The following is a 51,912-nucleotide window of genomic DNA, read 5'->3' as shown; positions in this document are numbered from 1 at the left end:
CCCCCCCCCCCCCCCCCCCCCCCCCCCCCCCCCCCCCCCCCCCCCCCCCCCCCCCCCCCCCCCCCCCCCCCCCCCCCGCGCCCGGACCAAGGTGACGGGCAGCCCGGGGGCCGCCCGTCAGGTTCAGCCCGCCACGGGCAGCAGGGCCTCGACCTCGTCGGCTTCGGCCTCGGACAGCGCCGCCTCGGCCTGATCCGCATCGCCCAAGGTCGCCAGCGGCTCGGCCTCGTCCGTCAGAGGCTCGGGCGGGTCGAGCGGGGTCGCGGCAATCGCCTCGGCCTCAGCCTCGGCGCCGTCCGCTTCGGTCTCGACAAAGGTCGCGCCGCCCTCCTCGTCCCCGCTCACCATGGCCGGATCAGGCTCCGACGCTTCAGGCTCGGACGCCTCGGGCTTGACCGTGCGCAGCACGGCCGGGAGCCAGCCCGCCTCGACCAGCAGCGGCTCTGCGGTCGCGACCATGTCGGGCTTCTTGAGGCCCGTGAGGCGCGCCGCCGCTTCGTCCGACACCCCGTCGCCGACGGCGGCGACGATCTGGGCCTTGGTCACGCGGTCGAGGTAGCGCGCGGCGGTAGGCTTCCAGTAGGCGCGCATGTCGAGGTCCAGAGCCGTGGCCAGGGTCTCGACATGGGCCAGGACCGACGCGGGGCGCCGCTCCCAGGACTTCACACCGTCGAGCGTCAGGCTCACGCAGTGGGCCAGAAGGCTGGCGCGGCTGTCGCCATCCAGCCCGACGACGAAGTCCCAGAGGTCCTCGGTGCGAGTCGGCATTTGACGCGCCCAGAGCCGATGGCGCTCAGCGATGGCCAACCCGGCTGGGCTGTCCTCAATACCCTCGCCGAATTGGTTGAGGTCGCGCGAGCCCCAGCGGATGTCGAGGCAGGTCGCCGCGCTCCCCACGCCGAACACCCGGCTGACCAAGGCGTGGACCAAGGCCACCTGAGCCAGATCGGGGTTCTGGACCAGGGCGTCGCGCAAGGCGGCGCTGCGATGGGCGGTCAACTCGGCGATCACCCGATCGGGCAAGGGCGCGGCCGGATCGCCTGGGGGGTCCTCGGTCTTGCCACCGGTTTCGACGTCGCCGCCTTCGCGCCCCTGGTCGTCCTCTCCGTTCTGCTCATCTCCTTCGCCGGGGTCGAACGCGGCGCGCGCCCCTTCGCTCTCGGCCTCGGCCTCCAGCTCGGGCTCGGCCTCGGGGGCGGGCTCGTCTTCGGGGCGCACGAACCCCCGGTCGATCCTGGCCTCGCCATAGGGGGTCAGGACGACCAATACCCCGGCGCGGGCCTTTTCCTCCGGGGTGTGGCCGTAGTCGTCTCCCAAGGCCTCCAGCTCGGCCGCGATCGCTTCGAACCGGGCGGCGACCTGCGGCGGCGGCGGGTCGATCTCGGCCCATTGGTCGGTCAGGGCCGCTTCCTCGGCTTGCAGGGCGGCGATGGCCTGCGCTGCCTCGGGAGTCCGCGTCAGCGCGTGTTCCCAGATGCGGGAACAGCCGTGACCGTGCGGGAAGGCAAGATGGGCGGAGGCCCATTTCCAGCCCTCGCGCTCGCGGATGTCGTGGGCCATGGCCACAAGCTTTTCGCCGACGAGACGGTCCAGTAAGACCACATCCTCGACCCACCCCTCGCTGTCCGGGGTGAAGAGATCGCGCAAGACCGGCCCGCCCGCCGCGACATAGGCGTCCAGTCCGACGAACCGCACGCGGGGATCGTCGGCGGCGACCTTGGTGTCGGTCATTGCCCGGCGGATGGTGTGGGGCTGGCGATTGCCGGACGGAAGCTGGGCGTAGACTTGCATCTGCCGCTCAGGATCGGGATTGACCGCGAAAGCCATGACCTGATCGAGGGTCAGGGCTTCCTCGCGGTAGAGGTCGAGCAGCGCGGGGGCGACGGCGCCCAGACGCAGGCGTTGACGGACGATCTCGGGCTTGACCCCGAACCGCGCCCCGATTTCCTCGGCCCCGTAGCCCTTGCGTTCGGCGAGGTCCTTGAAGGCTTCGAACTGGTCGGCCGGGTGCATCGGTTCGCGACTTAGGTTTTCATCCATCGACACCTCGGCCGGGTCGTTGGTCGTATCGACCACGCACCGCACCGGCGCGCCCTTGACCAGGGCCTTGCGCTTGGCCAGCAGACGCAAGGCTTGGCGGCGACCTTCGCCCGCGCTGACGAGGTAATAGCCGGTCTCGCGACCGTCCTTGACCTCGGGCTCGACGACGAGCGGCTGCAGGACGCCCTTGTAGGTGATCGAGGCCGCGCGGGCCTCGATCACCTCGGCGCTGTGGCCCACGCGCCGCGCGTTCTTCGGCGAGGCCTTGAGGCGGTTGAGGGGAATGTCCCGGACCTCGCCGTACTGGACAACGAGGCTCGCGGGGGACGCGGCCCTAGCGACCGCTGGGGTTTGCTGGGTGGTCATGATCTGCCTCCTTGGGGCTGGGGTGCAGGCGCAAGGCGCGCCTGAACCCTTGCCCGTCGGCGAGACCGGGGGTGCAAACGGAGGGGCGGCTTCGCGGGGACCCGGCTGCAGGGCGTCATCTCCCGACAGCCAGGCCTGCCCGCCTCGCCCGAAGCTGGGCGGAAGCCGATCCGAAGTGCGCCGGGGGCGGAGCCCCAAGCCACGGGCCGCGGCAGCGGCCCCTCAAGGACAGCGCGCGCAGCGACCAACGAAGCGTGAAAGCCGGTGGGCGATCCCGATCCGCGACTTCGTACGCGAGTGCGGCCGTCGCAGAGATGGACCCTCACGCCATCCATCGATCTTGACCCGGCGGGCGTCAGAGGCCTTGGTGCGCCGATGAGCGACGCGTCCGACATCGACGAGCAGGCCTGGCGAGCGGCCTTGACCCTGGCCCTGGTCGAGAAGGGTTTTCGCAATTCGGGGCTGGAGGAACTTCACACCGGCGTTTCGCCGGCCACCGCCGTGGGCGACTACAGCGATGTGAAGGTCGTCACCCCTTACGGCCAGATCGCCTGGGCCGATGTCGCGCGCCTCGACGATGCGGAGATGAAGGCGCTGATGATCGAGGTGGTCGATCGGGTGTTCACGATCCTGCGCCATCCCGAGCCGTTTCTGGCCCCGATGGCGGCGCAACATTGGAACAGACCGAGCCTCGTTCCGGCCATGATGGACCAGGTCGCTCGCTACGAGGCCCGCCAGCGCGGCATGGCCGAGGCCGAGGTCTGGAAGACATGGCCGCTGGACGATGGACCGCGACGTCCGCCGATCCGCAACGAACATCGGGTCGCCGCTCACGCCGAGGGCCCCGACGCAGAGACAGACGGTAGCCCGGCGCCGACATCGGTCGACGTCACCCCCGACAGTCTGCGCGCGCTCGCCGAAACGCCGATCGCCGACCCGGCCTGGATCGCCAAGGCACGCCAGGCCCTGGCGGCGGCGGCGGAGGGGTGGGAACGCGCCGAACTGCGGGTCCTCGACTAGATCGAGTCGGGGACCTACGGCTCGGACTGAGCGGCGCGGCTTGGCGACGAGAGATATCGCGGTGGGCGCTGCCGTCGCGGAGATGGTCCCTCGCACCGGGGCGTGTGGCGGGAACCCTAAATCGCCACGCGGAGCATTTGTCGGCTTGGGGTGATACACAGCGCAGAGCCTACATCACTGCAATTGCGCCGGCGCCCGTCCGCAAAGTTCCGCAACCCTTCGCTCGACCGACGCGGCCTTGTTGAAGACGTCGACGGCATTCTGCGAGAACCAACCTTCGGTGACGATCGGACTGTCGGTGAGGCTGGCCGTCTGGAACTGGGGCGCGCGCCGTTCGGCCACAACGATCATGGTGCTCTGCAGATTGAAGACCGCCGTGGCGAGGACCGGATCGTCGAACTCAGAGAGCTTGAGCTCGCCCAGCACCTTCATGGAAAGCGTCAGGGGCCCCTGCTCTTGCAGCGCCACGAAGGCCTTGAGACTAAGGTTCTTGCCTTCGACGGCCCGTTGGACCGCCTGGAACGTCTGCAGCACCCACCGCGCCGTGGAGGCTGCGTTTTCATAGGTCCGGGTCTTGGACGCGATGGCTTGGCGCGTGATGAACCGCTCCTGCAGCCAGGCGGCGGCAAAGACAGCCGCCGCGGCGAAGACAGCTTGCGCCCAGGCCGCGACCGTCGCGCCGAACAGGCTGTTGTCCTTGGCCGTGGCGCCACCGAGGAAATAGCCGGCGATCGCGACGGCGATCATCAGCACCAGAACGGGGCGAGACAGCTTGACCATGACCGGAGCTTGGCCGAACGCCGTTCGCAAATCCAGCGTGGTCCCGCCCAAGCCCGACCACGTCGGCTAGGCGATGCGTTCAGCCGAGCTTAGCGAGCAAGGCTTCACAGCGGGGTTTGAGCTCCCCGAGACTGGGATGTGCCTGGAGCCAGGCCCCGAAAGCGAGGATTTCCGCCTCCTGAGGCGCGGACCAGCCCTCGCCATGGACCATCGCGCTATAGAGGTTCTGGATCTGGCGACGAGGATCGGGCGCGCTAGCGTAACCGCGAAGCAGGCGGCGGGCCGTCACGAGCGCCTCGGCGCGGGTGGTCTTGAACACGACGCGAAGTCCTAAATGGCGGAATCGGCGAGCGCCGACCGCAGCGGTCTAAGGGCGGCCGGCTCTCCTTACCAGCGCTGACGGAGAAGCAAAGATGGCCGCTGGACGTGCGTAGGCCATCCCGGGGTGACAAGCGCTTGAACGTTCGACCAGGGCCGCCGCAGGTATGGTCACTCGACACGAGCCCGGCCATCGCAGGGATGGTCCCGCGCCTAGACTGTCCCGTTATCGCGCCGGCGCCGTCCCGGCGTCCCCCCGTCCAAAGGAAAGCGGCCGATCCCAAAAGGATCGGCCGCGCGGACGCCATCCAACGCCCCGCCCCAACCAGCCGGACAAAGGGACGCCGCCGCACCCAGGCGCGGCGGCGTCCGGTCCTCAGTATTCCTCGGCCAACATCAAGGTCAGCACCCGCTTGGTCACGGCTGGGTCAGCCGGATCGGGCGAGGCCATGCAGAGGTCGAGGTCGTAATAGTCGATCTTCCAGAACAGCCGCGCACGGCCGACCGTGACCGCGCCAAAGTCACGCTCGGCATAGGGGTCGTTGTCCTCGGAGAAGTCCGCAAAGCGCGTGACGGCGGCGAAGGCGCTGGCCTGATCGGCCACCGACAGCCCCCGCACGCCGGGGGTCAGCATCCAGCCCGCGCCGGGCTCGGCCCGGCAGGCGTCGTTCAACGCCGCGATAGCGGCGGCATGGTCTTGCTCGGTCATTGATGTCTCTCCCTTCAGGGGTTCGGGTTCAGGCGCAAAGCGCGCCTGAACCCGGCGCCCGTCGGCGAGACCGGGTGTGCAAGCGGAGGGGCGGCTTCGCGGGGACCCGGCTGCAGGGCGTCCTTGAACAATGGCCAAGCCTTGCCCGTTTCGCCCGAAGCTGGGCGGAAGCCGATCCGAAGCGCGCCGAGGGCGGAGCCCTAAGCACGCGGGCAAAGCCCGCCCTCCAAGAATGAAGCCTGCACAGGAGCCCGCGCACCGCGCGTGGCGGGAGGCGGCGTCGAGCGGCCGGCGGCAGGCCAAAGCCTGCCCGAAAGGGTCGCGCCCGAGGGAGCGACGAAAGCCGCGGGACCGAGCGTGACCGCCGGCGGCTCTCCTGATGCCGAAGGCGCGAAGGCTCGCCGAAAGGCGAGCTGAAGCCCTCAAGCGCAGGTCGCGGCGCCGGATCCCGCCCGGCGGGGTGATCGGCCCGTTGCGGACCAGGGTTGGAACGGGCAAGTCTGCGGGATGCGCTCCATCCTCGGAAAAAGTCTCGCCTTGCTGTGCTTCGCGGCCGGCGCCGCCTCGGCCGCGGATCTTCCCAATGAGATCACCAAGCAGTTGCCGCCCGGCTATGGCGTCCTGGCTTCGACCCGCGCCTCCGTCGACGGCGGCCATCTGTTCTACATCGTGGCGCTCGACGCCACGCACGAGCCGAAGGCATCGGATCGTGCCCCCGCAAGGCCTTTGCTCATCTTCGAACGGCGCCCCGACGGCCGCTATGGGCTGGCGGGTCGCAACGACGAGGTCGTCCTGCGCGCCGATGACGCGGGCCTTGCCGGAAACGGCTGCGACCCGTTCGAGGACGGCCAGATCGTGGTGAAAGGTCCCTACTTCACCGTCGAGAACGGCGTCGCCTGCGGCGCGCATTGGACGGACTACGTCACCTTCCGGTTCGATCCCCAGATCAAAAGCTACGCCTTCGACAATTGGCGCTTCCAGTCTTGGAAACTCAACCCGAAGAACGACCCCGATGCGGACGCCCTGGTTCCCGAGGTCAGCCGCCTAGTCCGCGCGCCCAAAGGCGCAAAGACGCCGTTCGCGACGTGGCGCAGGTAGCGCTGAGCGTCAGGAACAGGCGCCAGCGACGCCGCCGCTCACGGTAACCTTGGCCTTAAGCAAGCTTCTTAGGAATCGCCGAAAGGTTGAGACCTAGCCTTGGCCCATGTCGCATTTCCGCACGGCCTTCCGCCCCGCGTCCATTCTCGCCTTGAGCCTGCTGATCGCTGCGCCAGCTCAGGCCGCCATCCTCCAGGTCGGTACAGGGATAGAGATCGAAGCGGCCGCTGACGAACCCCTTTCGACTGAAGCAAAAAGCGATGATCCCTCGCCCGCCGTCAAACCCAAGTCCAAGGCGAAGGGTAAGGGACGCGCGACCGGCCACAGGAACAAGCGACACAAGGCTTCGCCCCATCACACGAAGAAGCCGCCGGCGTTGGCCCAGACCGTGGCTAAGCCCTCCTTGGTCGCTCGCTTGGCGTCGTGGGTGGCAGCGCAGCTCCCGTTGATCCTGGCGGTGTGCGGGTGCGGGGTGGCGATTTGGGCCTGGCGCGATCGTCGGATGCTCCAGAGCGCTAACGCGACGCTGGTCCTGCAAAGGCAGGCCGCCGAGATCAAACAGCAGCAGCTTGCCAACCAAAACCAGCGCCTGACGAGCCGCGCCAACGAGGTGGAAGCCCAGTTCGCCGGGCTCCGACGGAACAGTGAGAACCTGGAAGATCGCCTCTACGACGCAGATCGAAAAATCGCCCAGCTGCAGACCGAACTGAAGCTGGCCTTGGCCCGCGATGAGTTCGATGAGATCGACCAGCGCCGCAAACCCGCGGCAATCGACGCCTCCCTCGAAATCGAAGAGGCTGAACTGCCGGACGATCCGGCGGAATGCAGGCGCTTGGAAGAGGAGGCTACTATTCTGCAGGGGCATTTGGCGGCGGTGCGACGGGCCCGTCAGCTCGGCGCCTCGGCGGTCCAGCCCATAACGGTGCTGAATCGCGAGGAAAATAGGACCTTCTGGCAAGTCCACGCCTGGACAAAAGCCAACGATTTATACCTGAGCCCGCAGGTCAGCATGGGAGAATTCCTCGACACCCCGGACAGCGCGCGTTGGACAGGGGTGCACGGCGCGTTCAACCCACGGCGTGTCGACATGCTGATCAGCGACAAGAAGTGGAATCCCTTGATCGTCATCGAGCACCAGGGATCAGGACACCAACAGGGCAACTGGCGTCTGCGCGACGCCATCAAGGGTGAGGTCTTGGAGATCGCGAAGATGCCGCGCGTAGAGACGGTCGAGAAGGAGCCGGACGAGAGCATACATGGCAAGCTTGACGAGGCCTTCGCCAAGACCGGAGCCCTACCGCGCCAGAGCCGGGGAGGAAAGCGACGCGCTGCGTCCTAGGGTGTTCTACGCCATTCAGCCGTGATCTGGTTCACGCCAAAGCCGCCGTTTTCCTGTCTTTCCACGACGGCGGAACGGCCCACCTTGCTCCTGGAAACCCCAAGGCGTGAACCTAGGCGATGCCCCGACATCCGCCCCGACGCCGTGTGATACCGACCGATCTCTACGACTACCTAAATAAATTCCCGAGCCGACTACCAACACCCCCGGCCTCGCGCGTCTCCATCTCGGTTTCAGACGACTGGCCAGACGCGCCGCCTATCACCCTGCGCGAACTCCAGCTGACCGAGGCCTATCTGGAGAAGGTGCTGGCCGAATTGCTCGGACCCCTGCCCTGATCCGCAGGAAGCAAAATGGCCAAGCGCAAGACACCTCCGCCCCCGTCCCTGCCCCATGTGGCGCTCTATCTTCGGGTCTCGACCGGCCGCCAGGCCGAAAGCGACCTGTCCATCCCCGACCAAGGCCGACAGCTTCGCGCCTATTGCGAGGGCAAGAACTGGCCCGTGGCCGAGGAGTTCATCGAGCCTGGCAATACGGCCACCGACGACCGCCGTCCGGCCTTCCAGCAGATGATCGATGCGGCGATGGCCAAGCCGCCGCCGTTCCAAGTCATCCTGGTGCACTCGTTCTCGCGGTTCTTCCGCGATCAGTTCCTGTTCGAGTTTTACGCGCGCAAGCTGGCCAAGAACGGGGTGCGGATCGTCTCGATCACCCAGGAGGTCGGCGACGACCCCATGGGCGTGATGGTGCGCCAGATGATGAACCTCTTCGATGAGTATCAGTCGAAGGAGAACGCCAAGCACACCCTGCGCGCCATGAAGGAGAACGCGCGGCAAGGCTTCTGGAACGGCTCCCACCCGCCGCTGGGCTACAGGGTTGTGGCCGCCGAGCAGCGCGGCGAACGGATCAAGAAGAAGCTGGAGATCGACCCGATCGGGGCTGAGACCGTACGAACGATCTTCCGCCTCGCGCTTCACGGCCACGACGGCAGCGGGCCGATGGGCGTGAAATCGATCACCAACCATCTCAATGACAAGCGCATCACCACACGCGGCGGCGGCCGGTGGGGCGTGGGCACGGTGCACCATACCCTGACGCGAACGACCTATATCGGCGAGCACGTCTTCAACAGCCGCCATTGGGCCAGCCAAGAGCAAAAGGACGACCACGAGCGGGTGATCATGTCCGTGCCGCCGCTGGTCGACCGCGAGACCTTCGATGCGGTCCAGCGGGCGATGTCGCTGCGCAACCCGCTCGCCATGGCCCCGCGGTTCGTCAACAGCCCCATCTTGCTGGGCGGGATCTGTTTCTGCGGCCTGTGCAGCAAGGCCATGACCCTGCGCACCGGCAAGGGCAGCACCTACCGCTACTACACCTGCTGCACCAAGGCGCGCCAAGGCGCGACCGGCTGCGAAGGCCTGTCCGTCCGCATGGATCTGCTGGACGCCTCGGTCATCGATCACCTGGAAACCCGCTTGCTCAATCCCAAGCGGCTGGCGACGATGATGGACAACATCCTCGACCGCCGCTCCGAATGGATCGAGCGTCGCCACCGCCATGTCGCTGACCTGAAAAGGCGGGCGACCGAAGCCGAGCAGCGCTTGCAGCGGCTTTACCTGTCCATCGAGCAAGGGATCGTCGACCCCACCGACCGATCGCTCAAACAGCGGGTCGCGGACCTGAAAGCCCACCGCGACGCCGCCGACGGCGACGCCCGACGGGCCGCTTCAGCGATCGACAAGATCACCCCCGCCTTGACCCCGGACCTGCTGCGAAGGTTCTCCGAGGCGACCCGGCAGATGTTCAGAGATAACGACGGCGGCTACCGCCGCGACCTGATCCGCGCCGTCGCCCAGAAGGTCGAGCTGGTGTCGCCGTTCGAAGCCAGAATCTGCGGCTCGAAGGTCGAACTGCTCAGAACCTTGGCGTCCAACAACGGCGTAGAATCGGCGGCTCTAGCGGTGCCGGGTTTTGTACGGGAATGGCGCGCCCTGCTGGATTCGAACCAGCGACCGCTCGCTTAGAAGGCGAGTGCTCTATCCAGCTGAGCTAAGGGCGCGCGCTGGCCGGCCTGGTCCGCGGCGGCCCTAGTGGGTCCAGGGCTGCTTGCGGTTGGCGGCGAAGTTGTCGGCATAGGCCTTGATGATCCGCTTGGAAGTCTTCGGCTCGAAGAGCTGGAAGGCGATCTCGTGGCGCTGGGCGTAGGCCACCGCCTCGTCGCGGCTCTCGAAGGTCAGGCGGATCTGGCCGTTCATGTCGCTGGACGTGGTCCAGCCCATCAGGGGATCGGGCTTGCGGGCCGAGGCCGGTTCGAACTCCAGCACCCAGTCCTTGGTCTTGGCCTTGCCGGACTGCATGGCGTTCTTGGCGGGGCGATAGATGCGGGCCAGCATGGACCTCTCCCAGAATACCTTACCGATGGTCGGAGCGGCAGGATTTGAACCTGCGACATCCTGGTCCCAAACCAGGCGCGCTACCAGACTGCGCTACGCTCCGAAACATCGGCAGGCGCGTGCTCTACAGGGGTTCGAAGCGCGGATCAACGATCCGGACGCCGCAATTCACCCCTTCGGGAAGATTCGATGCAGAACGCGGTCGCCGGGCAGGATGCCCAGCTGCGCCGCGCGGCCGCCAGCCAGCTCCAGAACGCCCAGAACCAGCCCCCCGGACGCCAGCGGCGTCTCGTCATGCGGACGAGCGTTGCGGGCGATCGACAGGATCTTGCCGTTCGGCGCGATGTAGATGATGTCGAGCGGAATCAGGGTGTTCTTCATCCAGTAGGCCACGCGCTGGGGCTTGGCGTAGGTGAAGAGCATCCCGTGGTCGGGCGCCAGGCTCTTGCGGAACATCAGCCCCCGCTCTTGCTGGGCGCGGGTGGCGGCGATCTCGACCTGAAAGCGTTGGCGACCGCGCAGGGTGACGATTTCCACCGTCTCCAGCTTACTCCCAGGCGCGGCCCAAGCGTTGGCGCCCGCGCCGACGCCCAGCATCAGCCCGGCGAGCAGCGCCCGCCTTCCGATCATCCGTTCCGCCACGCATCACCTCGGGAGAAGCCAATCTCGGTCGAGACTAGCCTTCCCCCCGAGATGGCGAAAGTCAGGCGTCGCCGGCGGTGATTTCCGCGACCACCAAGCCCTTGGGGCCCCGCGCGAACCGCACCAGGACGTCGTCGCCCGGTTGCAGGTCCTCGAGCCCGCCCCGACGGAGCGTCTCGATATGCACGAAGATGTCCCCGGGCTCGGCGTCGCGAATGACGAAGCCGTAGCCCTTGGTGCGGTTGAACCACTTGACCTTGGCGTGCTCGGCCGGCCCTTCGGGCTCCAGGGCGTGACGCCCATGGCCTTCCCGCAGGGGATCGCGGCGCGGCGGCCCGTCGGCGAAGGTGCGCCTCTGCCGCTCGATCGGCGCGGCCGCGCAGCTTTCGTCGAGATTGACGACCTCGCTGACCTGCCAGCCCTTGGGCCTTCGCACCACGTCGCACACGATCACCGCCCCCTCCATGGCGGTTTCGCGCCCGCAGTTGCGCAGCGACGTCACATGCAGAAGCACGTCCTTGAGCCCGGTCTGGCCCGGATCATCCGGTACGATGAACCCGTAACCCTTGCCGGCGTCGAACCACTTCACCCTCCCGCTGATGCGCACGAACTCTTCGTGCGCCGCAGCGTCCTCAAAATCGAAACCAGACATCCCACCCCTCTGGCTCGCCCAATCAGCCCATCGGAGCGAGCACTACGAGAACAGTGTTCTCGCGTGAGGAGAGCCGTCAATGACGAAATCACGTCAAAACGGCGCACAAAGGCGTTCCGCGACATTTCGTCGCAGAAACAACACAGAAACAATTCTGAAATACAGCCGAAAGTGTGGCAGTCCCTAGGGGAGTCGAACCCCTCTCTCCAGATTGAAAATCTGGCGTCCTAACCGATAGACGAAGGGACCACATCGCCGCCGAAGCGGAACATAGCCGATATATAGCCTCGCGGGTGGCAGTCCCTAGGGGAGTCGAACCCCTCTCTCCAGATTGAAAATCTGGCGTCCTAACCGATAGACGAAGGGACCACGGCCCCGCGAGGAAGCGGGTGTATAGCCGCGACCTTAGGGGTGCGCAAGCGGGCGAAAGTCATTTTTTCAGTCCGCCCACAACGCCTGTGGCAAAGGGTCTATTCTGAGTATCGCGCTCTGGGATCATGGGCGTCCTCGATCTCCAACTGGACGCCGTTGCGGCCCATGTAATCGTCCGGCTTCAGCTTGCCGACGACATCCAGCGCGCCGCCGCCCGCCAGCAGACGCTGGCCCAGCGGCGTTTCGGCGCTGCGCCAGCTGATGGCCTTGATGCGGTCGCCCGTGGGGCCGACGAGGTCCATGCGCACGTGGCCGCCTTTCAGCGCCGAGACCCGGTCGGGCCTCACCTGGGTAAGCGCGAACATCGGCTCGGGATTGCCGGGGCCGAACGGGGCCAGGCGCTGGAAGTCGTCGAGCAGCGCCCGACTCGCCGCGCGCGGCTGCACGAGGGCGTCGATCTCGACCGACTCGATTCCCACCGCCTCCATCTCGCCGGCCAAGCGTTCCTCCAGGAAGGCGCGGAACTCTGGAATCATCTCGGGACGGATCGACAGGCCGGCCGCCATGGCGTGGCCGCCGCCGGCCATCAGCAGACCCGCCTCGAAAGCGGCCTGGATGGCGCGGCCCAGATTGACGCCGGGCTGCGAGCGGCCCGAGCCCTTGCCGACATTGGCGGCGCGGTCGACGCCGATCACCACCACCGGCTTGCGATAGCGTTCGCGCAAGCGGCCCGCGACGATGCCGATGACGCCGGGATGCCAGTCCTCGCCGGCCACCACGATGACGGGCGCGTCGGTGTTGAAGTTGCCGCGCTCCAGCATGGCCGCGGCCTCTTCGACCACGGCCGCCTCGACGGCCTTGCGCTCGGTGTTGAGGCCGTCCAGTTCCTCGGCCAGGGCGGCGGCTTCCAGCGGATCGTCGGTCGACAGCAGCTTGGCGCCGAGGTCCGAGCGCCCGATACGGCCGCCGGCGTTGATACGAGGCCCCAGGATGAAGCCGGCGTGGAACACGGACGGCTCGCCCGAGCCCTTGCCGACCTCGAACAAGGCCTTCAGCCCTGGATTGGCCCAGGCGCCCATGGTCCGCAGGCCCAGCGCCGTCAGGGCGCGGTTGAAGCCGACCAGCTGGGTGACGTCGCAGACCTCGCCCAGAGCCACGAGGTCGAGCCACTGGCGCAGGTCCGGTTGCGGCCGCTCATCGGTGAACAGGCCGCGCTTGCGGGCCTCGCGGTTCAGGGCGGCCAGCAGCACGAAGGTCACCCCGGCGGCGGCCAAGACCCCCTGCCCGCTCTGGCAACCGGGACGGTTCGGGTTGACCACGGCGGCGGCGGCTGGCGGATCCTCGCGCATCAGGTGGTGGTCGATGACCACGACCTCCAGGCCGATCTCGGCGGCGCTGGCGATGGCGTCATAGGCCGCCGCCCCGCAGTCCAGGGTCACGACCAGCTCGGCCCCGCCGTCACGGATCGTCTTGAACGCCGCCGGGCTGGGGCCGTAGCCCTCGGTCAGGCGGTCGGGAATATAGATGGGCAGTTCGACGCCCATATACCGGAACCAGCGCACCAGTTGGGCGGCGCTGGTGGCCCCGTCGACATCGTAGTCGGCGAAGACCATGGTCGGACGGCCTCGCTCCAGGGCGTCGATCAGGATCTCGGCGGCCCGGTCCATGTCGGTGAAACTGGACGGATCGGGGAACAGCGCCTTCAGGGTCGGGCGGAGATAGTGCTCGGCCTGCTCCAGCGAGACGCCGCGCGAGGCCAAGGCCCGAGCCAAGGGCTCGGTCAAGCCGTGTCGCTGCTGGATGTCGCGCACCACAGCCATGTCGGCCGGCCGCTCGCGCCAGGCGCGGCCGCTCAGCGAGCGTTCGACGCCCAGAAAGGCGCTGGGCAAGGCGCTGGCGGAAATATCGGTGACACCATCGGCGGGCATCGCTGGAGAGTAGCTGGTCACGCGGATTCGGACCATGCGGCGCCGAGACGACAGTCCCGGACGCAGGGAGTCTTTGCTTGGCGCGCGATGGCCGCCGAAACCGGCGACCACTTTCGGCTATCGCTTAGCCCGCCCGAACCTCGCCGCGAACCTCCTCGACCTCGTTGGCCGAACCCAGCACCACAGGCACGCGCTGGTGAAGCTTGGTAGGCTGGATGTCGAGAATATCCGTAACGCCCTCGATCGACTTGCCGCCCGCCCGCTCGATCAGCAGGCTCATCGGGTTGGCTTCGTACATCAGACGCAGCTTGCCCGGCTTGGCCGGCTCGCGGGCGTCCCACGGATACAGAAAGATCCCGCCACGCATCAGGATACGGTGGACGTCGGCGACCATCGAAGCCACCCAGCGCATGTTGAAGTTCTTGCCCCGCGGGCCGTCCTTGCCCGCCAGGCAGCCGTCGATGTAGCGGCGCACGGGCGGCGCCCAGTGGCGCTGGTTGGACATGTTGATCGCGAACTCGGCCGTGTCGGCCTTGATCGCCAGGTTCGGGTGGGTCAGCAGCCACTGGCCGTCGGCGCTGAGCGTGAAGCCGTCGACGCCGCCCGACAGCGTCAGGACCAGCATGGTCTGCGGGCCGTAGACGGCGTAACCGGCGGCGACCTGGTTTCTGCCCGATAGAAGGAAGTCGGCTTCCGTCGGCGCGTGGCCGGTCGGCGCGGGCAGCACCGAGAAGATCGTCCCGACCGAGACGTTGACGTCGATATTGCTGGAGCCGTCCAGCGGATCGAAGGTCACCAGATAGCCGCCCACACGGCCGGTCGGCTCGACTTCTTCCAGCTCTTCGGAGGCCAAGCCGGCGACGGCGGCGCAGGCCTTCAGGGCGTCGCTGAGCATGTCGTTGGTGATGACGTCGAGCTTCTTCTGCTCCTCGTCCTGGACGTTGGTGCTGCCCGCGGCGCCCAGGCTGCCCGAGAGCGCGCCGGAAGCGACGACGCGGCTGATCCGCGCGCAGGTCGCGGCGATCGTCTGGACCACGTCCTCGAGAGCGGCGTCGGCCGGCTCGGCCGCGAGCCGGGCGGCCAGGTCGACAAAGGCGGTCATCTGGAATCCTCGAAATCGAAAGCAGAACGGCCGCCCTACAGGACGGCCATGACAGAAAGGTCTCAGACCTTCCGCTTCATGCGGACCTCGCGGACGGTGCCCGTCGAGGAGTTCATCACCAGGGTATGGGTGTGGACGCAGCCGTCACGGAAGACGACGCCGTCCAGCAGCCCGCCGCGCGTCACGCCGGTGGCGGCGAAGATCGCCTCGTCCCGGACGATCTCGTGCAGGTCGTACTTCTTGTCGAGATCCGTCACGCCCCAGCGCGCGGCGCGGGCGCGCTCGTCGGCGTTGCGGAACAGCAGGCGACCCTGAAACTGTCCGCCGACGCACTTCAGCGCCGCGCAAGCCAGGACGCCTTCCGGCGCGCCGCCCGAGCCCAGATAGAGGTCGATGCCGGTCGAAGGATCGGTGGTGTTGATCACCCCGGCCACGTCACCGTCCGTGATCAGATGGATGCGAGCGCCGGCGGCGCGGACCTTGGCGATGATATCGGCGTGACGCGGACGATCCAGGACGCAGACGGTGATCTCGGTCTCCGCCACGCCCTTGGCGTCGGCGATCGCCTTGATGTTCTCGGCCGGCGAGCGGTCCAGGTCGATCACCCCGGCGGGCAGGCCCGGACCGCAGGCGATCTTGTCCATGTAGGTGTCGGGCGCATTCAACAACGTGCCCTTGGGCGCCCAGGCCATGACCGTAAGAGCATTGGGCTGGGCCTTGGCCGCCAGGGTCGTGCCTTCTAGCGGATCCAGGGCGATATCGACCTTGGGCCCCTTCCCCGTGCCGACCTTCTCACCGATGTACAGCATCGGCGCCTCGTCGCGCTCACCTTCGCCGATGACGATCTCGCCGTCGATATCCAGCGTGTTCAAGGCGTTGCGCATCGCGTCGACGGCGGCCTGATCGGCGGCCATCTCGTCGCCACGACCCAGCATCGTCCACGACGCGATGGCGGCGGCTTCGGTTACGCGAACGGCGTCCAGGACCAGCGAGCGGTCCAGGGTGTTCGAACTCATCCGTCTCTCCCGACCGCCCCGGAAGAAGGCGGCCTTGTTCCCAATGTCGCCTTCAACGCTCACCGAGCATTTCGCTTGCGAAATGCTCTAGTTTTTATTTCTAGAGCCCTTTTGTCCGATCCGATCGATTTATCGATTGGATCGGAAGGGCTCTAGGCTGGGTCGTCTAGATGCGCGCGACGCGCAGAAGGCGGGGACGCTCTAGCACGGTCTGCAATTTTTCGATGCGGCTAATCGCGTCCAGAAGTTTCGATTCCGGCGTCGCATGGGTAACGAGCACGATCGGCACGCCGCCCGCTCCTTCGACAGGCTTTTGCAGGAAGCTGTCGATCGAAACGCCACATTCGGCCAGGGTTTCGGAGATGGCGGCGATCACGCCCGGCTGATCCTTGACCATGATCCGCAGATACGCCTTGCCCACCGCGCGGGCCGGATCGATGGCGATGAACGGGGCCAGGGCGCCGGCTGGGGCCTGGAACACGGGGCGGACGGCCTTGGTCATCACGTCGGCGATGTCGGCGGCCACGGCGGCAGCGGTGGGGCCCGCGCCCGCGCCCGGCCCCTGGATGAAGATCCGGCCGATGCGCTTGCCCTCGATGAACAGCGCGTTGAGCGCGCCGCCCGCCTGGGCCAGCGGATGATCCAGCGGGGTCAGCGACGGATGCACCTTCACGGCCACGCCGTCGTCGGTCTTGGCGGCGCTGGCGACCAGCTTGATCCGGTAGCCCAGATCCTTGGCCAGCTTGATGTCGAGCAGCTCGACATCGCTGATGCCCTCGATCTCGGCGGCCTCGAAGTTCGGGGCGCAGCCGAAGGCCAGGGCGGCCAGGATGCTGATCTTGTGGCCGGCGTCGAAACCGCCGACGTCCGTGGTCGGATCGGCCTCGGCATAGCCCAGGCCTTGCGCCTCGCGCAGCACGTCGGCGAACGAGCGGCCGGTCTTCTCCATCTCGGTGAGGATGAAGTTGCAGGTGCCGTTGAGGATGCCCGCGACCGAGACGACGTCGTCGCCGACCATGGCCTCGCGCAGCATCTTCACAGCCGGGGTGCCGCCCATCACGGCCGCCTCGAACAGCAGCGGCACGCCCTGAGCTTCGGCCAGGGCGGCCAGTTCGGCGCCGTGCACCGCGACCAGGGCCTTGTTGGCCGTGACCACGGGCTTGCCGGCCTTCAGGGCGGTCTCGACGGCGGCCTTGGCCGGGCCGTCGCTGCCGCCGATCAGTTCGACGAACAGGTCGACGTCCGGCGAGGCGGCCAGGGCCACCGGGTCGTCGAACCAGGCCAGGTTCGAGATGTCGACCGGACGCGCGCGGGTCTTGTTGCGGGCCGAGACGGCGGTGACCACCGCCCGGTCGCCGGCCGGCGCGAAGTCCGGGCGCTCGGCCAGGAATTGCAGAAGTCCGCCGCCGACGGTGCCGAGGCCCGCGACGCCGACGCGCCAGGTCTTCTTCGTCATCTTCGAGTCCTTGGAGTCGAAACCAGCCCTCAGGCCTGTTCCATCTTGTTGTGAGCCTTGGCCAGGATGGAGTCGGCGTTGGCGATGAATTTCTTCACATTGCGCGCGGCCTGGCGGATGCGGTGCTCGTTCTCGACCAGGCCGATCCGGACATAGCCCTCGCCATACTCGCCGAAGCCGATCCCCGGGGCGACGGCGACGCCGGCCTCCTCGATCAGCAGGCGCGAGAACAGCATCGAGCCAGCCTCGCGATAGGCCTCTGGAATCTTGGCCCAGGCGAACATCGAGGCCGGCGGATTGGGAATGTCCCAGCCGGCGCCCTTCATCGACTTGATCAGGGTGTCGCGGCGGCTCTTGTAGATGCCGCGAATCTCGTCGACGCAATCCTGCGGGCCGTTCAGCGCCGTGGCCGCGGCCACCTGCACCGGAGTATAGGCGCCGTAGTCCAGGTAGGACTTCACACGGGCCAGAGCCGCGCAAATGCGGGCGTTGCCGACCACCATGCCCACGCGCCAGCCGGCCATGGCGTAGGTCTTCGACAGCGAGTTGACCTCGACCGCGATGTCCTTGGCCCCATCCACCTGCAGGATCGACGGCGGCGGATTGTTCTCGAAATAGATCTCGCCATAGGCCACGTCGCTGATCACCAGCAGGTCGTGCTTCTTGGCCAGCGCCACGGCGTCCTTATAGAAGTCCAGATCCACCCACTGGGCGGTCGGGTTCGACGGATAGGACAGGATCAGCACGCTGGGCGGCGGCACGGAGTGCTTCACCGCGCGGCTGATGTTGGAGAGGTACTCCTCCGGCGACAGGGCCGGCACATGGCGGATGATGCCGCCGGCCATGATGAAGCCGAAGGCGTGGATCGGATAGGCGGGGTTCGGACAGATGATCACGTCGCCCGGACCGGTCAAGGCCTGGGCGAGGTTGGCGAAGCCTTCCTTGGACCCGAGCGTGGCGATCACCTCGGTGTCGGGGTTCAGCTTCACGCCGAAACGCCGGCCGTAATAGTTGGCCATGGCCTTGCGCAGGCCAGGGATGCCCTTGGAGGCGGAATAGCGGCCCGCCTTGGGGTCGCGCGCCGTCTCGATCAGCTTGTCGACGATGTGCTGGGGCGTGGGCATGTCCGGATTGCCCATGCCGAAGTCGATGATGTCGGTCCCCTCGGCGCGGAGGCGCGCCTTGATCTTGTTGACCTCTTCGAAGACGTAAGGCGGCAGGCGGCGGATACGGTGAAAATCGGTGCTCATGGGGGCTCTATGCGCCGCGTCGGCGCTCTGGGAGCGAAAAGTCGGGCATGGATAGACCCCGAGCGGGGCCACGCCAAGCCAGTTCAAGGACGATTATGCCTCCGTCGGCCTATTTGGGCTGGGACGGAGGCGCGCTAGCTCGGCCGCGTGCGTCACGGGCGAAGGCTTCGGTGGCGGCGCGGTCGGCGTCGGTCGGCGCCTCGAAGGCGGGCGGCTTGGCGTCGCGACGGGCCTTGGCCGCGTAGGTCTCGCTGTCCTTGAGTTCCCAGGTGCTGGGCGCGGTGGCCGTGGTCAGGGCGTCGCCGGCGCGTTGCTGCTGCACCACGGCCGCGCGCACCTGGTCGGCGGTCGGCACGTCCGTGGGGATCGCCGGGATGTCCGAGAACTTGCGGCGCTCGCCCTTGGCCTTGGCCGCGGCGGTGGCGCGGGCGGCGATCGGCGAGCTGGGATCGACCTTGGCGGTCGAGAACGGCGTCGCGCACGCGGCCACGCCGGCCGTCAGGCCGACGATCAGAGCGACACGTACGATTTTGCGGGTTTCGCCGTTCATTGGTTCTGGTCTTATGCGATGATCGCGGCGAGCGAAAGGCGTTCGGCGCCGCTTTTCGCGAACAAGACAATAGCACGCGGAGGAAACCTCATGGCCACGGCGAAGGCGGCTCCCAAGGCCCGGAAGAAAGCTTCCCCCAAGGACGAGATCGCCCCCCCCAAGGCCAAGGCCGCGCCGAAGGCAAGCAAGGCCAAGCCCAGGCCAGAAGCTCCCGAGGCGCCGCCCAAAACCGAATCGGCTGGCAAGATTTCCGAAGGCTTCCAGGGCGGCCAGACTCCCCCACCCTTCCCGCCGTTCGAAAGGGTGCTCTCCGCCGACCAGCTGAAGATGGTCGAGACCCTCTCGGCCAACCTGGCCCGCGCCGCCGTCACCGCCCAGGGCGCGATCGCCGAAGCCGCGCTGCGCCAGGCCGATCGCCCCGCCGCCCTAACCCCCGACCCGTTTCATGTCGCGCCCGCCCTGAACGAGGTGATGACCCGCCTGGCCGCCCAGCCCGACCGGCTGATGCGGGCCCAGGCCGACCTCTTCAGCCAGTACATGGACCTGTGGCAGTCGACGGCCCGCCGCGCCGCCGGCGAGGCGGTCACCCCCATTGTCGCCCCCGCCGCCGGCGACAAGCGCTTTAACGACCCGGACTGGGCGTCGAACCCGATGTTCGATCTGATGAAGCAGTCGTACCTTCTGTCGTCGAACTGGCTGAACGGTCTGATCGCCGAGGTCGAGGGCGTCGATCCTAGCGCCAAGCGCCGGGTCGAGTTCTTCACCAAGATGCTGACCGACGCCTTCTCGCCGTCGAACTTCCTGATCTCCAACCCCGCCGCCCTGCGCGAAGTGGTGCAAACCCAGGGCCAGAGCCTGGTGCGCGGCATGGAGAATTTCGCCGCCGACCTGGAGCGCGGCGGCGGCCAGCTGGCGATCAGCCAGACGGATCTGGCCAAGTTCAAGGTTGGCGAGAACGTCGCCACCGCCCCGGGCAAGGTCGTCTACCAGAACGACATCCTGCAGTTGCTGCAGTTCGATCCGACCACGGAAACGGTCTGCGAGATCCCGCTGCTGATCTTCCCGCCGTGGATCAACAAGTTCTACATCATGGACCTGCGGCCCGAGAACTCGATGATCCGTTGGCTGACCGGCCAGGGCTTCACGGTGTTCGTCGCCTCATGGGTCAATCCAGACCAGAAGCTCGCGGCCAAGACCTTCGAAGACTACATGCTCGAAGGCATCTATGACGCCACCGCGCAGGTCATGACCCAGTGCGGCGTCGATCGGGTCAACACGGTCGGCTACTGCATCGGCGGCACCCTGCTGTCGGTCGCCCTGGCCCACATGGCCGCGCGCGGCGACAAGCGGATCAATTCGGCCACCTTCTTCGCCGCCCAGCAGGACTTCGCCGAAGCCGGCGACCTTCTGCTGTTCACCAACGAGGAATGGCTGCAGTCGATCGAGCAGCAGATGGACCAGGCCGGCGGCTTCCTGCCCAGCCAGTCGATGGCCGACACCTTCAACGCCCTGCGCGGCAACGACCTGATCTGGTCGTTCTTCGTCAGCAACTACCTGATGGGCAAGGAGCCGCGGCCGTTCGACCTGCTGTTCTGGAACGCCGACCAGACGCGGATGCCCAAGGCGCTGCATCTGTTCTATCTGCGCAACTTCTACAAGGACAACGCCCTGACGACCGGCAAGCTGTCGCTCGGCGGCGAGCGCCTGGACCTGTCGAAGGTGAAGATCCCCATCTACGTCCAGTCGTCCAAGGACGACCACATCGCGCCCTATCGCAGCGTCTATCGCGGGGCCAAGGCGTTCGGCGGGCCCGTGACCTTCACCATGGCCGGTTCGGGCCATATCGCGGGCGTGATCAACCACCCGGACGCCAAGAAGTACCAGCACTGGACCAACGAGAGCCTACCCGGCGACGTCAACGCCTGGATCGCCGGCGCCCAGGAGCATCCGGGCTCTTGGTGGGCGCACTGGGCGGCCTGGCTGAAGGCGCGCTCGGGCGATCAGGTCCCGGCTCGTGACCCGACCAAGGGCCCTCTGAAGCCGCTGGAGGAAGCGCCGGGCTCGTTCGTCCTGGTCAGGTCCGACGACTAGAGCGCGCGTGTTGGCGCCCAGCGCGTTTTGATCGACGACTGAGGCCTTCAAGACCCACGTTCGCCCAAATGCCGCCGCGATCGTGGCGAAGCTTCCGCGCCATGCTCACGCTGGATCGCCGCACCGTTCTGGGGATGGCCGTCGTCGCGCCCTTCGCGACCGCCGGCGGCGCGAGCCATGCGCTGATCCCCGACGCCGGACGCAAGCTGGCCATGGCCGCCCGCCAGCAGGTCGGCGTCACCGTCGACTACGATCCCAGCTACCGCAATATCGGCTATCCCAACGGCGACGTGCTGCGCACCAGCGGCGTCTGCTCCGATGTCCTGGTCCGCGCTGCGCGCGACGCCTGGGACATCGACCTGCAGCGGCAGGTGCACGAGGACATGCTCAAGGCCTTCTCGGCCTATCCGTCACGCCGCGAATGGGGCCTGACCAAGCCTGACGCCAATATCGACCACCGGCGGGTGCTGAACCTGGAGACCTTCCTGACGCGGCAAGGCGCCAGCCTGCCCCTGCCCGCCCGGCGCCCCTTCGGCGGCGACGGGTTCGAGTCGCCGCTGCCCGGCGACGTCCTGACCTGGCGGCTGGCTGGCGGCCGTCCGCACCTCGGCGTCGTGGTCGACGGCCCGCAGCATGTCCGCATGACGCACAACATCGGCGAGGGCGTCCGCGAGGAGCCCCTCTGGATGTTCAAGCTGCACAAGCCCGCCGGCCACTATCGCTGGCGGGTGTGACGCCGATCAGAGACCGGCGTCTTCCTTGAGGCCTAGCGCGATGTTCATGTTCTGAACGGCCGCGCCCGACGCGCCCTTGCCCAGGTTGTCCAGCAGCGCCACCAGACGCGCCTGGCCGCTGCTGTCGGAGCCGAACACGAACAGCTTCAGGCGGTTGGTGCCGTTCAAGCCTTCCGGATCCAGGGTCGTCAGGCTCTTGGCTTCCTCGAGCGAGGCGACCTCGACGAATTTCTCGCCCTTGTAGTGCTTGTGAAGGGCGGCGTGGATATCGCCCAGCGACGGCGCGCCGTTCAGGGTCGAGAAGTGCAGCGGCATCTCGACGATCATGCCCTGGCGATAGCGGCCCACGGCCGGCATGAAGATCGGCCGGCTCAGTAGACCGCCGTGCATCTGCATTTCCGGCACGTGCTTGTGGGCCATCGACAGGCCGTAGATCCGGTACGGGACCTTGGTGAAGCTTCCGATGCTTTCGTCCTCGAACTCGGCGATCATGGCCTTGCCGCCGCCGCTGTAGCCTGAGACGGCGTTGTACGAGACCGGCAGTTCCGGCGGCAGGATGCCGGCGCTGACCAGCGGCCGCGTCAGGGCGATGGCGCCGGTCGGGTAGCAGCCCGGGTTGGAGATGCGCTTGGCCTTGGCGATCTTGCCGCGCTGCTGCTTGTCCAGCTCGGGGAAACCGTAGGCCCAGCCCTCGGCGGTGCGATAGGCGGTCGAGGCGTCGATGATCACCGTGTTCGGATTGGTGACCAGCGCCACGGCCTCCTTGGCCGCATCGTCGGGCAGGCACAGGATCACGGCGTCGGCGCCGTTCAGCATCTCGGCGCGGGCGTCGGCGTCCTTGCGCTTGTCAGGGTCGATCGAGACCAGCTGCAGGTCGGTGCGGCCGGTCAGGCGCTCGCGGATCTGCAGGCCGGTGGTGCCGGCTTCGCCGTCGATGAAGACCTTGGGGGCGCTGGTCATGCGGACTCCGATCCTGGCTCTAGCCAGAGGAAGCAGAAAACAGAGACAGAAATGAAAAGGGGCGCTTCGGCCTGACCGAAGCGCCCCTTCCCGTAAGACGTAATCGTCGCGATTAGCGCTTCGAGAACTGGAAGCTGCGGCGGGCCTTGGCCTTGCCGTACTTCTTACGCTCGACGACGCGGCTGTCGCGGGTCAGGAAGCCGTGCGGCTTCAGGACCGGGCGCAGGCCGGGTTCGTAGTAGGTCAGAGCCTTGGACAGGCCATGACGGATGGCGCCGGCTTGACCCGACAGACCCGAGCCTTCGACGGTCACGATGACGTCGAATTGACCCAGACGGTCGGTCACTTCCAGCGGCTGGGCGATCATCATGCGCAGCACCGGACGGGCGAAGTAGACTTCCTGGTCACGACCATTGATCGTGATCGAGCCCTTGCCCGGCTTGATCCAGACGCGAGCGATCGCGTTCTTGCGCTTGCCGGTCGCGTACGAGCGGCCTTGGGCGTCGATCTTGGGTTCGACCGGAGCGGCAGCTTCCGGGTTGCTGGACAGGCTGGCCAGCGCTTCAAAGCCTTGTGCGTCGGTCATGGCTTAGAGGCTCCGGGTGTTCTTGGCGTTGCGGGCCGCGAAGTCGACGACTTCAGGGCTTTGCGCTTGGTGCGGGTGCTCGCCGTTGTTGTAGATGAGCAGGTGCGTGAGCTGCTTGCGAGCCAGCGGGCTCTCCTTCGGCAGCATGCGCTCGACGGCCTTCTCCAGGACGCGTTCCGGGAACTTGCCGCCCAGCACCTTGCGCGGGGTGGTTTCCTTGACGCCGCCCGGGTGACCGGTGTGACGGTAGTACACCTTGTCGTCCATCTTCTTGCCGGTGAACTTCACCTTGTCGGCATTGATGACGACGACGAAGTCACCGCAATCGACGTGCGGGGTGTAGTCAGGACGGTGCTTGCCGCGAAGACGCATGGCGATGAACGTCGCCAGACGGCCGACAACGGCGTCCTGGGCGTCGACCACGATCCACTTCTTCTCGACCTCGGCCGGCTTCAACGAAGCCGTGATCTTTTGCATGGGATTGATCCGTAATTTCTAGGCGTCCGACCCCGAGAAATCCGGTTTCGTCCGTGTGAGGCGCGGCATGTACGGGAGGGTTCGCGCGCTGTCAACAATGCGGAAGCAAGAAAGTACACAAACCCTTATTTTACAAAGACTTGTGTGATACGGTACCCAGATACCGCATCACGCAATCTTCCCTAGCCGCGCTTGAACCACGATTTCTTGGTCTTGGGCGCCTCGGCCGACGGGGCGGCGGCAGGCGCGATCGCCGGGGCGTCGAAGCCGAAGGCGTGGCGCATGACCTGGAAGATGTAGCTTTCCTCGACCACGCCGCGCAGCAGGAAGGCCTGCGGGCCGTCGGCGAACACCCCCACGTCCTCGCCGGCGTGGGCGGCGCTGGCGAGGTTCACCGTGGCCTGCTGGTGATAGTCGACGTCGTCCAGGTCTTCCTTGGCCGGGTCGTTGCGCGTGTTGTTGCCCGTCGGCCCGCCCGGGCCGGTGGCGAACATCAGGGTCGTATAGGCCTTGCCATCGCCGGCGATGGCGGGGGCGCCCTCGTTGCCGGCCATGCCCAGGATCGGCGAATTGCGGGCGGCATAGCCTGAGATCACCAGACCGTGGCTGTGGTCGGCGGTGACGACGACCAGGGTGTCCTTAAGGTCGACCTTGGCCAGCACGGCGGCGATGGCCTTGGAGAACTCGACCGTCTCGCTGAGCGTGCGCTTGGCGTTGCCCAGGTGGCTGCCCATGTCGATCTTGCCGCCCTCGACCATCAGGAAATAGCCGTTCGGGTTCTTGGACAGCACGTCGACCGCCGAGGTCGCCATCTCGGCCAGGGTCGGGACGCCCCGCCCCAGCACCGGACGCTCGACCTCATACGGCAGGTGCTCGGGCGCGAAGAGGCCCAGCACATGCTTGGTGTCGGCCGGGATGGCCTTCAACTGGTCGGCGGTGACGACGTAGGACGAGCCCGCGCCTTCGGCCTTCAGCCACTCGGCGGTCAGATCGCGGCCATCACCGCGCTTGCCGTCCTTGTCCTTGGGAAGGAAGCGCGAGCGCCCGCCGCCCATGACGACGTCCAGCCGCAGGGCGTCCGGAGCCTCGATCAGCTGGCGGGCGATGTCCTTGCAACCGGCCTGGATGGCCTCGACCGGCATGTCGCCGTCGCCTTCCCAATCGCGATAGGCGGTGTGGGCGTAGGCGCCGGCCGGTGTGGCGTGGGTGACGCGGGTGGTGGTGACGACGCCGGCGGCCTTGCCGCGCGCCTTGGCCAGCTCGGCCAGGGTGTCGACGCCATTGCCCTTCTCGGTCTCGCACTTCTCGCCGAGCGCCGCGCCGGTCAGGCCGATGATCTTGTTGCGGGTCTTCACGCCGGTCATGATCGCGGTGATACCGGCGGCGCTGTCGGTGACCTGGGTGTCGTGGCTGTAGGTCTTGGACAGCGCCGAATAGGCCAGCTTCTCGAAGGCCAGCGAATTGGACTCGCCGTCGACGCCCTTCATCTGGCCGTCATAGATGCGGCCGGCCGTGACCGTCGAGATGCCCATGCCGTCGCCCAGGAACAGGATGACGTTCTTGGCCTTGCCCGTGTTCGGGACCACGGCGATCTGCTTGGCCAGGGCGGCCTCGCCGGCCTTGTAGTACGCGTCAGCGGCGCTGACGGCGGCGTTCGTGGTCTCGATAGGATTCTGGGCGAAGGCGAGAGCGGGAATGGCGACGGACGCGACCAGCGCGAGAACAAGGGGGCGGATCAAGGCCAAGCTCCATGAGGAATCGGCCCGATTTGCGCCTGGCGTGTGACAGTTGTTCGGGGACTTTGTTTCAGCCGCCGAGATTCAAGGCCTGCGCACCCGCCACGCGAAGACGGTCGCCGTCGCCAGTAGCACGGCGGCGCCGGCCTGGTGCAGCACGCCCAACGCGATCGGCACACTGGTCATCAGGGTCCAGATCCCCAGGCCCGCCTGCAGGGTGACCACGATCGCCACCGTCAAGGCCGCTGCCTTGCTGCCCGCCGCCAGCGGACGGTCGCGCCGCGCCAGGAAGGCGATCGCCAGGCCTGCCGCGAACAGGGCGTAGGCCATCAGCCGGTGGTGCAACTGCACGGCGCCCTGGCTGTGCGCCAACGTGCCCCAGAGGCCCTTGCCCAGATATTCGGCCGGGAAGAAGCCGCCATTCATCAGCGGCCAGTCGTTATAGACGAGGCCCGCGTCGTTGCCGGCGACCAGCGCGCCCAGCAGGCTCTGGAAGAACACCGCGCCCAGGAAGGCCAAGGCCCAGCCACGCCAGGCCGAGCGCTCTTCGACCCGCGGCGAGCCATTCCAGGCGTCCAGCGCGGTCCAGATCAAGACGACGAACAAGGCCAGCGCCAGGCCCAGGTGGGTCATCAGCCGCTCGGGCGCGACCGAGACCCGCTCGGAGAGACCGCTGGAGACCATCCACCAGCCGACCAGCCCTTGCAGGCCGCCCAGGCCCAGCATGACGGCGCAGCGCCAGATCAGGCGACGCGGAATGTCGCGGCGGATCAGGAAGATGGCGAACGGGATGGCGAACGCCACGCCCACGGTCCGGCCCAGCAGGCGGTGCGCCCATTCCCACCAGAAGATGCCCTTGTACCCTTCCAGGGTCATGTCCGGGTTCACCAGCTGGAACTGGGGGATTTTCTTGTAGAGTTCGAAACTCTCGCGCCAGGCCTGCTCGGACAGGGGCGGCAACGCGCCCATGATCGGCTTCCACTGGGTGATCGAAAGGCCCGAGTCGGTCAGGCGGGTCGCGCCGCCCACGACCACCATGGCGAACACCATGGCGGCGACGAGGAAAAGCCAGATCGCGACGGGGCGCGAACGGTCGGAACGCAGGAAGGACGTCATGGGGCCTGAAAAGCGTCACTACTGGGCCGAAATGCGGCGAGACCTCCCTACGCCCGACGCTGGCCCGCATCAATGTTTCTGTGGCTCGGCATGACGGCGCCGCGGGTTCGTGCGAGAAACAAGCGTCTTGGGCGAGGCGGAGAGAACAATGAGCGGCATGGGCGTATTCGCGGCGGCGGTGATCGGCATCCTCGCCGGCTGGATCGCCGACATCGTGCTGGGTCGCCACCACTCGCTGTTCATCAAGCTCTTGATCGGCGTGATCGGCTCGTTCATCGGAGCCTTCATCGCCTCGCGCATCGATCTGCACCTGGCCGGCTTCGTCGGCGAGCTGATCGTCTCCAGCGTGGGCGCGATCCTGTTCCTGGCCGTGCTCGGCCTCTTCCGGAGAACCGCGTGAGCGCTCCCATGATCCCGGCCCGCCAGATCCCCGCAAGAGTGCGCAAGCTGATCGGCTCGTTCGCCGTGATGGCGGTCCTGTTCGCCTGGATCTGGGCCTTCACCAGCCTCTACGACCACCTGCCGCGGAACCGCTTCGTGCACCTCGTCTACTTCGTGGTCCTGGGCATGGGCTGGGTGCTGCCGGTGATCCCGCTGATCTCGTGGATGGGCAAGGCCGACAAGCCGCTGGATGTGGGCCAAAGATAGTTGGGGGCCAGCGTTGATCCCGGAATGAAAAAGGCCGCCCCGAAGGGCGGCCTTTCGTCTTCCGCCCAATTCCCGAAGGAAAAGGGTTCCCGAAGGAAATGGTCGGAGCGACAGGATTTGAACCTGCGACCCCTTGACCCCCAGTCAAGTGCGCTACCAGGCTGCGCCACGCTCCGACGGAAGAGGCGCTCTTATAGGCGCCGCTCCCCCATTGGGCAACAGCGATTTCGGACGAAATTCACCCCCTGACGAGAAGACCGTCCAGGCGTGATTTGATGGCCGTCAGGTCGTCCAGCGCGAAGGCCAGACGATCGCGCGCATGCGCGTCCAGACGCTTGGCGGGCGCATCCGAAATCTCATAGTCGAAATTGGGATCCAGGCTGGCGGAGCCGTTCGAGCCTAGGCCGGCGGCGATCACCTGGGCCAGACCCTGATCGCGGTGCAGCTTCTGCACGCCTTTGATAGTCAGGCCTTCGCTGTGCAGCAGGGTGCGGACGCCGTTCAGAACGGCCACGTCCTGCGGGCGATAGAAGCGCCGCCCGCCGGCCCGTTTCATCGGGCGAATAAAGGAGAACTTGGTTTCCCAGAAGCGCAGCACGTGCTGCGGCACGCCCAGCTCATCGGCGGCCTCTGAAATCGTGCGGAAGGCGTTCGGCCCCTTCGCCACCGCATCGATTCCCTAGTCGCCCAAGGCGCGGTCGATTCGCGCCTTCATGACCTGGGAAGCGCGGAAGCCGATCACCCGACGGGGTTCGATCTCGGCCGGCTCGCCAGTCTTGGGATTGCGCCCCATGCGGGCGCGCTTGGCGCGGACCTGAAAGACGCCGAAACCGGAAAGCTTGACCGTCTCGCCTTCTTCGAGCGCCTCGGCCACGAGATCCAGGGTGCGCTCGACCAGGCCGGCGCAGTCCTGACGGGTCAATCCGACCTCTTCATGGACCGCCTCACACAGGTCGGCCCGGGTCAAAGTAGCGCCCTTCATGCAACCCCCTTCACGCGTATCTTGGCGGTCCGATAGACCACCTCCGATGGAGCACTCGCGGCGAACCTGAGTATGCCGCGACCGCCCTCAACGGACCGCGCCCAAAAATCACCGACGACCTCATGCCGTGATTATCGCATGAAGTCAAAGGCTCAACGTCAGGAGTTCATGCCCGACGAGAAGATCGCGCAAGCTGCACCTTAAAGGCGCAGAACGCAGGCGCCCCAGGTCAGGCCGCCGCCCATGGCTTCCAGCAGCAGTAGATCGCCTTTCTTGATTCGACCGTCCTTCACGCCGTGCGCGAAAGCCAGAGGGATCGAGGCGGCCGAGGTGTTGGCGTGGATCGCGACCGTCGAGATCACCTTCTCCTCGTCGATGCCGCATCGGTGGGCCACGCCGGCGAGGATGCGCTGGTTGGCCTGGTGCGGGATGAACCAGTCGACGTCCGCCACCTCGACACCGGCGTTGGTGGCGGCCGAGTGGATGGCTTCGGAGATGTTGATCACGGCGTGCTTGAAGACCTGGTTACCCAGCATCCGCAGCTTGCCGACCGTGCCGGTCGTCGAGACGCCGCCGTCGACATAGAGCAGGTCCTGTTTGGTCCCGTCGGCGCGCAAGGCGAAGCCCAGCAAGCCCTGGTCGCCGGTGGTCCCCTCGCCCTCCTTCGGCTCCAACACGACGGCGCCAGCGCCGTCGCCGAACAGCACGCAGGTGCCGCGATCGCTCCAGTCCATCAGGCGGGTCATGGTCTCGGCGCCGATCACCAGGGCGCACTTGGCGTGACCGCGCGCCACGAAGCCGTCGGCGACGCTCAGGGCGTAGACGAAGCCCGAGCAGACGGCCTGGACGTCGAAGGCGATGCCGACGGGCGCGCCCAGCTTGCGCTGAACGATGGTGGCGACGGCGGGAAAGGTCAGGTCGGCCGTGGTGGTGGCCACGATGATCAGATCGACGTCGGCGGCGGACTTGCCAGCGGTCTGCAGGGCCTCCTTGGCGGCCTCGACAGCCAGATCCGAGACCGGCTGGTCGTCGGCGGCCTGGTGGCGCTGGTGGATACCGGTGCGCTCGACGATCCAGGCGTCGCTGGTGTCAACGAACTTGGCCAGGTCATCATTGGTCACGATCTTCGGCGGCAGATACGCGCCGACGCCAGTCACTGCACTGCGAGTTACGCTCACTCGGCCGCTCCCTGCCCCTGCTCCGGGGCTTCGCTCTTGGCCGCCACGGCGGTCAGACGCTTCAGATTTCTATCGACCTCGGCGCGGAAATCGCTGCGTGCGAGGTTGGTGGCGACCCGGACGGCCGCGGCGAAGCCGTTGGCGTCCGCGCCACCGTGGCTCTTGACCACGATTCCATTGAGACCCAGCAACGGGGCTCCGTTCACCCGGCTCGGATCCAGCCGCTGGCGCATTTTCTTCAGCGCGCCGGAGGCGATCAGGGCGCCAAGCATGGCCATCGGTCCGGAGGTCAGGGTGGCCCTGATCTCGTTCGAGAAGAACCGCGCCATGCCCTCGGCGGTCTTCAGGGCCACATTACCGGTGAAGCCGTCCGTGACGACGACGTCAACCGTGCCGTACGCGATGTCATTGCCCTCGACGAAGCCATGATAGTCGAAATCGAGCTTGGTATCGCGCAGGACGGCGTGAGCCTCGCGGACCTCCTCGTGACCCTTCTCGTCCTCGGAACCGACGTTCAGCAGCCCCACGGTCGGGCGCTTGGAGCCATGCACGGCGTGGTGGAAGGCCGCCCCCATGATCGCGAACTCGACCAGTTGGGCCGCGTCACTCTCGACATTGGCGCCGACGTCCAGGACCGTTGTCACGCCCTTCATGTTGGGCCAGTTAGCGACGATGGCCGGGCGCTCCAGATCCGCGCCCATGCGCAGGATCAGCTTGGAGATCGCCATCAGGGCGCCGGTGTTGCCGGCCGAGACGCAGGCCTGGGCCTGATTCTCGCGCAACGCCTCGATGGCGTTCCACATCGACGAGCCCTTGCCCCGGCGCATGGCCTGGGCGGGCTTTTCGTCCATGCCGATGGCCTTGTCGGTGTGGCGCACCTCGCTCACGCTCTTGGCGGAGGAATGCTTGGCCAGTTCAGCCTCGATCTTCGCGCCGTCGCCATGCAGCAGGAACCGCACACCCGGGAGCGCCTGGGCCGCCTGCGCGACGCCGGGCACGACGATGGAGGGACCGTGGTCGCCGCCCATGGCGTCGACCGAGATGACTACGGATTGGGACACGTGGCGCTGTGAGCTCCGAGAGGCGGTCTCGCCGGGCGGCGGACGATACATCCGCGTGAATATCACGCAAGCGGTCGAGTCGGGCGCTTGCGCCCTACTCGCTGTCGCCTCTGAGGCTCTTTAGCGCCGCGAACGGGGAAAGTTCGACCGGCTCGGGCGGTTGGACGAACACCGCGCCCGGCTTGCGGGGGAACGGATCCAGCTCCAGGGCCAAGTGCTCGATCACGTAACCCGAGACGTCGATCTTGTCGCCGTCCAGCACGTCCGGCGGATCGTCGGCGTCCGGGTCGACGCCCAGGTCGCCGCTGTCCTCGTCCTGCGGTGCGTTCTTGCTGTTGGCGGGCAGAACGCGCAGGTCGAAGCGCGCGTCGATCGGCGTTTCGAAGTCGTCGGCCGTCGCGCTGCAGGTCTGGACCACGCGGGCGCGCAAGATGCCCGAGACCTCGGCCCCGTCCAGCCACGAGGTCAGGAACACTTCAGCGCTCAGTTCTTCCAGGCTCACCAGGTCCAGTTGCTTGGCGATCGCCTTGCGCTGGTCGGCCGAGGGTTCCAGGCGCAGCTTGACGGCGCCACGGTCGACCTGGGCCAGCGGAATCTCACACGGCCAGGGCGCGGTCACGGGTTCGGCCATGTCACGTCTCCTTGCAGCAGGCCCTGCAGCGGCTGTTCCGCCAGGGCTTCGCGCGTCTTGATCACATAGGCGGCCAGGGCGGCGATGTCGCCCTCGCCGCGCTCCTCGAACGCGGTCCGGGCCAGGAAGCCGGTCATGCCAGCGAGGTCCGGCAGGGTGGCGACGGCTTCGTCATAGGCCTTCAGACGGCCGTAGAAGGCGCCGGCCAGCTTCTTCATCTTCTTGCCGACCGCCGTGTCCGACACGCCGATCTCGCGGAAGGCGTCGTCCAGGCCCTTCACATACGAGTCGAAAACCGCCTGCGAGGTCTCCGCCGCCGCGTCGCCCTGCCCCTTCAGTCGCTCGATCAGGAAGATCACATGCAGGCTGAAGAGTTCAAAGCGGCCTTCCATCGAGTCGCGGACGCCGAAGTCACGATAAAAGATCGCGGACCGCGCCTGAGCCACCGCGCCCACATAGAGCTTGGCTCCCGCCGCCTTGGCGGGCCTGGGCTTGAGCCACCGATCCAGAAACATGAAACGCCTCGATTTCGCCGCGACATCCCGCTAGACGCGGGGTCCGCTTTCACGCGGGCATTGAACTAAGCTCCCGCGGGCGATAGGTCAAAGTCTGCATTTTTCCGGTTCGGAGCCTTGATGTCTCGCCCCGCCGTTTTCGCCGCCGCCATTCTGGGCCTGGCGATCGCCACGTCCGCCTGTACGCCGCTGACCAGCTACTCCGGCTTTCAGGCCATCGAGGCCAAGCCCGCCGACATGAAGGTCGGCGAGGACAGCAAGTCGACCCTGATGGAAAAGCTGGGTTCGCCGTCGGCGGTTTCGACCTTCGACAACAACACCTGGTACTACATCTCGCAGACGACCGACCGTGTGGCCTTCTACATGCCGCGCGTGATCAAGCGCGACGTCGTAGCCATCAAATTCAACCAGGCCGACGAAAAGGTCGCCTCGGTGAACACCTATACGCTGAAGGACGGCAAGGTCATCGCCTACAACGGCCGTGAGACTCCGACCCGCGGCCGCGAGATGACCATCCTCGAACAGCTGCTCGGCAACGTCGGTCGCGGCGGCATGCTCCCGCAGGACGACGAGGCCCCGGGCCAGCGCCCCGGCGGTCGCTAGAGTATTTTCCGACGAAGTGGCCGCCGGCTCGTCGTCAAAAAGCGTAAGAGCAGGAAACTGGGCCATTTTACCGATCCGGTCGGATCGGAAAGCGCTCCAGAGTAAGTCGACAGCTCGACAGATCACGAAAGCCGTCCACTGCAAGGTGGGCGGCTTTTTCGCGCGCCAGGCGCCAACCCCCGCGCCGCCGCCCGGCACGGTAAAGTAAATTTCTCCGATTTACTGTGAATTCGATATTCACCGTCCCAATTCGGATAGAAGACTTACTCCTAAACACTTCATAAACCCAAAACGGGTCACACTCGACTCAAGCCACCTAAGTCGTGGCGTGGCGAATTCTCGACGACGGTGGGAGACGCACTGTGGAAGGCATGGACCTTCGTGACGTATCGGTGCTTCTGGTCGACGACAACGCGAACATGCGCAAGCTCGTGGCCGAAATCCTGAAGGCCGCCGGCGTTCGCAGGATCCGCGAGGCCGGCGATGGCCTCGACGCGCTCAAGATCTTTCAGACGCAAGAGATCGACATCGTCTTCACCGACCTGATGATGCATCCGGTCGACGGCCTGGCCTTCATCCGCTGGATCCGCACCTCGAGCGCCAGCCCCAATCCGTACGTGCCGATCATCATGATGACCGGCCACGCCACCCAGCGCACGCTGACCGCCGCGCGCATGGCCGGCGTCACCGAGTTCCTGGCCAAGCCACTAACCGCGCGCGGGGTCATGCACCGGATCAACGAGATCGTGAACAACCCCCGACCGTTCGTGCGGGCCAGCGAGTATTTCGGCCCCTGTCGGCGTCGCCGGATCGACCACGAATTCTCCGGTGTCGAACGCCGGGGAGGCCAGCCGGACGAGATCACGGACGCCCTGTCCCAGATGGATCCCGAGGACGTGTACTAAGGTCCTCGACGGCAGGCCCCGAAGACAAAAACGCCCCGGAGGAAACTCCGGGGCGTTCCAGTTTCAGGCTGCTCTCGAAAGATCAGCCGTGGGCCAGCACCGCCAGCAGCAGCAGGGCCACGATGTTGGTGATCTTGATCATCGGGTTCACGGCCGGACCCGAGGTGTCCTTGTAGGGGTCGCCGACGGTGTCGCCGGTGACGGCGGCCTTGTGGGTGTCGCCGCCCTTGGTGTGCAGGACGCCATTCTTGTCGGTGAAGCCTTCTTCGATGACCTTCTTGGCGTTGTCCCAGGCGCCGCCGCCGCTGGTCATCGAGATGGCGACGAACAGGCCGGTGACGATCACGCCCATCAGCATGGCGCCCAGCGAGGCGAACGCGTCGACCTTGCCGGCGATGGCCTTGATCACGAAGAACAGCACCACCGGCGAGACGACCGGCAGCAGGCTGGGCACGATCATCTCGCGGATGGCCGCCTTGGTCAGGATGTCCACGGCCTTGCCGTACTCGGGCTTGACCTCGCCGGTCATGATGCCCGGGTTCTCGCGGAACTGACGACGCACCTCGGCGACGACCGACTCGGCCGCACGACCGACGGCGGTCATCGCCATGCCGCCGAACAGGAACGGCAGCAGGCCGCCGAACAGCAGGCCGACCACCACATAGGGGTTCGACAGGTCGAAGGTCACCGGCCCCATGCCGTCGAAGAAGCTGCCCGGCGTCGCATTGGCCGAGAAGAACTTCAGGTCCTCGGTATAGGCGGCGAACAGCACCAGGGCGCCCAGTCCGGCCGAACCGATGGCGTAGCCCTTGGTCACGGCCTTGGTGGTGTTGCCCACGGCGTCCAGCGCGTCGGTGGTGACGCGGACTTCCGGCGGCAGGCCCGCCATCTCGGCGATGCCGCCGGCGTTGTCGGTGACCGGACCGAAGGCGTCCAGGGCGACGATGAAGCCGGCCAGCGACAGCATGGTCGTGGTGGCGATGGCGATGCCGAACAGACCCGCCAGATTATAGGTCACCAGGATGCCGACGATGATGGTCAGGGCCGGCAGGGCCGTGGATTCCAGCGACATGGCCAGACCCTGGATCACGTTCGTGCCGTGCCCCGAGACCGACGCCTGCGCCACCGACTTCACCGGACGGAAGTTGGTGCCCGTGTAGTACTCGGTGATCATGACGATGGCGGCGGTGACCGCCAGACCGACCAGGCCGCAATAGAACAGGCCATCGGCGGTATAGGTGCGCGCGGCCGTCACGACCGGGGCCGGGATCAGGTCGTGCAGCACGTACCAGACGGCCGGGATCGACAGCAGGCCCGTCACGATCAGGCCCTTGTAGAGGGCCCCCATGATGTTCTGGCTCTTGCCCAGGCGAACGAAGAACGCGCCGATGATCGAGGTGACGATGCAGACCGCGCAGATGGCCAGCGGCAGCAGCATCATGGCGCCCACGGCCTCCGTGCCACGGAAGAAGATGGCGGCCAGGACCATGGTGGCGACCGTGGTCACCGCATAGGTCTCGAACAGGTCGGCGGCCATGCCGGCGCAGTCGCCGACATTGTCGCCGACGTTGTCGGCGATGGTGGCGGCGTTGCGGGGGTCATCCTCCGGGATGCCGGCTTCCACCTTGCCCACAAGGTCGCCGCCCACGTCGGCGCCCTTGGTGAAGATGCCGCCGCCCAGACGGGCGAAGATCGAGATCAACGAGGCGCCGAAGCCCAGGGCCACCAGGGCGTCGACGACGCCGCGGCCGGTTGGTTCCAGGCCCAGCGGGCCCGTCAGCACCCAGTAGTAGCCCGCCACGCCCAGCAGAGCGAAGCCAGCCACCAGCATGCCGGTGATGGCGCCGGAGGTGAAGGCCAGCGACAAACCCTTGGCCAGCCCCTCCGAGGCGGCCTGAGCGGTACGAACGTTGGCGCGAACCGAGATCAGCATGCCCGCGAAGCCGGCCGCGCCCGAAAGCACGGAGCCGACGAGGAAGCCCAGAGCGGCCCACTGGCCGATCAGCAGGTAGACGGCGACGAGAATGACCGCGCCAACGACCGAGATAGTGAGGTATTGCCGACGCAGGTAGGCTTGCGCCCCTTCCTGGATCGCCGCGGCGATCTCCTGCATCCTCGCATTGCCGGGCGACGCCCGCATCAGACTGGCCGTCTGCACGGCGCCGTACAGCACCGCCAGCAGCCCGGCCCCGATGGCCAGATAAAGCCAAAGACTCATTAGGTTCTTCGCCCCTTCGCGCTTCCAATCACGAGGGGGATGCCGGTCCCGGCGGCTGGAGGTAATGACGCACGTCAAACCGCCGCCCGGATCGACGGGCGGGCCTTTGGCCTCGTGCCCCCTCGATGCTCCCAAAATGACAGCCGAACGGCGTCATCCGAAAGAGACTGTCAGATGGTCGGGGGGCGCGCAACCCGCGTCGGCGCAAGCCTTTGCAGCGGCAAAGCTTGGCGCGGGGCATGGAATCAGGGGTGCAGTTCGCCCTGGCCGACCGGCTTGGCGGCGCTGGATTTGGGCGGCATCAGCTGCTGGCGGGGGATCTGCTTGACGATCTCGACCGAGGCGACCTTGCCCTTGCCCATCAGTACGCCGCATTGGCTCAGGACGAAGCTGGTCAGGCGCGGACCGTCGACTTCCTTCCAGGTGTCGGCGCGCGTGAACGGAGTCTTGTAGGCGGCCCGTACGATCGCGTCGCGCAGCATCGGCTCCTGGTCCTTCAGGGCTGCGGCGTCGGCGCCCTCCTTCAGCTTCAGGGTCATGGCGACGAAGACGTAGTTGACGATCCGGCCGTTGGCGATGATCGGAATGGTCATCGAGCCCAGCTTGTACGTCGGGTCGAGCGCTTGGCCCTCGCCCTCCTTCTTCTCCTTCTTGCCGCTATTGGCGAAGGCCGGCGCGGACACGGCCGCGAAGGCGGCGGCGAGCAGGATACGGCGCGAGGGTGTGGCAAGATCGATCATGGCCATCATCCATAACCGACAGGGCTTGATATTGACCTAACCGGCTCCTTGCAGGGGCCTCGAGCGGGATCAGCCGTGCAGCCAGCCCAGGCGCGAAGGCGTGACGTCGCGACCCTTGTAGTAGGCCGAGACCCCCTCGCCTTCCACGAACTCGCCGATCTCGCTGACCTTCACGCCGGCCGCGGCGGCGGCGACGCGGAAGTTCCAGGCCTCGCTGGGATCGACGGCGCAGACGATCTCATAGTCGTCGCCGCCGGAAGCCAGCGAGATACGGCCCTCGACCTGCTCTGGCTGCTGGTCCAGCCAGGCCTGGCCGCCCGGCGACAGCGGCAGGCGCTCCAGGTCGACGCGCACGCGGCAGCCGCTGGCCTTGGCGATATGGGCGCTGTCGGCCAGCAGGCCGTCGGAGACGTCGGCGGCGGCCTTGGCGTGGACGCGCATCGCCTCGCGCAGGGTGACGCGCGGTTCGGGCTGGCGATAGCGGCGCAGCATGGCGCCGTCGGCGTCGACCACCTCGCCCCACTGGGCCAGGAGACCCAGCCAGCCATCGCCGATCGTGCCGGAGACCATCAGGCGGTCCCCCGGCTTGGCGCCGCGTCGCAGGATGGCCCCGCCCTCGGGAACCCAGCCCAGCAAAGTGGCCGAAACGACCAGCGGACCCGAGGTGGTGACCGTGTCGCCGCCCAGCAGCGACATGTCGAACAGCGCGCCGTCCTCGGCCAGACCCCGGGCGAAGGTCTCGCGCGAGGTGACGTCGGAGCCCGAGGGCCAGCCGATGGCCAGGAAATAGCCGTAGGGTTCGGCCGCCTTGGCCGCCAAGTCGGAGAGATTGGTGCGCAGCAGCTTGCGCGCGACGACGTCCAGGGCCTCGTCGGCCAGAAAGTGCACGCCGGCCACCATGGCGTCCTTGGTGATCACCAGGTCGTAGCCAGGACGCGACGGCAGCACGGCCGCGTCGTCCAACAGGTCCAGCGCCGCCGGGTCGCCACGTGTCAGCGGACGCAGCAGGCGCGCGATGTGGTCGAATTCCGTCGGCGCCGCTTCCGCCGCGGCAGGCGCGGCGTCATCGTCAGCGAACCAGTCGTCTTCGTCAGTCTCGTGCATCACGGGCGATCGCGTCGAGGGCGCCATTGATGAAGCCTGACTCGGGACCCTCAAAAAAGGATTTAGCGATCTCGACATATTCATTGATGACGACTTCGGTCGGAACGTCCGGCCGGTACATCAATTCGTAGGCGCCGGCGCGCAGCACGGCGCGGGCCGTGGCGTCCAGGCGCTCCAGGCGCCAGCCCGAGGCCAGGCGCTTGACGATACCCTGGTCGATCTTGGACTGGTTGGTCACCACGCCCTTGGCCAGTTCGGCGAAGAAGGTCTCGTCGGCGGCGGCCAGGCGCTCACCCTCGACATCGCGGTCGAAGCGGTGCTCGCCGAACTCGCGCACCACGGCGTCGACGCCCGCGCCCGAGACTTCCATCTGGTACAGGGCCTGGACGGCGGCGAGACGCGCCACCGAGCGCGGTTGGATGCGGTTGCCGCTCATCGGGCCTGTCCCAGCAGTTGACGCTTCAGGGCGATGGTCTCGAGGCAGGCCTTGGCGGCCGAACCGCCGCGGTCGCCTTCGCTGACCCGCGCTCGGGTCCAGGCCTGGGCCTCGTCGTCGACGGCCAGGACGCCGAAGCCGATCGCCAGCCGCTTGCCGATGCCCAGATCCTGCAGGCCGCGGGCGGTTTCATTGGCGACCAGTTCGAAATGGTAGGTCTCGCCCCGGATGACCGCGCCGAGCGCGACATAGCCTTCGTAGCGCACGCCCACGGGGCGGCGAGCCGCGTCCTCGGCCATGGCGATGACCGTCGGGATCTGCAGGGCGCTGGAGACGGTGATCACGTCGTATTCCGCGCCCTGGGCCTCGATCGCCTGCACGGCTCCGCGCAGCAGCTCGTCGGAGATCCCCGAATGGCTTCGGCCCTCTACGATCAGCAAGCGGATGTTGTCTTCAACCATCTAGCTTCGAATCTCCACGGCCGCGCTTGCCGCGCGCACACAAACACACATCAGGGATTAACGAACTATAGCTCTTCTTCGACGCTGTCGCTCAGACCTTCTTCGGTCAGGAACTTGGCGAAGTCGCTGGTTTCCTTGAAATCCCGATAGACGGAGGCGTAACGGACATAGGCGACGTCATCGAGCGATTTCAACGCCTTCATGACCATTTCGCCCACCGTCGAGGACGGAAGCTCGGTCTCGCCCATGCTTTCCAGCTGCCGGACGATGCCGTTGATCATGCGCTCGACGCGCTCGGCCTCGACGGGCCGCTTCTGGGTGGCCAGGGCGATCGAACGCACCAGCTTGTCGCGATCGAACGGCGAGCGCCGGCCCGAACGCTTCAGGATGATCAGCTCGCGCAGTTGCACCCGCTCGAACGTGGTGAAGCGACCGCCGCACTCGGGGCACATGCGGCGACGGCGGATGGCCGCGCCGTCTTCAGACGGGCGGCTGTCCTTAACCTGGCTTTCGGCGTGTCCGCAGAAGGGGCAGCGCATGATGTGGCCCCTCCCGCGGCGCCTAGACCATATTAGTTGTAGATCGGGAAGCGGGCCGTCAAGGCCAGCACTTCCTCGCGGACCTTCCCCTCGACCTCGGCGTTGCCTTCCGGACCGTTGGCGGCCAGGCCGTTGACCACTTCGCCGATCAGCTCGCCCACGCGGGTGAACTCGGCTTCCTTGAAGCCGCGCGTGGTGCCGGCCGGCGTGCCCAGGCGAACGCCCGAGGTGATCGTGAACGGCGCGGTGTCGAACGGTACGCCGTTCTTGTTGCAGGTCATGTGGGCGCGCTCGAGGCTGTGCTCGGTGTCCCGGCCTGTCACGCCCTTCGGACGCAAGTCGACCAACATCAGGTGGCTGTCAGTGCCGCCCGAGACGATGTTGACGCCTGACTTCAGCAGGGCTTCCGACAGCGCCTTGGCGTTGGCGATGATCTGCCGGGCATAGTCCTTGAACGCCGGCTGCAGCGCTTCGCCGAAGGCCACGGCCTTGGCGGCGATGACGTGCTCCAGCGGACCGCCCTGCAGGCCCGGGAAGACCGCCGAATTGACCTTCTTGATGATGGCTTCGTCGTTGGTCAGCACCATGCCGCCACGCGGGCCGCGCAGGGTCTTGTGGGTGGTGGTGGTAACGATGTGGGCGTGAGGGACAGGGCTCGGGAACACGCCGCCGGCCACCAGGCCGGCGAAGTGGGCCATGTCGACCATCAGATAGGCGCCGACGCTGTCGGCGATCTGACGGAAGCGGGCGAAGTCGATTTCGCGACTATAGGCGCTGCCGCCGGCGATGATCAGCTTGGGCTTCTCGCGCTCGGCCACCTCCGCGACGTTGTCGTAGTCGATCAACTGGTCCTGCTGGCGCACGGTGTAGGACACCGGCTTGAACCACTTGCCCGACTGATTGGCGGGCGAGCCGTGGGTCAGGTGGCCGCCGGCGGCCAGGTCCATGCCCAGGAAGCTGTCGCCCGGCTGCAGCAGAGCCATGAACACCGCCTGGTTGGCCTGCGAACCCGAGTGCGGCTGGACGTTGGCGAAACCGGCGCCGAACAGCGACTTGGCGCGTTCGATGGCGATCGTCTCGATCTCGTCGACATATTCGCAGCCGCCATAGTAGCGCTTGCCCGGATAACCCTCGGCGTATTTGTTGGTCAGGATCGAGCCCTGGGCCTCCAACACCGCCTTCGAGACGATGTTCTCCGAGGCGATCAGCTCGATCTGGTTCTGCTGACGGTCCAGCTCACGACCGATGCGGTCGAAGATGTCCTTGTCCGCGGTGGCGAGGTCGGCGCCGAAAAAGGCGCTGGTGTTGGCTTGGGTCATTTCGCTCTCCGGGCGTTTGGGGGAGTCGGCAGAGGCGCCCTCTTTAACGGGATAGGCGCGGCGATCAATGTAGGAACCGCATCCTGTTTTGTGCGTTGCCGTCCTGCAGGGCGGTGCTCAACCCCCGCGGAGTTCCAACGACAACAACGGGAATGGGGTATCTCATGGCGTCTCAAGGCGGCGGCACGGACACGACGAGCGACAACAACGTCGATATTCTGGGGCTCAGCGCCGAGATCGTGGCGGCTTATGTAGGTCAGAACACAGTCTCTCAGACGGCCATTCCGGACCTGATCCGTACGGTCCACCAGGCGCTCGCCTCGCTGGGCAACGGCGGCGAGGCTCCGCAACCGGCCGAAAAGGCCAAGCCGGCGGTTCCGGTGGGCCGCTCGGTGCAGCATGACTTCATCGTCTGTCTGGAGGACGGAAAGAAGCTCAAGATGCTCAAGCGCTATCTGCGCTCGCACTACGACATGAGCCCCGAGGAATACCGTCGCAAGTGGGGCCTGCCGCCCGACTATCCGATGGTGGCGCCGGCCTATGCGGCCCGCCGCTCGGACTTCGCCAAGAAGATCGGCCTGGGCAAGGGCGTGCGGCGGGGAAGCTGACCGCCCCTCGCCGTTCGGGCACGCGAACGCCGCCGGACTCCGGCGGCGTTTTTCGGTTCGACGATGTGCGGTCTGGTCGAAGCTGAAGGTGCGTCTGATCCCCTGAACGTGGCGAAGACCACGTTCAAAATGTTTGAGATAGAGCCTGTTTATCCGCTTCGGATAAAATCCGAAACGGACAGGCTCTACGCCGCGTAGCCGCCCATGCGGGCGACATTGCAGTGAGCCCACAGCTTTTCCATCGCCGCGACCAGCTTGCGCATCATGTCGTCGGTATGGAACGGAGTCGGGGTGAAGCGCAGGCGCTCGGTGCCGCGTGGCACCGTCGGGTAGTTGATCGGCTGCACATAGACGCCGTGATCGGCCAGCAGCATATCGCTGATCAACTTGGTGTGGACGGGATCGCCGACCAGCACCGGAACGATGTGGCTCTCGTTTTCCATCACCGGCAGGCCGGCGGCCTTGAACATGGCCTTCAGGGTCGCGGCGCGCTCCTGGTGGATCTCGCGCACTTCGGGGTGCTGTTTCAGCCAGCGAACGCTGGCCAGCGAGCCGGCCACCAAGGCGGGCGGCAGCGAGGTGGTGAAGATGAAGCCCGCGGCCATCAGGCGGATGGCGTCGATCACTTCGGCGTCGCCGGTGATGTAGCCGCCCATGACGCCGAACGCCTTGCCGAGCGTCCCTTCGATGATGTCGATCTCGCCCATCAGGCCGTCGCGCTCCGCGACGCCGCCGCCGCGCGGGCCGTACATGCCGACCGCGTGGACCTCGTCCAGATAGGTCATGGCGCCGTACTTCTTGGCGAGAGCCGCCGTTGCGCGGATGTCGGCGATATCGCCGTCCATCGAATAGACGCTCTCGAAGGCGACCATCTTGGGCGCGTCGGCCGGGGCCGCCGCCAGCAGCTCTTCGAGATGCTCAAGATCGTTGTGGCGGAACACCTTGCGCGGGCCGCCGCCATTGCGGATGCCGGCGATCATCGAGGCGTGGTTCAACTCGTCCGAGAAGATGATCAGGCCGGGCAGGATCTTCTGCACCACCGACAGGCTGGCCTCGTTGGAGACGTAGCCCGAGGTGAACAGCAGCGCGCCTTCCTTGCCGTGCAGGTCGGCCAGTTCCCGCTCCAGCAGGACGTGGTCGTGGTTGGTGCCCGAGATGTTGCGGGTGCCGCCCGAGCCCGAGCCATGCGCGTCGACGGCGGCCTTCATGGCGTCCATGACGACGGAATTCTGACCCTGGCCGAGATAGTCGTTGCTGCACCAGACCACGACTTCGCGTTCCGAGCCGTCCTGGCGGGTCCAGGTGGCGCGCGGGAACTGTCCACGCTGTCGCTTAAGGTCGGCGAAGACCCGGTAGCGGCCCTCTTCGCGGATCTGGTCGACGGCGCTGCGGAACGCGGCTTTGTAGTCCATGTCGGTCTCTAAACCACCGGCCGGATGGTCCGGGGGTCCCCTTAATTCATGGCTCGGCTTTTCGCACCAAGCGCCGTTGGTGTCCATCTAGGGACGTTTACCTAGCAAATTGAAGTACGCGATTGGCCGCATCGACTTCGCCAATGAACTCCGTCGCGGATGCGGCGTCTTCGACGATTCATCCAAGCTGCGCCAGCTTTCCGCGCAGTAACTGGATGATGGCCGAGAAGTCCTTGCCGCCGAAGCCGTTGCCGTCGAACAACGCGTACAGCGCCTCGGCCTGCGCCCCCATCGGCGTGCTGGCCCCAGCCTTGGCGGCGGCCTCCTGGGCCAGCTTCAGGTCCTTCAGCATCATGGCCGAGGCGAAGCCGCCCTCGTAGTGGCGGTCGGCCGGGGTCTGGGGCCCCACGCCCGGGACCGGGCAGTAACTGGTCACCGACCAGCACTGGCCCGATGACTTGCTGGCGATCTCGAAGAAGCGATCGGCGTCCAGACCCAACTTCTCGGCGAGGGCAAAGGCTTCGCAGGTCCCCAGCATCGACACGCCCAGCAGCATGTTGTTGCAGATCTTGGCCGCCTGCCCCGCCCCGTGGTCGCCGGCGTGGATCGTCACGCGCGACATCGGGTCCAGCGCCGCCTCGATGGCCGGAAAATCCACGGCCGCGCAGCCGACCATGAAGGCCAGGGCGCCGGCCTCGGCGGCCATCACGCCGCCCGACACCGGCGCGTCGGCGAAGCGGAAACCGGCCTCGGCCGCCTGCCCGGCCACAGCGCGGGCGCTCTCGACGTCGATCGTCGAGCTGTCGATCAGCAAGGCGGACTTGGGCGCGCTCTTCAGAATCTGCTCGCCATAGACGGCGCGCACGTGCGGACCGGCCGGCAGCATGGTGATCACCACCTCCGCGTCCGCCACCGCCTCGGCCACCGAGCCGGCCGCCTGGCAGCCAGCCGCAACCGCCCGTTCGACCGCCGCCGCCGACAGGTCGAAAGCGTGGACCTCGTGGCCAGCCTTGGCCTGATTGGCGGCCATGCCGCCGCCCATGTTGCCCAGGCCGATGAAGGCGATACGGGTCATTGTAGAGCTCCCTGCAAATGCGAACCGCGCCTCATGGGCGCGGTTCTTATCGTCGAGTATCGTCGGGCTTTCCGGCTCAGCGCGCCGTGACCGGCTTGCGGAACTTGTAGACGAACTGGTCGGTCTTCCCGCGGATCGACGGGTCGTAGACGTTGGCCTTGCGGGAGTCGGCCGGATCCTTCAGCACGCGGCTCTCACCCTCGAAGATGAAGCCGGCGGCCGTGACCTCGGACCTCACCACCGCCGAGTCGATGCGATGCAGGGTCTCGGTGTCGCGCAGGCCCGAGCCGGCCTCGGCCGAGTGGTCGATAACCAGGAACACGCCGCCCGGCTTCAGAGCTCTGAAGATCTGGCGGTTCACGACCGACAGGTCGGCCGGTCCCATGAACTTGTCGTGCATGTCGTGATAGTTCTGGGCCGTGAACACCAGATCCAGCCTCTCCGGCGTGGAGAAGTTGGGCAGCGTGTTCAGGATCACCTTCACGTTCGAATAGGCCGGGTCGCGGGCGATGGCGTTCACCGCCGGCTCGCGATTGGCCAGCTTGGTCAGCTCGTCCGGCACATAGGCATAGACCACGCCCCTGGGGCCGACCGACTTGGCCAGGATGCGGGTGAAGTAGCCGCCGCCGGGGATCAGATCGGCGACCTTCGCGCCCGGGCGCACCCCGGCGAAGGTCAGGACCTCGCCCGGATGCCGGTTGGCGTCTCGGACCATGTCGGCGGCCGGACGCGACGGATCGCTGAGCGCGGCGGCGATGTTCGGCGAGATGGCCGCGGCCGCCGGGCCCGAAGGCGGCGGCGGCGGAGGTCCCATCATCGGCTGGGTGGCGCAGGCCGCGAGGCCCAGCACGGCGACGAGACTGAGAAGCGGCTTACGCATGGCAATCCTTCCGAACCGACGTGTTCTTGTTGTGCGACCCTAACCTAGCGTGACGGCTACGTCAGCGGCCTCCATTCCTCCCCGCGGGGAAGCGGAGCGAAAATCTCCTCCAGCATGGCGTCCGTGACCCCCTCGAGGGTCGCGGGATTCCACTTCGGGGCGTTGTCCTTGTCGACGATCACGGCCCGGACGCCCTCGATGAAGTCGTGCTTCATCACCACCCGCGAGCCGATCCGGTACTCCATGACCATGTTGTCAGCGAAGTCGGTCATGGCCGCGCCGCGCTTCAGCTGCTCGAAAGCGACTTTCATCGTCTGGGGCGACTTGGTCCGCATCACGGCCAACTGGGCCTTGCCCCAGTCGCTGGAGTCGAGGGTCAGGAACTCCACGATCTCCTCGACGGTCTCGCCGACGAACAGGCGGTTGAGGTCCTGTTCGAAGCCCAGCAGCGCCGCCTTGCCAGCGTCGGCGCGGTATTTCTTGAGGATCTCTTCGATGCGGCGGGGATCGGCGATGATCGCCTTCTTCAGCCCCGCCACGGCGCCGAACTCGACGAAGTGGGTGGCTACTCCTAAGCGCATGCAGTCCGCGCCCTTGATCCGCGCGCCGGTCAGGGCCAGCCACAGCCCCGCCTTGCCCGGCAGGCGCGGCAGGTACCAGCCGCCGCCGACATCCGGGAACAGGCCGATGCCGGTCTCGGGCATGGCGAAAGTCGTGCGCTCGGTGGCGATCCGCACGTGGGCCGGCATCGAGATGCCGACACCGCCGCCCATGACGATGCCGTCCATCACCGCCACGACGGGCGTGTCATAGGTGAACAGCAGGTGGTTCAGCTGGTACTCGGTGTGGAAGAACCGCCGCGCCTCGACGCCGTCCTTGGCCCCGCTGTCGGCCAGCATCCGGATGTCGCCGCCGGCGCAGAAGCCGCGCTCGCCCGCATGGTCGATCAGGACCATGTAGACCTCGGGATCCTCCCGCCAGTCCAGCAGCGCGCCGATCATGGTCTCGCACATGCCCAGCGTCAGGGCGTGCAGGGCCTTGGGCCGGTTCAGCGTGATGCGGCCGACGTTCTTCTCGACGCGGATCAGGACTTCGGGTTCGTCGGTCATCGATAGGTCCTAGGCGGGTTCGGCGACGGGCGCGCAGTCGAAGCGGTCGATCTGACCGGCCGTGAGGCGATAGACGGCGTCCTGCGGGATGTCCTGGGCCAGAGTCTCGGCTTGCGACAAGCCGGCATAGGCGCCGCGCAGCAGCCGGCCCGCGACGCCGTGGCTGACGACGATCAGCCGGCGCTCCGGCTCGGCGGCCTGTTCGCCCAACCAGTGGCTGATCCGGGCTATCATGACCTCATAGGTCTCGCCGCCCGGCGCGTGGAAGCCCCACGCGTCGTCGCCGTGGAGGTGCGGGTTCTCGCCTCTCACCTCCTCGCGGAGGCGGTTGGACCATTCGCCGACGTCGATCTCCACCAGGCGTTCGTCGGTCACGACCGACAGCCCCAGACGCGCGCCGATGGTCTCGGCCGTGTCGCGCGCCCGGCGCAACGGGCTGGCGACGATGCGCCACTCACTCAGGGGGCCGGCCGGCGGATCGCGGCGGACCAGGTCGAACAGCAGGTCGGCCATGGCTCCGGCCTGGGCGCGGCCCAGCGGCGTCAGGTCCGACTCCGACCGCCCCTGCAGACGGCCTTCGCGATTATGGAAGGTCTCACCATGGCGACAGAGATAGATCACTGCCGGAACATCTCTCGGGCGATGATGACGCGCATGATCTCGTTGGTCCCTTCCAGGATCTGGTGCACCCGCAGGTCGCGCACGATGCGCTCCAGCGGATAATCCTGGAGGTAGCCGTAGCCGCCGTGCAGCTGCAAGGCGTCATTGGCCACCTGGAAGCCAGCGTCGGTGGCGAACCGCTTGGCCATGGCGCACAGCTTGGTCGCCTCCGGGTGGCGGTTGTCGAGGGCGTGGGCGGCGCGGCGCACCATCAGGCGGGCGGCCTCCAGCTCGGTGGCCATGTCGGCCAGCTTGAACTGTAGCGCCTGGAAGTCCTTCAGGGCTTTGCCGAACTGGTTGCGGGTCTCCATGTAGGCCTTGGCCGTGTCGAGGGCGAACTGCGCCCCGCCCAGCGAGCACGAGGCGATGTTCAGGCGCCCACCATCCAGGCCCATCATGGCGAAGCGGAAGCCCTCGCCTTCCTGGCCGATGCGGTTCTCCACCGGCACCCGGCAGTTGTCGAAATTGACCTGGGCCGTCGGCTGGGCGTTCCAGCCCATCTTGCGCTCGTTGGCCCCGAAGCTGAGACCGTCCGTCCCCTTCTCGACCACGAAGGCCGAGACGCCCTTGGCGCCATCGCCGCCCGTGCGCGCCATGACGACATAGACGTCCGACACGCCGCCGCCCGAGATGAAGGCCTTTCCACCGTTCAGGACATAGTGGTCGCCGTCGAGCTGGGCGCTCGTGCGCATGTTGGCCGCGTCCGAGCCCGAGCCCGGCTCGGTCAGGCAGTAGCTGGCGATCAGCTGCATGGTCGTCAGACGCGGCAGGTAACGCTTGCGCAGATCCTCGGAGCCGAAGCGATCGATCATCCACGAGGCCATGTTGTGGATGGTCAGATAGGCGGCGGTCGGCACGTCGCCGTAGCTGAGCGCCTCGAAGATGATCGAGGCGTCTAGGCGCGACAGACCGCTGCCCCCGACATCCTCGTTCACATAGATGCCGGCGAAGCCCAGCTCGGCGGCTTGGCGCAGAGTCTCGACGGGGAAATGCTTCTTCTCGTCCCACTCGGCCGAGAACGGGGCAAGCTGTCCTTCGGCGAAAGCGCGAGCCGCATCCTGGATTGCGACTTGATCTTCGTTCAGCGCGAAATCCATGCGCACTTCCTCCCGTTCGGGGCAAAGCCGCCCTCACCTTCTTGGCCGCTGACGTGCCGCGCCGTGCGCCGGCTGTCAACGCGTGTCGCGCGGGCCTCCAAGTGTGGCCTGAAATCCTCCGTTACACGGTGTGTAGCGACTCAGGCGTCGCACCCCCTTGATAACCATCGCCTTTCGGCCCAAATGCCGATCTCGAGTCTGGGCGTTCTCAACAATAACATTTGCATCGACGATTATGCGTTTCGTGAAACTTGCACTCGCCGCTCTTGTCGCGGCCCTGGGGATGGCCACGGTCCCGGCCCATGCGGCCGAGGGCGGCGACATCGCGCGTAGCTATGGCGTGTGGCGTAACCCGCACAACACCGTGCACCTGGAAATCAAGGATTGCGGCCCCAGCACCTGCGGCGTCGTCGTGTGGGCCAGCGCCAAGGCCGAGGCCGACGCGCGCAAGGCGGGCGCCGACACCCTGATCGGCAAGCAACTGCTGCGTGACTTCGAAAGCCAGCGCGACGGTTCGCTGAAGGGGCGCGTGTGGGTCCCGACCCTGAAGGTCACCCTCGTGGGGTCGGCCGACATCATCGACCCCAAGACCATGCGCGCCAAGGGCTGCGTGATCGGCAACTTCCTGTGCAAGTCGCAGTTGTGGACCCGCATCGACGGCCCGTCGATGCTGGCCGCCCGCACGGCGCCCTGACCTTTTCGCCCGAACGCGCAAACGCCGCTTGATTCAGCTCAAACGGCGCAGCACCCTCTAAGTGTACGTTGATAACCCAGGCGTCCGAAGAGACGCCGGGGGCAACTTGGCCGTCTGTCGGCCAGCACGGGAGGAACGACATGACCGAGGCGGCGACGCTTTCGAAGACCGCGTCAGGCGCGGCTACACAGCATTTCGACGTGATCATCGTGGGCGCGGGCATTTCCGGGATCGGGAGCGCCTATCACCTCGGCGTGCAACGACCGGGGACGACCTTCACGGTGCTGGAGGCGCTCGAGAGTTTTGGCGGCACCTGGCTAACGCACACCTACCCCGGCATCCGCTCGGACAGCGACCTCTACACTTTCGGCTATCGCTTCAAGCCGTGGGTCGGGCCACCGATCGCCACCGCCGCGGAAATCCTCGACTACATGGGCGAGGTGATCACCGAAAACGACTTGGCGCGCCACATCCGCTATCGGCGACGGATCGTCTCGGCCAGTTGGTCGTCCGCTGACAAGCTCTGGACGCTGGAGGTCGCTGGCCCGGACGGCGCCGAGCGCTACACCACCAACTTCCTGTGGATGTGTCAGGGCTACTACCGTCACTCGGTGGGCTATACGCCCGACTGGCCCGGCATGTCGGACTACAAGGGCCGGATCGTGCATCCGCAAACCTGGCCCGACGACCTCGACTTGAAGAACAAGCGGGTGGTGGTGATCGGCTCTGGCGCGACGGCCGCGACCCTGGTTCCCAACATCGCCGGCGACTGCGCCCATGTCACCGTGCTGCAGCGCTCGCCCACCTACTTCGTGCCTGGCCGCAACGAGAACGAGCTGGCCAACGTCCTGCGCCAGCTGGAGATCGACGAGACCTGGATCCACGAGATCGTCCGCCGCAAGGTGCTGTTCGACCAGAACGAATTCACGCGGCGCTCGATCGAGGAGCCCGAAGCGGTCAAGGCCGAGTTGCTGGAAGGCGTGAAGGCCTTCCTGGGTCCCGACTTCGACATCAAAACCCATTTCACGCCGCGCTATCGTCCATGGCGGCAGCGCATCGCCTTCGTGCCCGACGGCGATCTCTTTCAGGGGATCGCCTCCGGCAAGGCCTCGGTGGTGACCGACGAGATCGACCGTTTCACCGAGACGGGGCTGCTGCTCAAGTCCGGCAAGACGCTGGAGGCGGACGTCGTCGTCACGGCGACGGGCTTCGACCTCAGCGTCCTGGGCGACATCGCGTTCGCGGTGGACGGCAGGCCGCTCGACTTCGGCAAGACGGTCACCTACCGCGGCATGATGTTCACCGGCCTGCCGAACCTCGTCTGGGTCTTCGGCTATTTCCGGGCCAGCTGGACCTTGCGCGCCGACATGATCGGCGACTTCGTCTGCCGGCTGCTGGCCCACATGGAAGCCAAAGGCGCGCGGCAGGTCGAGGTCGCCCTGCGGCCGCAGGACGCGGACATGAAGATCGGCGAATGGATCGATCCCGAGGACTTCAATCCCGGCTATCTGATGCGGAACATGCATCTGCTGCCCAAGGCCGGCGACAAGCCGGAGTGGCGACACACCCAGGACTACTGGACCGAGAAGGACCTCTTCCCGACCCTCGACCTGGACGATCCGGCTTTCCGCTATTCTTGAGCCTCTTAAGGGCCCCATGAACTTGCCTAGAGAGGCGGCGCGGTCCAAATCAACGCCATGACCGTTCCGCCCCTCGCTCCCTATCCCGCCACCCGCCTGCGCCGCCTGCGCCAGGCCGACTGGACCCGCCGCCTCGTCCGCGAGACCGAGGTCCGACCATCGGACCTGATCTGGTCGATGGTGGTGCACGAAGGCGAAGGGACGATCCCTATCGCCTCGATGCCGGGCGTCGAACGCCTTTCCGTCAAGGAGGCCGCCAAGGCCGCTGTCCGCGCCCGCGACCTGGGTATCCCGGCCATCGCCATCTTCCCGCACATCGACGGCTCGCGGAAGGACGCGACCGGCTCGATCGCCGCCGATCCGGACGGCGTCATCCCCCGCGCCGTCAAGGCCATGAAGGACGCCGCCCCCGAGGTCGGCATCATGTGCGACGTCGCCCTGGACCCCTTCACCGACCACGGCCACGACGGCGTGGTCGAGGGCGGCAGGATCCTCAACGACCCGACCATCGAGCGCCTGATCGAGCAGGGCCTGATGCAGGCCGAGGCCGGCGCCGACATCCTGGCGCCCTCCGACATGATGGACGGCCGCATCGGCAAGCTGCGCGCGGCGCTGGAAGGCGCGAACTTCCAGGACACGATGATCATGTCCTATGCCGCCAAATACGCCTCGGCCTTCTACGGTCCGTACCGCGACGCGATCGGCTCGGCCAAGCTCTCCGCCGGCCAGGGTGACAAGAAGACCTACCAGATGGACCCGGCCAACACCGAGGAAGCCATCCGCGAGGTCGCGCTCGACATCGCCGAGGGCGCCGACATGGTCATGGTCAAGCCGGGCATGCCGTATCTGGACATCCTGCGCCGCCTGGTCGACGAGTTCCGCATGCCGACCTACGCTTTCCAGGTATCGGGCGAGTACGCGATGATCATGGCCGCCGCCCAGAACGGCTGGATCGACCAGGACCGCGCCATCCTCGAAAGCCTGTCAGCCTTCAAGCGCGCCGGCGCGGCGGGCGTCATCACCTATTTCGCCCCCTGGGCCGCCGAGAAGCTGGGCTGACGTGGCCGCGCCGAGGACCGCCTTCAGCCAAGGCCGGTTCTATGGCGCGCCAACCGTCGAGCGCCAACTTCAGGGCGTGCGCCTGGCCCACCTCGAGGCCACCAAGCGCGCCGAGCACGTCGACGAGCACAGTCACGACGACGCCCACTTCGTGCTGGCCACCCACGGCCGCTATGTGACCACCGCCGCCGGCCCCGAGACCGAGGGGCCGGTGCTGGTCTTCAACCCGCCGGGCGTGGTGCATCGCGACCGCTTCGTCGATGTCGGCGGCTATTTCCTGGCCGTCAGCTTCGCCCCCACCGACTGGCGGACCCTGGCCGACGCCGGACGCGGCGCGGCGATCGACGCTCTGCGGCTGACGGGTCCCGCCGCCCGCCGTGCCGCCCTGCGCCTGACCCGCTCGCTGCTGGCCCGCGACGCCGAGACGCTGTCGCTGGAGGGCCTGAGCCTGGAACTGGCCGCCCAGGCGCTGACGCCGGCCTCGGACGGCGACAGCCGCCCACCGTGGCTGGACCGCGCCGAGACCTATCTGGCGGATGTGTTCGACCAGCCGATCAGCGTCGCCGATCTGGCCGAGATCGCCGGCGTGCATCCCGTCCACCTGGCGCGCGGCTATCGCCGCTGGCTGGGCGCTGCGCCGGGCGACCGACTGCGCACCCGCCGGCTGGAGCGGGCCGCCGACCTGCTGATGCGCGGCCGCGACCCGATCGGCGAGATCGCCCTGGCGTCCGGCTTCTGCGACCAGAGCCACCTCAATCGCCAGTTCCTCAAGGCCTATGGCCTCACGCCCGGCGAGTTCGCCCGGCTGTGCGGTCGCCGGCCCGAGGTTTCAAGCGTCCAAGACGAGACGGCCGGCGCGGCCTAGACGGCAGAGGTTCCCTTTGGAGTTCCCGCCTTGAAAGCCTTCGCGTTCATCGCCGCCCTCGTCCTGACACCGCTCTGCGCCCAGGCCGCCGACTGGTCCACGGCCACGCCCGCCGCCGAGGGCCTTTCCGCCGCCAAGCTCGACGCGATGTCGGCCGCCATCAAGGCCGGACAGTTCCAGCAGATCACCAGCGTCCTGGTCGCGCGCCACGGCAAGCTGGTGTTCGAGGCCTATTACGACGCCGATCAGAAGGATGGTGGTCCCGAGGCGCGGCGCAACACCCGCTCCACGACCAAGACCGTCACCGCCATGCTGGCCGGGGCCGCCATCGCCCGCGGCGCCCTGCCCGGCGTCAACGCGCCCATCAAGGCCTACCTGAAGGACCGCCCGCTGGCCGCCAATCCCGACCCGCGCAAGGACAAGGTCACGGTCGAGGATCTGCTGACCATGAGCTCGATCGCCGAGTGCGACGACGACAACCAGTTCTCGCGCGGCAACGAGGAGCGGATGTACCTGATCGAGGACTGGGTCGGCTTCTATCTCGACCTGCCGGTGCGCGGCTTCCCGGACTGGATGCCCAAACCGGAGGCTTCGCCCTACGGACGCAGCTTCAGCTACTGCACCGCCGGGGCCGTGACCCTGGGTCAGGTCGTCCAGAACGCCGTGAAGAAGCCCCTGCCCGCCTTCGCCGACGAGGTGCTGTTCAAGCCGCTCGGCATCGACAATCCACACTGGCAGATAT

Annotated in this window: 53 protein-coding genes and 5 tRNA genes (1 of these 58 running past the window's edge); 16 read left to right on the top strand and 42 right to left on the bottom strand. The window is 67.0% G+C overall.

Annotation, left to right across the window (positions count from 1 at the left end):
* Positions 1 to 123: 123 nt before the first annotated feature.
* Positions 124 to 2,406: a ParB/RepB/Spo0J family partition protein gene (locus AC1RJ9_RS22360; protein ID WP_492840046.1), complete on the bottom strand. Its 2,283-nt coding sequence runs from the start codon at positions 2,404 to 2,406 to the stop codon at positions 124 to 126.
* A gap of 375 nt (positions 2,407 to 2,781) precedes the next feature.
* On the opposite strand from AC1RJ9_RS22360, the gene AC1RJ9_RS22355 reads away from it, so the two are divergent.
* Positions 2,782 to 3,426, top strand: a complete 645-nt coding sequence (locus AC1RJ9_RS22355) for a hypothetical protein (protein WP_492840047.1) — start codon at positions 2,782 to 2,784, stop codon at positions 3,424 to 3,426.
* A 174-nt stretch (positions 3,427 to 3,600) separates the two neighbouring features.
* On the opposite strand, the gene AC1RJ9_RS22350 is transcribed toward AC1RJ9_RS22355, so the two are convergent.
* The 3 genes from AC1RJ9_RS22350 to AC1RJ9_RS22340 form a co-directional block, all read right to left on the bottom strand.
* A complete protein-coding gene (locus AC1RJ9_RS22350) occupies positions 3,601 to 4,179 on the bottom strand; it encodes a hypothetical protein (protein ID WP_492840048.1) in 579 nt (192 codons plus the stop codon).
* 106 nt (positions 4,180 to 4,285) lie between these two features.
* Positions 4,286 to 4,525, bottom strand: coding sequence for a hypothetical protein (locus AC1RJ9_RS22345; RefSeq protein WP_492840049.1), 240 nt, complete (start codon positions 4,523 to 4,525; stop codon positions 4,286 to 4,288).
* A gap of 375 nt (positions 4,526 to 4,900) precedes the next feature.
* On the bottom strand, positions 4,901 to 5,233 hold the full coding sequence (locus tag AC1RJ9_RS22340) for a DUF3768 domain-containing protein (RefSeq protein WP_492840050.1): 333 nt from the start codon (positions 5,231 to 5,233) through the stop codon (positions 4,901 to 4,903).
* A 507-nt stretch (positions 5,234 to 5,740) separates the two neighbouring features.
* On the opposite strand from AC1RJ9_RS22340, the gene AC1RJ9_RS22335 reads away from it, so the two are divergent.
* The 3 genes from AC1RJ9_RS22335 (at position 5,741) to AC1RJ9_RS22325 (ending at position 9,694) form a co-directional block, all read left to right on the top strand.
* On the top strand, positions 5,741 to 6,331 hold the full coding sequence (locus AC1RJ9_RS22335) for a hypothetical protein (protein WP_492840051.1): 591 nt from the start codon (positions 5,741 to 5,743) through the stop codon (positions 6,329 to 6,331).
* A gap of 106 nt (positions 6,332 to 6,437) precedes the next feature.
* Positions 6,438 to 7,670 (top strand): DUF2726 domain-containing protein, encoded by a 1,233-nt coding sequence (locus tag AC1RJ9_RS22330; protein ID WP_492840052.1) that lies wholly within the window; start codon positions 6,438 to 6,440, stop codon positions 7,668 to 7,670.
* 353 nt (positions 7,671 to 8,023) lie between these two features.
* A complete protein-coding gene (locus tag AC1RJ9_RS22325; RefSeq protein WP_492840149.1) occupies positions 8,024 to 9,694 on the top strand; it encodes a recombinase family protein in 1,671 nt (556 codons plus the stop codon).
* Here AC1RJ9_RS22325 and AC1RJ9_RS22320 read toward each other — a convergent pair.
* The 13 genes from AC1RJ9_RS22320 to AC1RJ9_RS22260 form a co-directional block, all read right to left on the bottom strand.
* Positions 9,653 to 9,729, bottom strand: a tRNA-Arg gene (locus AC1RJ9_RS22320). The two genes, AC1RJ9_RS22325 and AC1RJ9_RS22320, sit on opposite strands and share 42 nt — an antisense overlap.
* Positions 9,730 to 9,757: 28 nt before the next feature.
* Complete coding sequence (locus AC1RJ9_RS22315; RefSeq protein ID WP_492840053.1) at positions 9,758 to 10,063, bottom strand: ETC complex I subunit; 306 nt, start codon at positions 10,061 to 10,063, stop codon at positions 9,758 to 9,760.
* Positions 10,064 to 10,089: 26 nt separating this feature from the next.
* Positions 10,090 to 10,166 (bottom strand) — tRNA-Pro (locus AC1RJ9_RS22310).
* A 65-nt stretch (positions 10,167 to 10,231) separates the two neighbouring features.
* Positions 10,232 to 10,660: a DUF192 domain-containing protein gene (locus AC1RJ9_RS22305; RefSeq protein ID WP_492840151.1), complete on the bottom strand. Its 429-nt coding sequence runs from the start codon at positions 10,658 to 10,660 to the stop codon at positions 10,232 to 10,234.
* 106 nt (positions 10,661 to 10,766) lie between these two features.
* Positions 10,767 to 11,357: a stationary phase survival cold shock domain protein CspD gene (cspD, locus tag AC1RJ9_RS22300; RefSeq protein ID WP_492840054.1), complete on the bottom strand. Its 591-nt coding sequence runs from the start codon at positions 11,355 to 11,357 to the stop codon at positions 10,767 to 10,769.
* Positions 11,358 to 11,531: 174 nt separating this feature from the next.
* Positions 11,532 to 11,606 (bottom strand) — tRNA-Glu (locus AC1RJ9_RS22295).
* Between the two features lie 45 nt (positions 11,607 to 11,651).
* Positions 11,652 to 11,726: transfer RNA gene (locus tag AC1RJ9_RS22290), tRNA-Glu, on the bottom strand.
* A gap of 101 nt (positions 11,727 to 11,827) precedes the next feature.
* On the bottom strand, positions 11,828 to 13,657 hold the full coding sequence (gene recJ / locus AC1RJ9_RS22285) for a single-stranded-DNA-specific exonuclease RecJ (protein WP_492840153.1): 1,830 nt from the start codon (positions 13,655 to 13,657) through the stop codon (positions 11,828 to 11,830).
* A 124-nt stretch (positions 13,658 to 13,781) separates the two neighbouring features.
* A complete protein-coding gene (locus AC1RJ9_RS22280; RefSeq protein WP_492840055.1) occupies positions 13,782 to 14,759 on the bottom strand; it encodes a class 1 fructose-bisphosphatase in 978 nt (325 codons plus the stop codon).
* Positions 14,760 to 14,821: 62 nt separating this feature from the next.
* Positions 14,822 to 15,775, bottom strand: coding sequence for a class II fructose-bisphosphatase (gene glpX / locus AC1RJ9_RS22275; RefSeq protein WP_492840056.1), 954 nt, complete (start codon positions 15,773 to 15,775; stop codon positions 14,822 to 14,824).
* Positions 15,776 to 15,941: 166 nt separating this feature from the next.
* Positions 15,942 to 17,231: a homoserine dehydrogenase gene (locus AC1RJ9_RS22270; protein ID WP_492840057.1), complete on the bottom strand. Its 1,290-nt coding sequence runs from the start codon at positions 17,229 to 17,231 to the stop codon at positions 15,942 to 15,944.
* 29 nt (positions 17,232 to 17,260) lie between these two features.
* Complete coding sequence (locus tag AC1RJ9_RS22265; protein WP_125158118.1) at positions 17,261 to 18,481, bottom strand: LL-diaminopimelate aminotransferase; 1,221 nt, start codon at positions 18,479 to 18,481, stop codon at positions 17,261 to 17,263.
* 109 nt (positions 18,482 to 18,590) lie between these two features.
* Positions 18,591 to 19,031, bottom strand: a complete 441-nt coding sequence (locus AC1RJ9_RS22260; RefSeq protein ID WP_492840058.1) for a hypothetical protein — start codon at positions 19,029 to 19,031, stop codon at positions 18,591 to 18,593.
* 90 nt (positions 19,032 to 19,121) lie between these two features.
* Between AC1RJ9_RS22260 and AC1RJ9_RS22255 the strand changes: the two genes are divergently transcribed.
* On the top strand, positions 19,122 to 21,122 hold the full coding sequence (locus tag AC1RJ9_RS22255) for a class I poly(R)-hydroxyalkanoic acid synthase (protein ID WP_492840059.1): 2,001 nt from the start codon (positions 19,122 to 19,124) through the stop codon (positions 21,120 to 21,122).
* A gap of 101 nt (positions 21,123 to 21,223) precedes the next feature.
* Positions 21,224 to 21,856 carry a DUF1287 domain-containing protein gene (locus tag AC1RJ9_RS22250; RefSeq protein ID WP_492840060.1) on the top strand — a complete coding sequence of 211 codons (633 nt, stop codon included), beginning with the start codon at positions 21,224 to 21,226 and terminating at the stop codon, positions 21,854 to 21,856.
* Between the two features lie 6 nt (positions 21,857 to 21,862).
* Here AC1RJ9_RS22250 and argC read toward each other — a convergent pair whose 3' ends face one another.
* From argC to AC1RJ9_RS22225, 5 genes are all read right to left on the bottom strand, one after another.
* Positions 21,863 to 22,816 carry an N-acetyl-gamma-glutamyl-phosphate reductase gene (gene argC / locus AC1RJ9_RS22245; protein ID WP_492840061.1) on the bottom strand — a complete coding sequence of 318 codons (954 nt, stop codon included), beginning with the start codon at positions 22,814 to 22,816 and terminating at the stop codon, positions 21,863 to 21,865.
* 112 nt (positions 22,817 to 22,928) lie between these two features.
* Entirely contained in the window at positions 22,929 to 23,402 is a 474-nt protein-coding gene (rpsI, locus tag AC1RJ9_RS22240) for a 30S ribosomal protein S9 (RefSeq protein WP_492840062.1), read from the bottom strand.
* Between the two features lie 3 nt (positions 23,403 to 23,405).
* Complete coding sequence (gene rplM / locus AC1RJ9_RS22235; RefSeq protein WP_492840063.1) at positions 23,406 to 23,879, bottom strand: 50S ribosomal protein L13; 474 nt, start codon at positions 23,877 to 23,879, stop codon at positions 23,406 to 23,408.
* A 182-nt stretch (positions 23,880 to 24,061) separates the two neighbouring features.
* Positions 24,062 to 25,618: an alkaline phosphatase gene (locus AC1RJ9_RS22230; RefSeq protein WP_492840064.1), complete on the bottom strand. Its 1,557-nt coding sequence runs from the start codon at positions 25,616 to 25,618 to the stop codon at positions 24,062 to 24,064.
* A gap of 81 nt (positions 25,619 to 25,699) precedes the next feature.
* On the bottom strand, positions 25,700 to 26,731 hold the full coding sequence (locus AC1RJ9_RS22225; protein ID WP_492840065.1) for a COX15/CtaA family protein: 1,032 nt from the start codon (positions 26,729 to 26,731) through the stop codon (positions 25,700 to 25,702).
* A gap of 148 nt (positions 26,732 to 26,879) precedes the next feature.
* Between AC1RJ9_RS22225 and AC1RJ9_RS22220 the strand changes: the two genes are divergently transcribed.
* Entirely contained in the window at positions 26,880 to 27,131 is a 252-nt protein-coding gene (locus AC1RJ9_RS22220; protein WP_125158111.1) for a GlsB/YeaQ/YmgE family stress response membrane protein, read from the top strand.
* A gap of 8 nt (positions 27,132 to 27,139) precedes the next feature.
* The gene (locus AC1RJ9_RS22215) at positions 27,140 to 27,379 is read left to right on the top strand and encodes a DUF2842 domain-containing protein (protein ID WP_492840155.1); all 240 of its coding nucleotides are present in this window, start codon (positions 27,140 to 27,142) and stop codon (positions 27,377 to 27,379) included.
* A 99-nt stretch (positions 27,380 to 27,478) separates the two neighbouring features.
* Here the strand turns inward: AC1RJ9_RS22215 and AC1RJ9_RS22210 are convergent.
* From AC1RJ9_RS22210 to AC1RJ9_RS22180, 7 genes are all read right to left on the bottom strand, one after another.
* Positions 27,479 to 27,555 (bottom strand) — tRNA-Pro (locus AC1RJ9_RS22210).
* Between the two features lie 62 nt (positions 27,556 to 27,617).
* A complete protein-coding gene (locus tag AC1RJ9_RS22205) occupies positions 27,618 to 28,046 on the bottom strand; it encodes a MerR family transcriptional regulator (RefSeq protein ID WP_492840066.1) in 429 nt (142 codons plus the stop codon).
* A gap of 12 nt (positions 28,047 to 28,058) precedes the next feature.
* On the bottom strand, positions 28,059 to 28,361 hold the full coding sequence (locus AC1RJ9_RS22200) for an integration host factor subunit alpha (RefSeq protein WP_099578878.1): 303 nt from the start codon (positions 28,359 to 28,361) through the stop codon (positions 28,059 to 28,061).
* A 200-nt stretch (positions 28,362 to 28,561) separates the two neighbouring features.
* Positions 28,562 to 29,539 (bottom strand): beta-ketoacyl-ACP synthase III, encoded by a 978-nt coding sequence (locus AC1RJ9_RS22195; RefSeq protein ID WP_492840067.1) that lies wholly within the window; start codon positions 29,537 to 29,539, stop codon positions 28,562 to 28,564.
* Positions 29,536 to 30,600 carry a phosphate acyltransferase PlsX gene (gene plsX, locus AC1RJ9_RS22190; RefSeq protein ID WP_492840068.1) on the bottom strand — a complete coding sequence of 355 codons (1,065 nt, stop codon included), beginning with the start codon at positions 30,598 to 30,600 and terminating at the stop codon, positions 29,536 to 29,538. The genes AC1RJ9_RS22195 and plsX overlap by 4 nt, the downstream gene beginning before the upstream one ends.
* A gap of 94 nt (positions 30,601 to 30,694) precedes the next feature.
* On the bottom strand, positions 30,695 to 31,231 hold the full coding sequence (locus AC1RJ9_RS22185) for a YceD family protein (protein ID WP_492840069.1): 537 nt from the start codon (positions 31,229 to 31,231) through the stop codon (positions 30,695 to 30,697).
* The gene (locus AC1RJ9_RS22180; protein ID WP_492840070.1) at positions 31,216 to 31,746 is read right to left on the bottom strand and encodes a ubiquinol-cytochrome C chaperone family protein; all 531 of its coding nucleotides are present in this window, start codon (positions 31,744 to 31,746) and stop codon (positions 31,216 to 31,218) included. Before AC1RJ9_RS22180 ends, AC1RJ9_RS22185 begins: the two co-directional genes overlap by 16 nt.
* A 120-nt stretch (positions 31,747 to 31,866) precedes the next feature.
* On the opposite strand from AC1RJ9_RS22180, the gene AC1RJ9_RS22175 reads away from it, so the two are divergent.
* Complete coding sequence (locus tag AC1RJ9_RS22175; protein WP_492840071.1) at positions 31,867 to 32,349, top strand: outer membrane protein assembly factor BamE; 483 nt, start codon at positions 31,867 to 31,869, stop codon at positions 32,347 to 32,349.
* 362 nt (positions 32,350 to 32,711) lie between these two features.
* Positions 32,712 to 33,254, top strand: coding sequence for a response regulator (locus AC1RJ9_RS22170; RefSeq protein WP_492840072.1), 543 nt, complete (start codon positions 32,712 to 32,714; stop codon positions 33,252 to 33,254).
* 82 nt (positions 33,255 to 33,336) lie between these two features.
* Here the strand turns inward: AC1RJ9_RS22170 and AC1RJ9_RS22165 are convergent, their stop codons facing one another.
* From AC1RJ9_RS22165 to glyA, 7 genes are all read right to left on the bottom strand, one after another.
* A complete protein-coding gene (locus tag AC1RJ9_RS22165) occupies positions 33,337 to 35,472 on the bottom strand; it encodes a sodium-translocating pyrophosphatase (RefSeq protein ID WP_492840073.1) in 2,136 nt (711 codons plus the stop codon).
* Between the two features lie 245 nt (positions 35,473 to 35,717).
* The gene (locus AC1RJ9_RS22160; protein ID WP_492840074.1) at positions 35,718 to 36,212 is read right to left on the bottom strand and encodes a hypothetical protein; all 495 of its coding nucleotides are present in this window, start codon (positions 36,210 to 36,212) and stop codon (positions 35,718 to 35,720) included.
* A 69-nt stretch (positions 36,213 to 36,281) separates the two neighbouring features.
* Positions 36,282 to 37,343, bottom strand: a complete 1,062-nt coding sequence (gene thiL, locus AC1RJ9_RS22155) for a thiamine-phosphate kinase (RefSeq protein WP_492840075.1) — start codon at positions 37,341 to 37,343, stop codon at positions 36,282 to 36,284.
* Positions 37,303 to 37,752, bottom strand: coding sequence for a transcription antitermination factor NusB (nusB, locus tag AC1RJ9_RS22150; RefSeq protein ID WP_492840076.1), 450 nt, complete (start codon positions 37,750 to 37,752; stop codon positions 37,303 to 37,305). The genes thiL and nusB overlap by 41 nt, the downstream gene beginning before the upstream one ends.
* On the bottom strand, positions 37,749 to 38,213 hold the full coding sequence (locus AC1RJ9_RS22145; RefSeq protein WP_492840077.1) for a 6,7-dimethyl-8-ribityllumazine synthase: 465 nt from the start codon (positions 38,211 to 38,213) through the stop codon (positions 37,749 to 37,751). Before AC1RJ9_RS22145 ends, nusB begins: the two co-directional genes overlap by 4 nt.
* Before the next feature lie 65 nt (positions 38,214 to 38,278).
* Positions 38,279 to 38,752, bottom strand: a complete 474-nt coding sequence (nrdR, locus tag AC1RJ9_RS22140) for a transcriptional regulator NrdR (protein ID WP_492840078.1) — start codon at positions 38,750 to 38,752, stop codon at positions 38,279 to 38,281.
* A 32-nt stretch (positions 38,753 to 38,784) separates the two neighbouring features.
* The gene (glyA, locus tag AC1RJ9_RS22135) at positions 38,785 to 40,071 is read right to left on the bottom strand and encodes a serine hydroxymethyltransferase (protein WP_492840079.1); all 1,287 of its coding nucleotides are present in this window, start codon (positions 40,069 to 40,071) and stop codon (positions 38,785 to 38,787) included.
* Between the two features lie 164 nt (positions 40,072 to 40,235).
* On the opposite strand from glyA, the gene AC1RJ9_RS22130 reads away from it, so the two are divergent.
* A complete protein-coding gene (locus tag AC1RJ9_RS22130) occupies positions 40,236 to 40,679 on the top strand; it encodes a Ros/MucR family transcriptional regulator (protein ID WP_492840080.1) in 444 nt (147 codons plus the stop codon).
* A 185-nt stretch (positions 40,680 to 40,864) separates the two neighbouring features.
* Here AC1RJ9_RS22130 and hemA read toward each other — a convergent pair whose 3' ends face one another.
* From hemA to AC1RJ9_RS22100, 6 genes are all read right to left on the bottom strand, one after another.
* On the bottom strand, positions 40,865 to 42,091 hold the full coding sequence (gene hemA, locus AC1RJ9_RS22125) for a 5-aminolevulinate synthase (RefSeq protein WP_492840081.1): 1,227 nt from the start codon (positions 42,089 to 42,091) through the stop codon (positions 40,865 to 40,867).
* A 178-nt stretch (positions 42,092 to 42,269) separates the two neighbouring features.
* Positions 42,270 to 43,166, bottom strand: a complete 897-nt coding sequence (mmsB, locus tag AC1RJ9_RS22120) for a 3-hydroxyisobutyrate dehydrogenase (protein WP_492840082.1) — start codon at positions 43,164 to 43,166, stop codon at positions 42,270 to 42,272.
* A gap of 76 nt (positions 43,167 to 43,242) precedes the next feature.
* Positions 43,243 to 44,046: a class I SAM-dependent methyltransferase gene (locus AC1RJ9_RS22115; protein WP_492840083.1), complete on the bottom strand. Its 804-nt coding sequence runs from the start codon at positions 44,044 to 44,046 to the stop codon at positions 43,243 to 43,245.
* A gap of 56 nt (positions 44,047 to 44,102) precedes the next feature.
* Complete coding sequence (locus AC1RJ9_RS22110) at positions 44,103 to 45,155, bottom strand: enoyl-CoA hydratase/isomerase family protein (RefSeq protein ID WP_492840084.1); 1,053 nt, start codon at positions 45,153 to 45,155, stop codon at positions 44,103 to 44,105.
* Between the two features lie 9 nt (positions 45,156 to 45,164).
* Positions 45,165 to 45,776: a histidine phosphatase family protein gene (locus AC1RJ9_RS22105; RefSeq protein ID WP_492840085.1), complete on the bottom strand. Its 612-nt coding sequence runs from the start codon at positions 45,774 to 45,776 to the stop codon at positions 45,165 to 45,167.
* Positions 45,773 to 46,918, bottom strand: a complete 1,146-nt coding sequence (locus tag AC1RJ9_RS22100; protein WP_492840086.1) for an isobutyryl-CoA dehydrogenase — start codon at positions 46,916 to 46,918, stop codon at positions 45,773 to 45,775. Before AC1RJ9_RS22100 ends, AC1RJ9_RS22105 begins: the two co-directional genes overlap by 4 nt.
* Before the next feature lie 229 nt (positions 46,919 to 47,147).
* Here AC1RJ9_RS22100 and AC1RJ9_RS22095 point away from each other — a divergent pair, with 229 nt between their 5' ends.
* The 5 genes from AC1RJ9_RS22095 to AC1RJ9_RS22075 form a co-directional block, all read left to right on the top strand.
* Positions 47,148 to 47,606 (top strand): DUF2147 domain-containing protein, encoded by a 459-nt coding sequence (locus tag AC1RJ9_RS22095; protein WP_492840087.1) that lies wholly within the window; start codon positions 47,148 to 47,150, stop codon positions 47,604 to 47,606.
* A 140-nt stretch (positions 47,607 to 47,746) separates the two neighbouring features.
* Positions 47,747 to 49,246, top strand: a complete 1,500-nt coding sequence (locus AC1RJ9_RS22090; protein WP_492840088.1) for a flavin-containing monooxygenase — start codon at positions 47,747 to 47,749, stop codon at positions 49,244 to 49,246.
* 57 nt (positions 49,247 to 49,303) lie between these two features.
* Positions 49,304 to 50,305, top strand: coding sequence for a porphobilinogen synthase (gene hemB, locus AC1RJ9_RS22085; RefSeq protein WP_492840089.1), 1,002 nt, complete (start codon positions 49,304 to 49,306; stop codon positions 50,303 to 50,305).
* A 1-nt stretch (position 50,306) separates the two neighbouring features.
* Complete coding sequence (locus AC1RJ9_RS22080) at positions 50,307 to 51,170, top strand: helix-turn-helix transcriptional regulator (RefSeq protein ID WP_492840090.1); 864 nt, start codon at positions 50,307 to 50,309, stop codon at positions 51,168 to 51,170.
* 30 nt (positions 51,171 to 51,200) lie between these two features.
* A protein-coding gene (locus AC1RJ9_RS22075; RefSeq protein WP_492840091.1) for a serine hydrolase domain-containing protein crosses the window boundary here: on the top strand, positions 51,201 to 51,912 show its 5' portion. It continues 389 nt past the right edge of the window; only the first 712 of its 1,101 coding nucleotides appear in the window; its start codon is at positions 51,201 to 51,203; the stop codon falls past the right edge of the window.

It is taken from the genome of Caulobacter sp. GW822-FHT07D08, from assembly GCF_058798735.1.
Note: the sequence above shows the minus strand (reverse complement) of the source record. Positions and strands in the feature narration are given on the sequence as shown.

Excerpts from the sequence above, each read along its gene's own strand:
- AC1RJ9_RS22095 (WP_492840087.1), top strand. The coding sequence starts at position 47,148 with ATGCGTTTCGTGAAACTTGCACTCGCCGCTCTTGTCGCGGCCCTGGGG.
- AC1RJ9_RS22250 (WP_492840060.1), top strand. The coding sequence starts at position 21,224 with ATGCTCACGCTGGATCGCCGCACCGTTCTGGGGATGGCCGTCGTCGCG.
- AC1RJ9_RS22260 (WP_492840058.1), bottom strand. The coding sequence starts at position 19,031 with ATGAACGGCGAAACCCGCAAAATCGTACGTGTCGCTCTGATCGTCGGC.
- argC (WP_492840061.1), bottom strand. The coding sequence starts at position 22,816 with ATGACCAGCGCCCCCAAGGTCTTCATCGACGGCGAAGCCGGCACCACC.
- AC1RJ9_RS22330 (WP_492840052.1), top strand. The coding sequence starts at position 6,438 with ATGTCGCATTTCCGCACGGCCTTCCGCCCCGCGTCCATTCTCGCCTTG.
- rplM (WP_492840063.1), bottom strand. The coding sequence starts at position 23,879 with ATGCAAAAGATCACGGCTTCGTTGAAGCCGGCCGAGGTCGAGAAGAAG.
- AC1RJ9_RS22160 (WP_492840074.1), bottom strand. The coding sequence starts at position 36,212 with ATGATCGATCTTGCCACACCCTCGCGCCGTATCCTGCTCGCCGCCGCC.
- cspD (WP_492840054.1), bottom strand. The coding sequence starts at position 11,357 with ATGTCTGGTTTCGATTTTGAGGACGCTGCGGCGCACGAAGAGTTCGTG.
- hemB (WP_492840089.1), top strand. The coding sequence starts at position 49,304 with ATGACCGTTCCGCCCCTCGCTCCCTATCCCGCCACCCGCCTGCGCCGC.
- glyA (WP_492840079.1), bottom strand. The coding sequence starts at position 40,071 with ATGACCCAAGCCAACACCAGCGCCTTTTTCGGCGCCGACCTCGCCACC.
- AC1RJ9_RS22145 (WP_492840077.1), bottom strand. The coding sequence starts at position 38,213 with ATGGTTGAAGACAACATCCGCTTGCTGATCGTAGAGGGCCGAAGCCAT.
- AC1RJ9_RS22325 (WP_492840149.1), top strand. The coding sequence starts at position 8,024 with ATGGCCAAGCGCAAGACACCTCCGCCCCCGTCCCTGCCCCATGTGGCG.
- AC1RJ9_RS22180 (WP_492840070.1), bottom strand. The coding sequence starts at position 31,746 with ATGTTTCTGGATCGGTGGCTCAAGCCCAGGCCCGCCAAGGCGGCGGGA.
- AC1RJ9_RS22305 (WP_492840151.1), bottom strand. The coding sequence starts at position 10,660 with ATGCTGGGCGTCGGCGCGGGCGCCAACGCTTGGGCCGCGCCTGGGAGT.
- glpX (WP_492840056.1), bottom strand. The coding sequence starts at position 15,775 with ATGAGTTCGAACACCCTGGACCGCTCGCTGGTCCTGGACGCCGTTCGC.
- AC1RJ9_RS22335 (WP_492840051.1), top strand. The coding sequence starts at position 5,741 with ATGCGCTCCATCCTCGGAAAAAGTCTCGCCTTGCTGTGCTTCGCGGCC.
- AC1RJ9_RS22130 (WP_492840080.1), top strand. The coding sequence starts at position 40,236 with ATGGCGTCTCAAGGCGGCGGCACGGACACGACGAGCGACAACAACGTC.
- AC1RJ9_RS22265 (WP_125158118.1), bottom strand. The coding sequence starts at position 18,481 with ATGAGCACCGATTTTCACCGTATCCGCCGCCTGCCGCCTTACGTCTTC.
- hemA (WP_492840081.1), bottom strand. The coding sequence starts at position 42,091 with ATGGACTACAAAGCCGCGTTCCGCAGCGCCGTCGACCAGATCCGCGAA.
- nusB (WP_492840076.1), bottom strand. The coding sequence starts at position 37,752 with ATGAGCGGCAACCGCATCCAACCGCGCTCGGTGGCGCGTCTCGCCGCC.
- AC1RJ9_RS22175 (WP_492840071.1), top strand. The coding sequence starts at position 31,867 with ATGTCTCGCCCCGCCGTTTTCGCCGCCGCCATTCTGGGCCTGGCGATC.
- AC1RJ9_RS22340 (WP_492840050.1), bottom strand. The coding sequence starts at position 5,233 with ATGACCGAGCAAGACCATGCCGCCGCTATCGCGGCGTTGAACGACGCC.
- AC1RJ9_RS22215 (WP_492840155.1), top strand. The coding sequence starts at position 27,140 with ATGATCCCGGCCCGCCAGATCCCCGCAAGAGTGCGCAAGCTGATCGGC.
- AC1RJ9_RS22270 (WP_492840057.1), bottom strand. The coding sequence starts at position 17,231 with ATGACGAAGAAGACCTGGCGCGTCGGCGTCGCGGGCCTCGGCACCGTC.
- mmsB (WP_492840082.1), bottom strand. The coding sequence starts at position 43,166 with ATGACCCGTATCGCCTTCATCGGCCTGGGCAACATGGGCGGCGGCATG.
- AC1RJ9_RS22200 (WP_099578878.1), bottom strand. The coding sequence starts at position 28,361 with ATGAAGGGCGCTACTTTGACCCGGGCCGACCTGTGTGAGGCGGTCCAT.
- AC1RJ9_RS22355 (WP_492840047.1), top strand. The coding sequence starts at position 2,782 with ATGAGCGACGCGTCCGACATCGACGAGCAGGCCTGGCGAGCGGCCTTG.
- rpsI (WP_492840062.1), bottom strand. The coding sequence starts at position 23,402 with ATGACCGACGCACAAGGCTTTGAAGCGCTGGCCAGCCTGTCCAGCAAC.
- AC1RJ9_RS22280 (WP_492840055.1), bottom strand. The coding sequence starts at position 14,759 with ATGACCGCCTTTGTCGACCTGGCCGCCCGGCTCGCGGCCGAGCCGGCC.
- nrdR (WP_492840078.1), bottom strand. The coding sequence starts at position 38,752 with ATGCGCTGCCCCTTCTGCGGACACGCCGAAAGCCAGGTTAAGGACAGC.
- AC1RJ9_RS22185 (WP_492840069.1), bottom strand. The coding sequence starts at position 31,231 with ATGGCCGAACCCGTGACCGCGCCCTGGCCGTGTGAGATTCCGCTGGCC.
- AC1RJ9_RS22110 (WP_492840084.1), bottom strand. The coding sequence starts at position 45,155 with ATGACCGACGAACCCGAAGTCCTGATCCGCGTCGAGAAGAACGTCGGC.
- AC1RJ9_RS22115 (WP_492840083.1), bottom strand. The coding sequence starts at position 44,046 with ATGCGTAAGCCGCTTCTCAGTCTCGTCGCCGTGCTGGGCCTCGCGGCC.
- AC1RJ9_RS22165 (WP_492840073.1), bottom strand. The coding sequence starts at position 35,472 with ATGAGTCTTTGGCTTTATCTGGCCATCGGGGCCGGGCTGCTGGCGGTG.
- thiL (WP_492840075.1), bottom strand. The coding sequence starts at position 37,343 with ATGGCGCCCTCGACGCGATCGCCCGTGATGCACGAGACTGACGAAGAC.
- AC1RJ9_RS22255 (WP_492840059.1), top strand. The coding sequence starts at position 19,122 with ATGGCCACGGCGAAGGCGGCTCCCAAGGCCCGGAAGAAAGCTTCCCCC.
- AC1RJ9_RS22225 (WP_492840065.1), bottom strand. The coding sequence starts at position 26,731 with ATGACGTCCTTCCTGCGTTCCGACCGTTCGCGCCCCGTCGCGATCTGG.
- recJ (WP_492840153.1), bottom strand. The coding sequence starts at position 13,657 with ATGCCCGCCGATGGTGTCACCGATATTTCCGCCAGCGCCTTGCCCAGC.
- AC1RJ9_RS22220 (WP_125158111.1), top strand. The coding sequence starts at position 26,880 with ATGAGCGGCATGGGCGTATTCGCGGCGGCGGTGATCGGCATCCTCGCC.
- AC1RJ9_RS22315 (WP_492840053.1), bottom strand. The coding sequence starts at position 10,063 with ATGCTGGCCCGCATCTATCGCCCCGCCAAGAACGCCATGCAGTCCGGC.
- AC1RJ9_RS22360 (WP_492840046.1), bottom strand. The coding sequence starts at position 2,406 with ATGACCACCCAGCAAACCCCAGCGGTCGCTAGGGCCGCGTCCCCCGCG.
- AC1RJ9_RS22090 (WP_492840088.1), top strand. The coding sequence starts at position 47,747 with ATGACCGAGGCGGCGACGCTTTCGAAGACCGCGTCAGGCGCGGCTACA.